The sequence below is a fragment of the Deinococcus sp. JMULE3 genome, from assembly GCF_013337115.1.
Classification (GTDB): domain Bacteria; phylum Deinococcota; class Deinococci; order Deinococcales; family Deinococcaceae; genus Deinococcus.
Genome location: NZ_SGWE01000001.1, coordinates 1 through 57,500 on the forward strand (window position 1 = coordinate 1; position 57,500 = coordinate 57,500).

At 72.6% G+C, this 57,500-nt stretch carries 47 protein-coding genes (1 of these 47 running past the window's edge); 23 read left to right on the forward strand and 24 right to left on the reverse strand.

Features of this window, described 5'->3' with window-relative positions; genetic code table 11:
* The 3 genes from EXW95_RS00005 to EXW95_RS00015 all read right to left on the reverse strand — a co-directional run.
* The coding region (locus tag EXW95_RS00005; protein ID WP_174365789.1) for a xanthine dehydrogenase family protein subunit M at positions 1-825 on the reverse strand (825 nt) is incomplete at its 3' end.
* Complete coding sequence (locus tag EXW95_RS00010) at positions 822-1,376, reverse strand: 2Fe-2S iron-sulfur cluster-binding protein (protein WP_174365790.1); 555 nt, start codon at positions 1,374-1,376, stop codon at positions 822-824. The genes EXW95_RS00010 and EXW95_RS00005, both read right to left, overlap by 4 nt.
* A gap of 157 nt (positions 1,377-1,533) precedes the next feature.
* Positions 1,534-2,901, reverse strand: a complete 1,368-nt coding sequence (locus EXW95_RS00015) for an MATE family efflux transporter (RefSeq protein ID WP_371809838.1) — start codon at positions 2,899-2,901, stop codon at positions 1,534-1,536.
* Between the two features lie 109 nt (positions 2,902-3,010).
* On the opposite strand from EXW95_RS00015, the gene EXW95_RS00020 reads away from it, so the two are divergent.
* Entirely contained in the window at positions 3,011-4,213 is a 1,203-nt protein-coding gene (locus EXW95_RS00020) for a PLP-dependent aspartate aminotransferase family protein (RefSeq protein ID WP_174365791.1), read from the forward strand.
* A gap of 54 nt (positions 4,214-4,267) precedes the next feature.
* Here EXW95_RS00020 and EXW95_RS00025 read toward each other — a convergent pair whose 3' ends face one another.
* Positions 4,268-5,674, reverse strand: a complete 1,407-nt coding sequence (locus EXW95_RS00025) for a phosphoglucomutase/phosphomannomutase family protein (RefSeq protein WP_174365792.1) — start codon at positions 5,672-5,674, stop codon at positions 4,268-4,270.
* 92 nt (positions 5,675-5,766) lie between these two features.
* On the opposite strand from EXW95_RS00025, the gene EXW95_RS00030 reads away from it, so the two are divergent.
* Positions 5,767-6,828, forward strand: coding sequence for a mannose-1-phosphate guanylyltransferase (locus EXW95_RS00030; protein WP_174365793.1), 1,062 nt, complete (start codon positions 5,767-5,769; stop codon positions 6,826-6,828).
* 97 nt (positions 6,829-6,925) lie between these two features.
* On the opposite strand, the gene EXW95_RS00035 is transcribed toward EXW95_RS00030, so the two are convergent.
* Both EXW95_RS00035 and EXW95_RS00040 read right to left on the reverse strand, forming a co-directional pair.
* Positions 6,926-8,047 (reverse strand): GGDEF domain-containing protein, encoded by a 1,122-nt coding sequence (locus EXW95_RS00035; RefSeq protein ID WP_174365794.1) that lies wholly within the window; start codon positions 8,045-8,047, stop codon positions 6,926-6,928.
* A 249-nt stretch (positions 8,048-8,296) separates the two neighbouring features.
* On the reverse strand, positions 8,297-9,241 hold the full coding sequence (locus EXW95_RS00040; RefSeq protein WP_174365795.1) for a DUF808 domain-containing protein: 945 nt from the start codon (positions 9,239-9,241) through the stop codon (positions 8,297-8,299).
* Positions 9,242-9,616: 375 nt separating this feature from the next.
* Here EXW95_RS00040 and EXW95_RS00045 point away from each other — a divergent pair, with 375 nt between their 5' ends.
* The 5 genes from EXW95_RS00045 to guaD are packed head-to-tail and all read left to right on the forward strand — an operon-like array spanning position 9,617 to position 15,759.
* Complete coding sequence (locus tag EXW95_RS00045; RefSeq protein ID WP_174366013.1) at positions 9,617-11,026, forward strand: xanthine dehydrogenase small subunit; 1,410 nt, start codon at positions 9,617-9,619, stop codon at positions 11,024-11,026.
* Entirely contained in the window at positions 11,023-13,392 is a 2,370-nt protein-coding gene (gene xdhB / locus EXW95_RS00050) for a xanthine dehydrogenase molybdopterin binding subunit (protein WP_174365796.1), read from the forward strand. Before EXW95_RS00045 ends, xdhB begins: the two co-directional genes overlap by 4 nt.
* The gene (locus tag EXW95_RS00055) at positions 13,389-13,607 is read left to right on the forward strand and encodes a hypothetical protein (RefSeq protein WP_058979112.1); all 219 of its coding nucleotides are present in this window, start codon (positions 13,389-13,391) and stop codon (positions 13,605-13,607) included. Before xdhB ends, EXW95_RS00055 begins: the two co-directional genes overlap by 4 nt.
* Positions 13,589-14,470, forward strand: coding sequence for a xanthine dehydrogenase accessory protein XdhC (gene xdhC / locus EXW95_RS00060; protein ID WP_174365797.1), 882 nt, complete (start codon positions 13,589-13,591; stop codon positions 14,468-14,470). Before EXW95_RS00055 ends, xdhC begins: the two co-directional genes overlap by 19 nt.
* Positions 14,467-15,759: a guanine deaminase gene (gene guaD, locus EXW95_RS00065; RefSeq protein WP_174365798.1), complete on the forward strand. Its 1,293-nt coding sequence runs from the start codon at positions 14,467-14,469 to the stop codon at positions 15,757-15,759. Before xdhC ends, guaD begins: the two co-directional genes overlap by 4 nt.
* A 217-nt stretch (positions 15,760-15,976) precedes the next feature.
* Here the strand turns inward: guaD and EXW95_RS00070 are convergent, their stop codons facing one another.
* From EXW95_RS00070 to EXW95_RS00085, 4 genes are all read right to left on the reverse strand, one after another.
* Complete coding sequence (locus tag EXW95_RS00070) at positions 15,977-18,022, reverse strand: beta-galactosidase (RefSeq protein WP_174365799.1); 2,046 nt, start codon at positions 18,020-18,022, stop codon at positions 15,977-15,979.
* 1 nt (position 18,023) lies between these two features.
* Complete coding sequence (locus tag EXW95_RS00075; RefSeq protein ID WP_254605360.1) at positions 18,024-18,896, reverse strand: carbohydrate ABC transporter permease; 873 nt, start codon at positions 18,894-18,896, stop codon at positions 18,024-18,026.
* Entirely contained in the window at positions 18,893-19,786 is an 894-nt protein-coding gene (locus EXW95_RS00080) for a carbohydrate ABC transporter permease (protein WP_174365800.1), read from the reverse strand. The genes EXW95_RS00075 and EXW95_RS00080 overlap by 4 nt, the downstream gene beginning before the upstream one ends.
* 260 nt (positions 19,787-20,046) lie before the next feature.
* Positions 20,047-21,315 (reverse strand): sugar ABC transporter substrate-binding protein, encoded by a 1,269-nt coding sequence (locus EXW95_RS00085; protein ID WP_174365801.1) that lies wholly within the window; start codon positions 21,313-21,315, stop codon positions 20,047-20,049.
* A 248-nt stretch (positions 21,316-21,563) separates the two neighbouring features.
* Here EXW95_RS00085 and EXW95_RS00090 point away from each other — a divergent pair, with 248 nt between their 5' ends.
* Complete coding sequence (locus tag EXW95_RS00090) at positions 21,564-22,565, forward strand: LacI family DNA-binding transcriptional regulator (protein ID WP_371809870.1); 1,002 nt, start codon at positions 21,564-21,566, stop codon at positions 22,563-22,565.
* Between the two features lie 85 nt (positions 22,566-22,650).
* Here EXW95_RS00090 and EXW95_RS00095 read toward each other — a convergent pair whose 3' ends face one another.
* On the reverse strand, positions 22,651-23,259 hold the full coding sequence (locus EXW95_RS00095) for a winged helix-turn-helix domain-containing protein (RefSeq protein WP_174365803.1): 609 nt from the start codon (positions 23,257-23,259) through the stop codon (positions 22,651-22,653).
* Between the two features lie 54 nt (positions 23,260-23,313).
* Between EXW95_RS00095 and EXW95_RS00100 the strand changes: the two genes are divergently transcribed.
* Positions 23,314-24,387, forward strand: coding sequence for a serine hydrolase domain-containing protein (locus tag EXW95_RS00100; protein ID WP_174365804.1), 1,074 nt, complete (start codon positions 23,314-23,316; stop codon positions 24,385-24,387).
* A 91-nt stretch (positions 24,388-24,478) separates the two neighbouring features.
* Here the strand turns inward: EXW95_RS00100 and EXW95_RS00105 are convergent, their stop codons facing one another.
* A complete protein-coding gene (locus tag EXW95_RS00105; protein WP_174365805.1) occupies positions 24,479-26,272 on the reverse strand; it encodes an acyl-CoA dehydrogenase in 1,794 nt (597 codons plus the stop codon).
* A gap of 133 nt (positions 26,273-26,405) precedes the next feature.
* On the opposite strand from EXW95_RS00105, the gene EXW95_RS00110 reads away from it, so the two are divergent.
* Together EXW95_RS00110 and EXW95_RS00115 are read left to right on the forward strand one after the other, a co-directional pair.
* Entirely contained in the window at positions 26,406-27,380 is a 975-nt protein-coding gene (locus EXW95_RS00110) for an NADPH:quinone oxidoreductase family protein (RefSeq protein ID WP_174365806.1), read from the forward strand.
* Complete coding sequence (locus EXW95_RS00115; RefSeq protein WP_174365807.1) at positions 27,377-27,904, forward strand: MerR family transcriptional regulator; 528 nt, start codon at positions 27,377-27,379, stop codon at positions 27,902-27,904. Before EXW95_RS00110 ends, EXW95_RS00115 begins: the two co-directional genes overlap by 4 nt.
* Here EXW95_RS00115 and EXW95_RS00120 read toward each other — a convergent pair.
* Positions 27,838-30,096, reverse strand: coding sequence for a bifunctional diguanylate cyclase/phosphodiesterase (locus EXW95_RS00120; protein WP_174365808.1), 2,259 nt, complete (start codon positions 30,094-30,096; stop codon positions 27,838-27,840). The two genes, EXW95_RS00115 and EXW95_RS00120, sit on opposite strands and share 67 nt — an antisense overlap.
* Positions 30,097-30,303: 207 nt before the next feature.
* Between EXW95_RS00120 and EXW95_RS00125 the strand changes: the two genes are divergently transcribed.
* The 12 genes from EXW95_RS00125 to cydB all read left to right on the forward strand — a co-directional run bounded on the left by EXW95_RS00125 (position 30,304) and on the right by cydB (position 46,711).
* Positions 30,304-30,891 carry a TetR/AcrR family transcriptional regulator gene (locus tag EXW95_RS00125; protein WP_174365809.1) on the forward strand — a complete coding sequence of 196 codons (588 nt, stop codon included), beginning with the start codon at positions 30,304-30,306 and terminating at the stop codon, positions 30,889-30,891.
* 179 nt (positions 30,892-31,070) lie between these two features.
* Positions 31,071-32,564, forward strand: coding sequence for a TolC family protein (locus EXW95_RS00130; protein ID WP_174365810.1), 1,494 nt, complete (start codon positions 31,071-31,073; stop codon positions 32,562-32,564).
* Positions 32,561-33,643 (forward strand): TolC family protein, encoded by a 1,083-nt coding sequence (locus EXW95_RS00135; RefSeq protein ID WP_174365811.1) that lies wholly within the window; start codon positions 32,561-32,563, stop codon positions 33,641-33,643. Before EXW95_RS00130 ends, EXW95_RS00135 begins: the two co-directional genes overlap by 4 nt.
* Positions 33,643-34,893 (forward strand): efflux RND transporter periplasmic adaptor subunit, encoded by a 1,251-nt coding sequence (locus EXW95_RS00140; protein WP_174365812.1) that lies wholly within the window; start codon positions 33,643-33,645, stop codon positions 34,891-34,893. The genes EXW95_RS00135 and EXW95_RS00140 overlap by 1 nt, the downstream gene beginning before the upstream one ends.
* Complete coding sequence (locus EXW95_RS00145; protein ID WP_174365813.1) at positions 34,890-38,318, forward strand: efflux RND transporter permease subunit; 3,429 nt, start codon at positions 34,890-34,892, stop codon at positions 38,316-38,318. The genes EXW95_RS00140 and EXW95_RS00145 overlap by 4 nt, the downstream gene beginning before the upstream one ends.
* Positions 38,319-38,490: 172 nt before the next feature.
* Positions 38,491-39,693, forward strand: coding sequence for a hypothetical protein (locus EXW95_RS00150; RefSeq protein WP_174365814.1), 1,203 nt, complete (start codon positions 38,491-38,493; stop codon positions 39,691-39,693).
* Positions 39,690-40,493: an MFS transporter gene (locus EXW95_RS00155; protein WP_174365815.1), complete on the forward strand. Its 804-nt coding sequence runs from the start codon at positions 39,690-39,692 to the stop codon at positions 40,491-40,493. The genes EXW95_RS00150 and EXW95_RS00155 overlap by 4 nt, the downstream gene beginning before the upstream one ends.
* A 17-nt stretch (positions 40,494-40,510) precedes the next feature.
* The gene (locus EXW95_RS00160; RefSeq protein WP_174365816.1) at positions 40,511-40,894 is read left to right on the forward strand and encodes a hypothetical protein; all 384 of its coding nucleotides are present in this window, start codon (positions 40,511-40,513) and stop codon (positions 40,892-40,894) included.
* 45 nt (positions 40,895-40,939) lie between these two features.
* A complete protein-coding gene (locus tag EXW95_RS00165; RefSeq protein WP_371809839.1) occupies positions 40,940-42,634 on the forward strand; it encodes an ABC transporter ATP-binding protein/permease in 1,695 nt (564 codons plus the stop codon).
* Positions 42,631-44,268, forward strand: a complete 1,638-nt coding sequence (cydC, locus tag EXW95_RS00170; protein ID WP_174365817.1) for a thiol reductant ABC exporter subunit CydC — start codon at positions 42,631-42,633, stop codon at positions 44,266-44,268. Before EXW95_RS00165 ends, cydC begins: the two co-directional genes overlap by 4 nt.
* Positions 44,265-45,680 (forward strand): cytochrome ubiquinol oxidase subunit I, encoded by a 1,416-nt coding sequence (locus tag EXW95_RS00175; RefSeq protein ID WP_174365818.1) that lies wholly within the window; start codon positions 44,265-44,267, stop codon positions 45,678-45,680. Before cydC ends, EXW95_RS00175 begins: the two co-directional genes overlap by 4 nt.
* The gene (cydB, locus tag EXW95_RS00180; protein WP_119672885.1) at positions 45,677-46,711 is read left to right on the forward strand and encodes a cytochrome d ubiquinol oxidase subunit II; all 1,035 of its coding nucleotides are present in this window, start codon (positions 45,677-45,679) and stop codon (positions 46,709-46,711) included. Before EXW95_RS00175 ends, cydB begins: the two co-directional genes overlap by 4 nt.
* 27 nt (positions 46,712-46,738) lie before the next feature.
* Here cydB and EXW95_RS00185 read toward each other — a convergent pair whose 3' ends face one another.
* The 11 genes from EXW95_RS00185 to ilvD form a co-directional block, all read right to left on the reverse strand.
* On the reverse strand, positions 46,739-47,302 hold the full coding sequence (locus EXW95_RS00185) for a methyltransferase domain-containing protein (RefSeq protein WP_174365819.1): 564 nt from the start codon (positions 47,300-47,302) through the stop codon (positions 46,739-46,741).
* A 46-nt stretch (positions 47,303-47,348) separates the two neighbouring features.
* The gene (locus EXW95_RS00190) at positions 47,349-47,717 is read right to left on the reverse strand and encodes a rhodanese-like domain-containing protein (protein WP_174365820.1); all 369 of its coding nucleotides are present in this window, start codon (positions 47,715-47,717) and stop codon (positions 47,349-47,351) included.
* A gap of 78 nt (positions 47,718-47,795) precedes the next feature.
* Positions 47,796-48,302: a bifunctional adenosylcobinamide kinase/adenosylcobinamide-phosphate guanylyltransferase gene (gene cobU / locus EXW95_RS00195; protein WP_174365821.1), complete on the reverse strand. Its 507-nt coding sequence runs from the start codon at positions 48,300-48,302 to the stop codon at positions 47,796-47,798.
* Positions 48,299-49,708: a cobyric acid synthase gene (locus EXW95_RS00200; RefSeq protein WP_254605363.1), complete on the reverse strand. Its 1,410-nt coding sequence runs from the start codon at positions 49,706-49,708 to the stop codon at positions 48,299-48,301. The genes cobU and EXW95_RS00200 overlap by 4 nt, the downstream gene beginning before the upstream one ends.
* Positions 49,701-50,711, reverse strand: a complete 1,011-nt coding sequence (locus EXW95_RS00205; RefSeq protein WP_174365822.1) for an aminotransferase class I/II-fold pyridoxal phosphate-dependent enzyme — start codon at positions 50,709-50,711, stop codon at positions 49,701-49,703. The genes EXW95_RS00200 and EXW95_RS00205 overlap by 8 nt, the downstream gene beginning before the upstream one ends.
* Positions 50,708-51,610, reverse strand: coding sequence for a CobD/CbiB family cobalamin biosynthesis protein (locus EXW95_RS00210; RefSeq protein ID WP_174365823.1), 903 nt, complete (start codon positions 51,608-51,610; stop codon positions 50,708-50,710). The genes EXW95_RS00205 and EXW95_RS00210 overlap by 4 nt, the downstream gene beginning before the upstream one ends.
* Positions 51,607-52,980 carry a cobyrinate a,c-diamide synthase gene (locus EXW95_RS00215; RefSeq protein ID WP_174365824.1) on the reverse strand — a complete coding sequence of 458 codons (1,374 nt, stop codon included), beginning with the start codon at positions 52,978-52,980 and terminating at the stop codon, positions 51,607-51,609. The genes EXW95_RS00210 and EXW95_RS00215 overlap by 4 nt, the downstream gene beginning before the upstream one ends.
* Positions 52,981-53,056: 76 nt before the next feature.
* Positions 53,057-54,217 (reverse strand): acyl-CoA dehydrogenase family protein, encoded by a 1,161-nt coding sequence (locus EXW95_RS00220; protein WP_174365825.1) that lies wholly within the window; start codon positions 54,215-54,217, stop codon positions 53,057-53,059.
* A gap of 81 nt (positions 54,218-54,298) precedes the next feature.
* Positions 54,299-55,921 (reverse strand): diguanylate cyclase, encoded by a 1,623-nt coding sequence (locus tag EXW95_RS00225; protein ID WP_174365826.1) that lies wholly within the window; start codon positions 55,919-55,921, stop codon positions 54,299-54,301.
* 67 nt (positions 55,922-55,988) lie between these two features.
* Positions 55,989-56,333: a rhodanese-like domain-containing protein gene (locus EXW95_RS00230; RefSeq protein WP_174365827.1), complete on the reverse strand. Its 345-nt coding sequence runs from the start codon at positions 56,331-56,333 to the stop codon at positions 55,989-55,991.
* 256 nt (positions 56,334-56,589) lie between these two features.
* Positions 56,590-57,500, reverse strand: partial view of a dihydroxy-acid dehydratase gene (gene ilvD, locus EXW95_RS00235; RefSeq protein ID WP_174365828.1) — the end only. The gene runs 919 nt beyond the window's last position; only the last 911 of its 1,830 coding nucleotides appear in the window; its start codon lies beyond the right edge, outside the window; its stop codon occupies positions 56,590-56,592.

Genomic DNA, 57,500 nt, shown 5'->3' on the forward strand with positions numbered 1-57,500 from the left:
CCGGGCGTAGGCGTCCTCGGCGTCCGGGACGCGCCAGGGGCGCGGGGCGACCCCGCCGAAGGCCACGCGGACCCGGTCGCCGTCCACGATGGCCGCCACCGACACCAGCGCGAACGCGTACGACGCGCGGTCCCGGACCTTGCGGTACAGGTGCGTGCCGCCCACCGGAGGGGGCAGGGTCACGCCGGTGATCAGCTCGCCGGGTTCCAGGGTGGTTTCGAGGTGCGGGGTGTCCTCCGGCAGGCGGTAGAACTCGTCCAGCGTCAGGGTGCGCGCCGCGCCGTCGGGTTTCAGGGTGGTCACCGTGGCGTCCAGCACGCGCAGCGCGACGGCCATGTCGGACGGATGCTGCGCGATGCAGGCGTCGCTCGTGCCGATCACGGCCAGCGTGCGGCTCAGGCCGCGCAGCGCCGCGCAGCCCGAGCCGGGATCGCGTTTGTTGCACGGCAGGTTCGTGTCGTAGAAGTACGGGCAGCGGGCGCGCTGCAGCAGGTTCCCGCCGGTCGAGGCCTTGTTGCGGATCTGCCCGGTCGCGCCCGCCATGATCGCGCGGGTCAGGACGCCGTAGTCGCTCCGCACGCGCGGGTGCGCGGCGAGATCGGTGTTCGTCACCAGAGCGCCCACGTGCAGGCCACCGTCCGGGGTGTCCGTCACGCCGCGCAGGTTCAGGCGGCTGACGTCCACCAGGCGGCTGGGCTGCTCGATGTCCAGTTTCATCAGGTCCAGCAGGTTCGTGCCGCCCGCGATGAACTTCGCGCCGATGGCCTCGGCGGCCTGCGCCGCGCCCTGCGGCGAGTCCGCGCGGGTGTACGAGAAGGCCCTCACGCGCCGTCACCGGCGGCGTGCACTTCGGTCACGGCCGCGATGATGTTCGGGTACGCGGCGCAGCGGCAGATGTTGCCACTCAGACGCTCGCGCAGTTCCTCGGCGCTGAACGTCACCGCGTTCAGGTCGGCGGTGACGTGGCTGGGCACGCCCCGCGCGATCTCGTCCAGCGTGCCCACCGAGGAGCACAGCTGCCCCGGCGTGCAGTACCCGCACTGGTAGCCGTCGTGCCGGATGAAGGCGTCCTGCAGCGGGTGCAGGTTATCGGGGGTGCCCAGGCCCTCGACGGTCGTCACGTCCTGACCGTCGTGCATGACCGCCAGGGACAGGCAGCTCAGGACCCGCTGGCCGTCCAGCAGGACCGTGCAGGCCCCGCACTGGCCGTGGTCGCAGCCCTTCTTCGTGCCGGTCAGGTGCAGGTGTTCACGCAGCGCGTCGAGCAGCGTCACGCGCGGGTCGAGGTTCAGGTCGTGCGCCTCCCCGTTCACGGTCAGCGTGACGGGCAGGCGCGGCAGATCGGCCCCGCCGGGGGCCTCGGGAGTGTGGGTCATGCGGATGAAACCTCCGGGAGAGGGGCGTCGGCCACCGCCACCGGCTGAAGGCCGGTCAGTCCACCGGACGTGGGCGGGCATGGGGCAGCGGAAGGCCTGTCCCCCTACCTTCCCTGATTTCCGCTGCGGCTGCCGCAGGACGGCGTTTACCTGGGCTTTATGCTCCGCCGGGCGCGGCCCGCCCCGCTCCCGTGCGCCGCAGGAAACGGGCCAGCAGCGTCACGCCCGCGAAGCACAGCCCGGCGGTCAGCCCGAACCACAGGCCGCGCGGTCCCAGCCCCAGCCCGAAGGCCAGCGCGGCGCCGCTGCCCAGACCCAGCGCCCAGTAGGCGATCAGCGAGATCAGCAGCGGCCAGCGGGTGTCCTGCAGGCCGCGCAGCGCGGCGTTCGCGGTGACCTGCAGGCCGTCGAAGGCCTGGAACAGCGTGGCGATCAGCAGCAGCGCCGAGGCGCCCGCCACGACCGCCGCGTTCGCCGGGTCGCGGACGTTCACGAACACGCCGATGACCCGTTCGGGCGTCAGGACGTACGTCACGCTCACGAGCAGCATCACCGCGATCGCCAGTCCCATGCCGAGCAGGCCCGCGCGGCGCGACAGCCGCAGTTGCCCCGCCCCGGCGTGCTGCGCCACCCGGATGCCCGTGGCGGTCGCCAGTCCCAGCGGCACCATGAACACCGCCGTGATGACCTGCAGGGCCACGTTGTGCGCCGCGAGCGCCTGCGGGCCGAAGCGGGCCATCAGCAGGCTGGTCACCGTGAACAGGCCCCCCTCGGCGCCCAGGGTCAGGCCGATCGGCCAGCCCAGGCGCAGCAGGGCGCGCAGTTCGCCCATCACCTCGGCGCGCGGCAGGGCCGGGCGGGGCAGGCGGCGCCGCGCCACCCACGCCAGCGTCAGCGCGCTGCCCCACGACGCCGCGACCGTCGCCAGCGCCGCGCCGCTCAGCCCCAGCGCAGGCAGCGCGCCCCACCCGTAGCTGAGGGCCGGGCTGAGCAGCCCCGCCACGCCCACGGCGCCCAGCGCGACCGCCGTGACCACGCGCGGCTGCCCGGTGCCCTCCAGCGCGCCGCGCAGCGCACTGAACGCCAGCGTGGCGGGCATGCCCAGCGCGTACAGGCGCAGGTACGTGCCCGCCAGTTCCCCGTCGATCCCGGCCGGGGCGCCGCGCGTGATCAGGTGCGCGGCGAGGAACGCGAGCGGCAGGAACAGCGCCGCGAGCAGCCCCGCGAGCCACAGGCCCCCCTGCGCCGCCCGCGCCACGCCGCGCGTGTCCCCGGCGCCGTGCGCGGCCGCCACGCGCGGCGCGACCGCGAGCATCACGCCGATCAGCACGATGAAGCCCAGGTAGTACGTGGCGCTGCCGTACGCGACGGCGGCCAGCGGCCCGGCGCCCAGGCGGCCGATCACGGCGGTGCTGATCAGCGCCAGGGCGTTCAGGCTGAACTGCGACACGATCACCGGCGCGGCGAGGCGCAGCAGCTGAGCGGTCTCGGCCCGCAGGCCCGGTGGGAAAGAGGTGGCGCTCACCGCGACACCATAGCCGCCGGGCCTGCGGGCGTGATCGGCTGCGCGGGACAGCGCCGCCCGCCAGACGGAATGAACAAACGTCCGTTAGGGAAGCGCGGTACAGTGGGCCATGACCCACAATCCAGACCGCGCGTTCCGCACGCGCGCCGTGCACGCCGGGCACGGCCTCGACCCCGCCACCGGGGCGCACGCCACGCCCATCTACGCGACCTCCACCTTCGGGTACGGCAGCGCCGAACGCGGCGCGCGTCTCTTCGCGGGCGAGGAACAGGGCTACTTCTACTCGCGCCTGACCAACCCCACCGTCCGCGCCTTCGAGCAGAAGGTCGCCAGCTTAGAAAACCTGCCCGACGCGGTCGCCTTCGCCAGCGGCATGGGCGCCGTGTCCGCCCTGTGCCTGACCCTGCTCAAGCCCGGTGACGAGGTGATCTTCGTCGCGCCGCTGTACGGCGGCACCACCGGCTTCCTGCACGAGGTCGCCGCGAAGTTCGGCGTGACCGTCCACGAGGCCCCCGACGAGGCCGGGGTGGAGACCCTGACCGGCCCCCGAACGCGCCTGATCTGGGTCGAGACGCCCACCAACCCCGCGCTCGGCATCGTGGACCTCGCGCGGATCGCCCGCGCCGCCCAGGCCTGCGGCGCCCTGAGCGTCGCGGACAACACCTTCAGCACGCCCGCCCTGACCCGCCCCGCCGAACACGGCATCGACCTCGTCATGCACAGCGCCACCAAGTACCTCGGCGGTCACGGGGACGCCATCGGCGGCGTCGTCGCAGGCCCGGCGGACCTGCTGGCCGAGCTGCGCGGCGTCGGCCTGCGGCACGTCGGCGCGTCGCTGGGCCCCTTCGAGGCGTACCTGTTCCTGCGCGGCATGAAGACCCTCCCGCTGCGCATGCACGCCCACTGCGAGGGCGCCGCTGCCCTGGCGCAGGCGCTGGACGGCCACCCCGCCCTGAAGGCCCTGCACTACCCCGGCCTGCGCAGCCACCCCGGCCACGCGGTCGCCGCGCGGCAGATGAGCGGCTTCGGCGGGCTGCTCAGCATCGACCTGGGCACCCAGGCCGCCGCCTACGCGTTCCTGAACCACCTGACGCTGTTCACGCAGGCCGTCAGCCTCGGCGACGTGGAAAGCCTCTCGTGCCACCCGGGCAGCACCACCCACCACCTCCTGGGCGAGGAAGCCCTGCGCCGCCAGGGCGTCACGCCCGGCCTCGTGCGCCTCAGCGTCGGGATCGAGGACCCCCGCGACCTCGTGGACGACGTCCTGGGCGCGCTGGAGCACGTCCGGGCCGGGCACCTCCAGCCCGGCTGAACCCAGCGAAGGAGGCGGCCCGGACGATCGCACCGGGCCGCCTCTGTGCTGGATTCAGCTCAGGTGCCGCATCGTCAGCGTCCGCAACTGCCCCAGGATGCCCTGCACCTCACCCGGACTCGGGGCTTCCACGTACAGCCGCACCACGGGTTCCGTCCCGGACGCGCGCACCATCCCGTACCCCCCGTCGAACGCCAGCTTCACGCCGTCGAGCGTGATCACGTCCTGCACCGCGTGCGCGCCCAGCCGCGCGGTGTTCGCCACGTCGTCCATCAGCGCCGCGCGGTTCACCGGGCCCGGCAGGTGCAGGTCCACGCGGTCGTAGTGATGCCGGAAGTCCAGCAGCGCCTCGATCTGCCGGAACTGCTCGTCCAGCCCCAGCCCCGTCGCCGCGACCGTCTCCTGCAGCAGCAGGCCGTTCAGCAGCCCGTCCCGCTCGGGCACGTGCCCCTGCACGCCGATCCCGCCGGACTCCTCCCCGCCGATCAGCACCTGCCGCGCCGGGTCCGCCTCGCCCTCCAGGAAATGATCGGTGATGTACTTGAAGCCCACCGGGGTCTGCACGACCTCCAGCCCGTGATGCCGCGCCAGCCGCTCGATGATGCCGCTCGTGGAGACCGTCCGCACCACCCGCCCCCGCAGGCCCCGCCGCGCGAGGTGATGGAGCAGCACCGCGAAGATCTGATGACTGTTGAAGAACGCCCCGCCCGCCAGCACCGCCCCGATACGGTCCGCGTCGCCGTCCGTGACCATCGTGAACGCCGGACCCGACACGCCCCGCATAGCCTGCGCGGTCGCCTCCAGATTCGACGGGATCGGCTCGGGGTTCACGCCGCCGAACAGCGGGTCCGGCGCCTGCCGCAGCCCGTGGAACGGCACGCCCAGGTGCTCCCGCGTGAACTGCTCGATCCAGCCGCCGGCCGCGCCGTGCATCGCGTCGTGGTACACCGGCAGGCCCGACGCGCGGATCGCGCCCGTGTCCACCAGCCCCGCCAGGGCCGACAGGTACGCCTCCCGCGCACTCCCGTCCGACAGCGCGCCCCCGGCACCCACGGTCAGCGGCGCGTCGATGCGCGACTCCACCTCCTGCACCAGCGCCGGCGTGGCGCTCCCCCCGTACGGCCCCTTGAGCTTGTACCCCTGGTACTGCCCCGGGTTGTGACTCGCGGTGATCATCACGCCCCCGGCGTGCCCACCCGCCCGCGTCGCGTGCGACAGCGCCGGGGTGGGCGTCGGCCCGCCCAGCAGCGTCACGTCCAGGCCTGCGTCCGCCAGGGTCCGCGCCGCCGCGCCCGCGAACGCCCCGCCCAGGAAGCGCGTGTCGTGCGCCACCACCGCGCTGCGCCCACCACCCGCCAGAAGTGCCGCCGCGTGCGCCTGCGCCACCCGCCGCACGTTCGCGAAGGTGAACTCGTCCGCGATCACGCCGCGCCAGCCGTCCGTGCCGAAAGAGAGCTTCATGCCGCCCAGCGTACCCTCCCGGACTGCCCATCAAGAATTCATGTGCCCTCAGGTGACTTCCCTGTCAGGTATCCGGGCGCATAAGGTAGACCATGAGCTTCTACCCTGTGATCCTGGCCGGCGGCAGCGGTGAACGGTTCTGGCCCCTGTCCCGCAAGAGCAAACCCAAACAGTTCCTGACGTTGGAAAGCAGCGGCCGCAGCCTGCTGCAGACCACCGCCGAACGCCTGACCGCCGGGCAGGGTGGCCTGGAACGCCTGATGATCGTCACCGCCAACGAGCACCGCGGGCACGTCCTGGAACACCTCCCGGACCTGCCGCTGGAGAACCTGCTCGTGGAACCCATTCCGCGCGACACCGCCGCTGCGATCCTGTACGGCGCGCTCACCGTGCACCGCGACGATCCGGACGCCGTCATGGGCGTGTTCCCCGCCGACCACCGCGTGGACGACCCGGACGCCTTCAATGCCGTCCTGAACCGCGCCGTCGAGTACGCCCGCACCCACGACGCCCTGGTCACGCTGGGCATGACCCCCTCGTACCCCGCCACCGGCTACGGCTACATCGAACAGGGCGACGAGGACGCGGGCAGCGGCGTGTACCGCGTGCAGCGCTTCACCGAGAAACCCGACGCGGACCTCGCGCGGGACTTCCTGAGCACCGGACGGTACCTGTGGAACTCCGGGATGTTCATCTGGCGGGTCGAGGTGATCCTCAGGGCCTTCGAGACCCTGGTGCCCGAACTGTACGGCCCGATGCTCGACGCGTCCAGGCAGCGCGGCGGCCTGCGGCAGGTCTACCCGACCCTCCCGAAGATCAGCGTGGACTACGCCATCCTGGAACGCGCCCGGAACGTCGCCGTGATCCCCGCCAGTTTCGGCTGGGACGACCTGGGGGACTGGAACGCCCTGGAACGCCTGCTGAAGGGCGACGGCGGGAACGTCGCCGTGGGCCGCCACGTCAGCCTGGACACCGGCGGCGCGATCATGTACACCACGGGCGGCGAGGACCTGATCGCCACCATCGGCCTGGAAGACGTGGTCGTGGTGCGCGCCGGGGACGTCACGCTGGTCGTCCGCAAGGACCGCACGCAGGACATCAAGAAGGTCGTCGCGCAGCTCAAGGACAACCCGGAACTCGCCCGCTTCGCCTGAACCGGACTCCGCAGAACCCGTACAAGAACTCGACGCTGCACCCTGCGGGCGCTACTGGACCTCCGGTGGCGCCCACACGACTGTACCGACAGTGAGGTCAGGCGCTGCCAGGAGGGGATGCCTTCAGCGGCCCAACGCCGGCCGACAGGCTGCCGGGCGTGCCCGCCGGCGTCCCGGTCCACGACGGGGACACGTCCACGCGGTTCTTGCCGCTGCGCTTGGCGCGGTACAGCGCCTGATCGGCGCGGGCGAAGGCGTCCCGGAACGGTTCCCCGGCGGCCCAGTGCGTGCCGCCCAGGCTCAGCGTGACGCGCTGCCCCGCGAGCTCCGTGGCGGCCACGGCGGCGCGCAGCGTCTCGCCCAGCGCGGCGGCGTCCTCCAGGCCGCCGGGGCTCAGGAGGACGAATTCCTCGCCGCCCCAGCGGGCCAGGACGCTGCCGGGCGGCAGGTGTTCCTGCACGGTGCGGGCCAGCTGGCGCAGCACGTCGTCGCCCACCGCGTGCCCGTGCGTGTCGTTCACGAGCTTGAAGTCGTCCGCGTCGAGCACCAGGAGGTTCTGCCCCGCGCGGGTCTGATCCTCGAACCCGCGGCGGTTGAGCAGTCCGGTCAGCGGGTCGTGCGTGGCGAGGTACTCGAGCAGGTGCGCGCGTTCCACCACCTGACCGAGCGTCTGGCGCATGACCACGCCCACCGCCAGCAGCGCGAACATGCCGAGGTTCACCCACTGCGTCAGGGCCCGCGTGCCCGGCGGGGCGCCGCTGAGCAGGTTCACCTCCAGCCGGTACGCGCCGAGCAGGACGACCGCCAGGGGCAGCGACCACGCGGGCGGCAGGACCAGCAGCAGGCCCGTCACGATGAACAGCAGCACGCTGCCGAGCAGGTCCGCGTCCAGCGGCGAGCCGGGGTTCAGGGCGTACCCGGTCAGGAAGTGCACGCCGCTGAGCAGCAGCAGCCCCGCGAAGATCCGCTCGGCGTGCGGGAGCCGCCGCGTGTCCCGCCACACCAGCACCGTCAGCGCGCCGCCGCTGAGCATCACCGCGCCGTGCGTGAGGGCCAGTCCGGTCGCGCCGGACCGGATCAGGTGCAGCAGCAGCAGCGTCAGGCCCGGCGCGGCCAGCAGCAGCGCCAGCAGGTACCCGCGCAGCTTAACCCGCGTCACCTCGGCCGGGGGGCCAGCGGTGCGGGGCGGCGGGGGCAGTGCGGGCAGCGGTCTGGTCATGAGGCGGGGCTCGTGCCCCCATGCTGGCCCGTCGCCTCTGACGGGAACCTTTCCTTCACGGTGCACCCGGGGCAGGTGATACGGATTCCGTTTGTTTCGCCAACAATCCGGAACTTCACCGGATCGCCGGCTCCACGTCCGGAACCCGTTTCTTTCCTACTCGCATCCGCTCGGATTGAATGGGCTGTAAAGCCCGTTCAATCGGAGTCCGTATGAGAGGCCTTGCCCCCACCAGGGCACCCGGTGGGGTCAGTGGGCGGCGGCGCCCCGGCGCGGGATCAGGTGCACGATCCCCGCGACGATCAGGCCCACGATCAGACCCACGACGGCGCTGACGAGCGTATCGACCAACCACGTGACCAGACCGCCCAGGGCCGGGATGGCCTCGGCCGCGCCGTGGGACAGGTCGTGCAGCAGATCCTCCGGCGCGTGCCAGCCGAAGTCCGCGAGGCCCGCGATGATGATGTGTCCGCCCACCCACAGCATGGCGGCGGTGCCGATGACGCCCAGGGCGCCCAGGATGATGGGCATGCCCTTGACGAGCCCGCGGCCGATGGCGCGGCCCGTTCCGGTGCGGGCCTGGGCGAGGCGCAGGCCGATGTCGTCCATCTTCACGATCAGGGCGACCACGCCGTACACGAGCGCGGTGATGAGCAGCGCCACGACGATCAGGATGAGCGCCCGCTCGAAGAGCGGTTCGCTGGCGACCTCGCCCAGCGAGATGGCCATGATCTCGGCCGAGAGGATGAAGTCGGTGCGGATCGCGCCGCTGATCATCTGTTTCTCGTGCTCGGCGCTGCTCAGCCGGGCCTCGGTGGCGGCCGCCTCTTCGTGTCCGCCGCGGACGGCCTCGATGAGTTTCTCGGCGCCCTCGAAGCACAGGTACGCGCCGCCGAGCATCAGGATGGGCGGCATCGCCTGCGGCAGGAACTCGCTCAGCAGCAGCGCGACCGGGAGGATGAACACGACCTTGTTGCGCAGCGAACCGCGCGCGATACGCCAGATGATCGGCAGTTCGCGGTCCGGGGTGAAGCCGGTCACGTAGCGGGGCGTGACGGCGGTGTCGTCCACGACCACCCCGACGGCCTTCACGCTGGCCTTCGCGGCGGCGGCGCCGATGTCGTCGATGGACGCGGCGGCGAGGCGGGCGATCGCGGCCACATCGTCGAGCAGCGCGACAAGGCCGCCGCTCATGGGCGGGCTCCGGCATTGGGGGTGAGGTGCAGCATTCCCGCCCAGCGTAGCAGGGGCGCGCCCCCGGACACCGCAGGATCAAGACTTCGTAGGGACGCCGCCCAGACAGGTGTGGGCTCATCCTCCCGGCGGCCCGGACGATTCTGCCCGCACGTGCCGACCTGCATGCCCGGCTGTGGCCTGCCCAGACACGTCCGCTGACAGGGGCGCGGGGCGGGGTGTATCCTGCAGGCATCGGACAATCAGGCTGTCGTTCTGCATGGATAACCGTCAGCCCGCCCCCCAGTTCGCACGTCAGGCGTCAACCATGCGCGGTGTCCTCCATCCGGAGGTGCGGCGCAATGTCTGGTGGGTTCAACGGGAGGGAAAGCGGTGATGGTGGAACTGAAGATCAACGGAACGGTGCGGCAGTTGACCAGCGCGGCGCACACGACGCTGCTGGGCGCGCTGCGCGCCGAGGGGCTGACGGGCTGCAAGGAAGGCTGCGCCGAGGGTGAGTGCGGGGCGTGCGCGGTGCTCGTGGCCCGCGCGGACGGTGCGGGCGTGCGCTGGGAGAGCGTGAACGCCTGTCTGGCGCTGCTGCCTGCGCTGGACGGCGCGGAGGTCGTGACGAGCGAGGGGCTGGGCACGCCCGGCGCGCTGCATCCCGCGCAGGAGGAACTGGCGGTGCGGGGCGGGTCACAGTGCGGGTACTGCACGCCGGGCTTCGTGGTGAGCCTCGCGGCGGAGTACCTGCGGCCCGAGCGCACGCCGGGTGAGCACGGCGAGGCGAACGGCTTCGACGTGCACTCGCTGAGCGGGAACCTGTGCCGCTGCACCGGGTACCGCCCGATCGTGGACGCGGCCCGCGCCCTGGGCACGCCGGGAGAGGGTGACCCGCTGGCGGCGCGGCGGTCACAGCCCGCTCCCCGTCCGCGGGCCACGCGGCTGGACGCCCCGGACGGGACCTTCCACCGCCCGGCCACGCTGGCCGAGGCGCTGGACCTGCTCGCGGCGCACCCGGACGCGCGCGTGCTGGCGGGCGGGACGGACTGGGGCGTGGACGTGAACCTGCGCCGCGCCCGCGCGGCCGTCACCGTCGCCGTGGACGCCCTGCCGGACCTCCGCGCCTTCGAGACCGCTGGGGACGTGATCCGCCTGGGTGCGGCCCTGACCCTCAGTGACCTGGAACGCCGCCTGGGGAACCGCGTGCCGCTGTTGCAGGCGTGGTTTCCGCAGTTCGCGTCGCGCCTGATCCGCAACTCCGCCACGCTGGGCGGGAACCTGGGGACCGCCTCGCCCATCGGGGACAGCCCGCCGGTGCTGCTGGCGCTGGACGCGGACCTGGAACTCGTCGGGCCGGGCGGCGTGCGCGTCGTGCCGCTGCGCGACTACTTCACCGGGTACCGCCAGACGGTACGCACGCCGGGCGAACTGATCCAGGCGGTGCGGATTCCCACGCCGCTGGCGCCCGTGACGGCGTTCCACAAGATCGCCAAGCGCCGCTTCGACGACATCTCCAGCGTGGCGGTCGGCTACGCGCTGCGCGTGGAGGGTGGCGTGGTCACGCAGGCCCGTATCGGGCTGGGCGGGGTGGCCGCCACGCCCCTGCGGGCGTACGAGGCCGAGGCCGCGCTGGAGGGACAGCCCTGGACGGCGGACACCGCCCGCCGCGCCGCCCGCATCCTGGGCGGCACCGGCACACCGCTGAGTGACCACCGCGCCAGCGCCGGGTACCGCGCGGCGATGCTGGAGCAGAGCCTGCTGAAAGTTCACTGGGAGACCCGGGCGGAGGTGACGGCGTGAGCGGCCACGAGGTTCCCCCTGGCGCCGCCGTGGGGCGGGCGCTGGCGCACGAGAGCGCGGCCCTGCACGTGACCGGGCAGGCGCTGTACACCGACGACCTGGGCGTGCGGCTCTCAGGGTTGCTGCACGCCTGGCCGGTCGGGTCGCCGCACGCGCACGCGCGGGTGCTGAGCGTGGACGTCTCGCCTGCGTTGAGCGTGCCGGGCGTCGCGCGGGTCCTGACGCGCGCGGACGTGCCCGGCGTGAACGACGCGGGCGTCAAGGGCGACGAGCCCCTCTTCCCGGAGGAGGTGATGTTCGTCGGGCACGCCGTGTGCTGGGTCCTGGCCGACAGCGAGGACGCCGCCCGGCAGGGCGCCGCCGCCGTGCAGGTCACGTACGAGCCGCTGCCGTCGCTGATCTCGCTGCGGGAGGCGATGGACGCGTCCTCCTTCCAGGGGGCGCAGTCCACCCTGCGGCGCGGGGACGTGACCGTGGGCTTCGCGCAGGCCGCGCACGTCTTCGAGGGCGAGTTCGAACTGGGCGGGCAGGAGCACTTCTACCTGGAGACGCACGCTTCGCTGGCGCACGTGGACGAATCGGGGCAGGTGTTCATCCAGTGCAGCACCCAGCATCCCAGCGAGACGCAGGACATCACGGCGCACGTGCTGGGCCTGGACGCGAACGAGGTGACGGTGCAGTGCCTGCGCATGGGCGGCGGCTTCGGCGGGAAGGAGATGCAGCCGCACGGCTTCGCGGCGATCGCGGCGCTGGGCGCGGTCCTCACCGGGCGGCCCGTGCGTCTGCGGCTGAACCGCACCCTAGACCTGACCATGACCGGCAAACGGCACCCCTTCCACGCCACCTGGAAGGCAGGCTTCGACGCGGACGGGCGCTTCACGGCGCTGCAGGTCCAGCTGACCAGTGACGGCGGCTGGAGCCTGGACCTGTCCGAGCCGGTCATGGCGCGGGCGCTGTGCCACGTGGACAACGCGTACTTCATCCCGCACGTCGAGGCGCGCGGGCGGATCGCGCGGACGAACAAGACCTCCCAGACGGCCTTCCGGGGATTCGGCGGACCGCAGGGCATGCTGGTCGTCGAGGACCTGCTGGGCCGCGTCGCGCCGCTGCTGGGCCTGGACCCGCACGAACTGCGGCAGCGGAACTTCTACCGCCCGGGCGAGTGCACGCCGTACGGGCAGCCCGTCCGGCACGCCGAGCGCCTGGAGACGATCTGGACCGAACTGCTCGCCAGCAGCGACTTCCACGCCCGCAGCGATCAGGTGGCGGCCTTCAACGCCGCGAATGAACACGTCAAGCGCGGCCTGGCGGTCACGCCGGTGAAGTTCGGGATTTCGTTCAACTTCACGGCGTACAACCAGGCGGGCGCCCTGGTGCACGTGTACAAGGACGGCTCGGTGCTCGTGAACCACGGCGGGACCGAGATGGGCCAGGGCCTGCACACGAAGATGCTGCAGGTGGCCGCGACCGCGCTGGGCGTGCCGCTCGCCTCGGTGCGGCTCGCGCCGACGCGGACCGACAAGGTCCCGAACACCAGCGCCACGGCGGCCAGCAGCGGCGCGGACCTGAACGGCGGCGCGGTGAAGGACGCCTGCGACCAGATCCGCGCGCGTCTCGCCGAGGTCGCCGCCGGGCGACTGTCCGTGCACCCGGACGACGTGCGCTTCGAGGACGGCCGGGTCTTCCCGCTCGGTCACCCGGAGCGCGGCTTTCCCTTCCGGGAACTCGTGCACGACGCGTACCACCGCCGCACGCAGCTGTGGGCGGCGGGCTTCTACCGCACGCCGGGCCTGCACTGGGACCGCGAGGCGATGCAGGGCGAACCCTTCAAGTACTTCAGTTACGGCGCGAGCGTCACCGAGGTGGAACTCGACGGCTTCACCGGCGCGTACCGCGTCCTGCGGGCCGACCTGCTGCACGACGTGGGGGACAGCCTCTCCCCGCTGATCGACCTGGGGCAGGTCGAGGGCGGGTACCTGCAGGGCCTGGGCTGGCTGACCCTGGAGGAACTCCGGTGGGACGAGTCCACCGGAGCGGGACGGGGACGCTTGCTCACGCAGGCGGCCAGCACGTATAAATTGCCTTCGCTCTCGGAGCTGCCCGCGGACTTCCGCGCTTCTCTCCTGCGGCAGGCCACCGAGACCGGCGTGGTGTACGGCAGCAAGGCAGTCGGGGAACCCCCGCTGATGCTGGCGATCTCCGCACGTGAGGCCATCCGCGCCGCGTGCGCCGCCTTCGGCCCGCCCGGCACCCCCACCCCCCTCGCGTCCCCGGCCACGCCGGAGGCCGCGTTCTGGGCGCTGCACGCCGCCCGCACCCCCTCAACACCCGACGCGCCCCGCGCGACCGAAGGAGACCCGACATGACCGAAGCTGCCCTGCTCATCACGGCCCCCCTGCCCGCCAGCGCCCTGAGCGCCGCCGACCTCCAGTTCCTGCACGCCGACCTGCCCGTGGACGGCCCGCGCTTCCTGGAAGACGAGCAGTGGGACGCGGACGCGCTGGCGCTGCTGGAATGGGACGCCGAACTGCCCCTGAGCCCGCAGGACCTGCTGCCGCTGGAATGGACCCGCACGCCCTGAGTCCGGGTGCGGGCGGCCCGGCGTGGCTGACGGCCCTCACGCGGCTCTCCGCGCGCGGGGAGGCGGCCGTGCTCGTGACCGTCAGCGCCGCGCGCGGGCATACGCCCCGCGAGGCGGGCGCGCGGATGGTCGTCAGCCTCGGCGGCACCTGGGGCAGTGTGGGCGGCGGGAACCTGGAGGCGACCGCCACGGAACGCGCCCGCGCCCTGATCCGCGCGCAGGCCCAGGCGCCCGAGACCCTGACGCTGCGCCTGACTGACCGCGCCGCGAACGAGCACGGGCGGCAGTGCTGCGGCGGCGAGGTCACGCTGCACCTCGATCCCGTCCTGCACGCGCGGGCGCAGGTGGCGGTGTTCGGCGCCGGGCACGTGGGCCTGGAACTCGCGCGGCTGCTCGCGCGGCACCCGGTGGGGCTGCACCTGATCGACTCGCGCGCCGCGCAGCTCACCCCCGAGCGCCTGCTGCCCCTGCAGGACGCCGAGGCGCACGTCACCGCGCACCATGCGCCCATCCCGGAACTCGTGCTGGAGGACCTCCCGCCCGGCACGCACGTCCTGATCCTCACGCACGACCACGCCGAGGACGCCGCGATCCTCGACGCCGCGCTGCGCCGCCCCGGCCCCGGCTTCCTGGGCCTGATCGGGTCGAGCGCCAAGTGGACCCGCTTCCAGGCGCAACTGCGCGACCTGGGCCACACCCCCGAGGCCCTGGCGCGCGTGACCTCCCCGATCGGCCTGCCCGAACTGAACGCCGGCCCCCACCGCAAGCACCCGGCGGTGATCGCCCTGAGCGTCGCTGCACAGCTCCTCCCTTATCTCATCCAGACGCCGGACCTGACCCCGGCCCCCGAAAGGACCCCATGACCACGCTGTACCGCGCCACCTTCCTGCACACCCCCGAAAACCCCTTCACGCACGCGGACGCGCTGCGCGCCGAATCCGACGGCGGCCTGCTCGTCGAAGGCGGCGTGCTCCGCGCCCGCGGCGCCTTCGCGGACCTGCGCGCCGCGCACCCGGACGCGCCCGTCACTGACCTGCGCGGCGGGCTGCTGCTGCCGGGTTTCATCGACACGCACGTGCACCTGCCGCAGGTGCGCGTCATCGGCGGGCTGGGTCTGCCGCTGCTGGACTGGCTGGACCAGTGCGCGCTGCCCGAGGAGGCCCGCATGGCCGACGTCGCCTACGCGCGCGGCGTCGCGCGGGACTTCACGCGCGGCCTGCTCGGCGCGGGCACGACCACCGCGCTCGTGTTCGGGTCGCACTTCGCCGGGGCGGTGGACGCCTTCTTCGAGGAGGCCGCCCAGACCGGGCTGCGCGCCGTGGCGGGCCTGGTCGTCAGCGACCGCCTGCTGCGGGACGAACTGCACACCACCCCGGAGCGCGCCTACGCCGAGGGGAAGGCCCTGATCGAACGCTGGCACGGCGTGGGCCGCGCGCACTACGCGGTGACGCCCCGCTTCAGCCTCTCGGCGTCCGAGGGCATCCTCGACGCCTGCGCCGCCCTGATGCGCGAGCACCCCGGCGTGCGCTTCACCAGCCACATCAACGAGAACACCCGCGAGATCGAGGTCGTCCGTGAGCTGTTCCCCGGCGCGCGCGACTACCTGGACACCTACGAACGCGCCGGGCTGATCGGCCGCCACAGCGTCCTGGCGCACAACGTGCACCCCAGCGACCGCGAACTGGGCGTCATGGCCGCCGCGCGCTGCACGGCCGCGCACTGCCCGTGCAGCAACTCCGCGCTCGGCAGCGGCTTCTTCCCGCTGCGCCGCCACCTCGACGCGGGCGTCCACGTGGCCCTGGGCAGTGACGTGGGCGGCGGCACCGGCTTCAGCCTCCTCAAGGAGGGCCTGCAGGCGCACTTCATGCAGAACCTCATGCCGGGCGGCGTGCCCCTGAGCCCCGCGCACCTGCTGTACCTCGCCACGAAGGCGGGCGCCGAGGCGCTGGACCTGCCCGAGGTCGGCGCGTTCGAGCCGGGCCAGCAGTTCGACGCCGTGCACCTCGCGCCGGCGCCCGGCACGCCGCTGGACGCCGTGTTCCGCCACGCCGCCAGCCCCGAGCGGGCCCTGGCCGCCGCGTTCGCCACCGGCACGCCCGGCGACGTCGCGCAGGTCTGGATCGGCGGGGACGTGGCGCACACCCGCGCCTGATACGGGATTCAAGTGATTCCAGATCATTCGGAGTCGCCCGGTGGCCCCCTCACCCTTCCGTCGCTTCGCTCCTCCCTCCCTCTCCCACAGGGGGAGAGGGGACAACGGAAGGCAATCACGTTGGAAGCAAGTCAATTTCATCCCGTATGACCCGCAGCGACCGGCGGCCCGGAGGGAACGCCCCCGGGCCGCCGTGACGTGAGCCTTGCCCTGCGGTTCAGGCAGGCGTGCCCGCTGCGGGAAGGACCGTGAGGTCACGCAGCTCGAACCCGGCCGTGACGCGCAGCAGCGCGGCGTCCAGGGGCCGCAGCGTGAGGGTGCCGCGCGCCTCTGCGCTCACGGCGTCGGTCGCGTGCGCGACCTGCACGGTCACGTCCTGCGCCCCGAAGTGGATCAGGTGCAGCAGACGCCCGTCCGCGGTGTCGCTGAGGGTCACGTCCAGCCCGTCCGGCAGGTCGGCGGTCGCCACACCAGCGCCGTACAGGGCGCCGCGCAGCAGGTCCGTCAGGGCCGCCGCGTCGGGCCGGGTGGAGAGGTAGTACGCGTGGCCCTGCCCGAAGGCGTGGCGGGTCACGGCGGGCTGCCCGGCGATGAAGTCCGCCTCGTAGGTGGCGAGGACCTCGGCGCCGTCGGCGTGCAGCACCTCGGTCCACTCGGTGACCGGGGTGACGCGGCCGTCGGCCCAGCGGACCTCACGCGTTTCAGCGGTCTGGAGGGGTGCCCATTCCTCCACCCAGGCGCCCAGCACGTCCTGCAGCAGCCCAGGGTACCCGCCGGGCACGACGTGATCGTCGCCGTCCACGACGCCGCTGTACGGCCCCATGACCAGCGTCCCGCCGCCCTGCACGAACGCGCGGATGCCCTGCGCCGCGACCGGCGTCAGGAGGTACTGCTGCGGGAGGGTCACGGCGCGGTAGCCGCTCAGGTCGGCTTCCGGGTGCACGAAGTCCACGTTCACGCCCAGGGACCGCAGCGCCGCGTACCACGCGCCCACCACGGGCAGCAGCGGCGTCACGGCGGGCTGGCTGGCCTGCGACAGCGCCCACCAGGAGTGCCAGTCGAACATCACCGCCACGTCGGCCTTCACGCGCGCGCCGCGCAGGACGTCCAGTCCTTTCAGCTCCTGCCCGAGGTCACGCGCCTCGCGCCACACCCGCGAGCGTTCGGGCGGGACGTGGCCGACCAGGGCGCTGTGGTACTTCTCGGCGCCTGCCACGGACTGCCGCCACTGGAAGAACTGGATGCCGTCCGCGCCGCGCGCCAGGGCCTGCAGGCTCAGGGCGCGCATCAGGCCCGGTCGTTTGGGCGCGTTGCGGTCGCGCCAGTTCACGGCGCTCGTCGCCTGCTCCATCAGCAGCCAGCGCTGCCCGCCGCGCAGCGAGCGCGTCAGGTCGAACACCATGCCCGCCTCCAGGTGCGGGGCGGCGCCCGCCGGGTCGGGGTAGACGTCCACGGCGGCGACGTCCTCCTCCTGCGCCCAGCGGAAGTAGTCCAGGCCCGGCAGGAAGCCCAGGAAGTTCGTGGTCACGGGAATGTCCGGGGTCAGGGCGCGCAGCACCTCGACCTCCGCGCGGTGCAACTCCAGGATGTTGTCGCTGGAGAAGCGCCGCCAGTCGAGGCCCTGGCTGGGGTTCGGGAAGCTGGGCGCGCGGCGGGGCGGCTGCACCTCGGCCCAGTCGCCGTAGCGCTGCGACCAGAAGGCGGTGCCCCAGGCGCGGTTGAGCTCATCCAGCGAGCCGTAGCGGGCGCGGAGCCAGAACCGGAATCGCTCGGCACACTGAGCGCAGTAGCACTGGTCGATGTGGCAGCCGTACTCGTTGTTCACGTGCCACAGCCGCAGCGCCGGGTGCGTGCCGTAGCGCTCGGCGACCGCGCGGGCCAGCCGGACGCTCAGCGCGCGGTAGTGCGGGTCGCTCGGGCAGTACAGCTGCCGCGCGCCGACCTCCAGCCGCACGCCGTCCACGGTGACCGGGCGCGAGTCCGGGTACGCCAGGGACAGCCACGGTGGGGGAGAGGCGGTCGCCGTGGCGAGGTTCACCCGCACGCCCCCCTCGTGCAGCAGGTCCATGATCTCGTCCAGCCAGCCGAACTCGAACTCCCCCTCGCGCGGTTCGAGCTGCGCCCAGGAGAAGATGCCCAGCGACACGAGGTTCACCCCGGCCTCCCCCATCAGGCGGACGTCGTCACGCCAGACCTCGCGCGGCCACTGCTCGGGGTTGTAATCGGCGCCGTACGCGAGCGCGCCCAGATCGAAGTGGGGCATCTCAGTCCTTGACCGCGCCGCCCGCGATGCCCGCCACGAAGTGCCGCTGCAACGCGAGGAAGACCATCAGGAACGGCACGGTGGCGATCGCGGTCCCGACCATGATCCCGCCCCACGACACGCGCGTCAGGCCCACCAGAGTGCCCAGCGCGACCGGCATGGTGTAACTGTCCTTCTGCGTCAGCACGATCAGCGGCCACAGGTAGTCGTTCCAGCTCGCCAGGAACAGCAGGATCGCCAGCGCGGCCAGTGCGGGCCGCACGACCGGCAGGGCGATCTGCCAGAAGATGCGCGGTTCGCTCGCGCCGTCGATGCGCGCAGCGGCCAGCAGGTCGTCCGGGACCGTCTGGAACGCCTGACGCATGTAGAAGATCCCGATGGTGTTCGCCAGGGTCGGCAGGATCACCGCCCAGTAGGTGTTGCTCATCTTCAGGTCACGGGCGACCAGGATGAACTGCGGGATGATCGTCACGAACGTCGGGATGGTCAGCGTCGCCAGGATCAACCCGAACAGGAGGTTGCGGCCCGGGAAGGTGTACTTCGCGAACGCGAAGCCCGCCAGACTGGTCAGCAGCATGCTCAGCAGCGTGTACGCCACCGAGATCACGGTGCTGTTCCCCAGCGCCCGCAGGAAGTTCGTGTCGGCCTGCAGCCCGTCGAAGTTCTCCTTGAACGCCCCGCCGAACCACAGGGGCGGGTTGGGGCTGAAGATCGCGGTTTCCGGGTGGGTGGAGAACACCAGCATGATCCACAGCGGCGCGAGGAACAGCAGCGCCAGCGGAATCAGCGCGAGGTGCAGCCACGCGGCGCTCACGCGGTCACGGGCGGCCTTGCCGCGCATGGGACGCGCGGCGGCGGGTTTGACGGCGGTCATGAGTCCCTCCCGAACAGGCGCAGCTGCGCGAAGCTGAACACGGCGGCCAGCGCGGCCACGGCGTACGCGATGGCGCTGGCGTACCCGAAGTTGAACGACCGGAAGCCCTGCTGGTACAGGTACGTGCCCAGCGTCATGGTGGCGTTGCCGGGGCCGCTGTTGGTGATCAGCGCGGGTTCGGTGAACAGTTGCAGCGTGCCGATCACGCTGAGCACCACGCAGAACAGCAGCGTGGGCCGCAGCAGCGGCAGGGTCATCTTCCAGAACTGCTGCCAGGGGGTCGCGCCGTCGATGGCGGCCGCCTCGTACACGTCCTCGGGAATGCCCTGCAGGCCCGCGAGCAGGATGATCGCGTTGTACCCGGTCCAGCGCCACGTCATCGCCAGGATGATCACGGCCATGGCCGGTCCCGGCTGGTTCAGCCAGTCCACCTCGGGCAGCCCGACGCCGGCCAGGGCGCGGTTCACGATGCCGAACTCGCCGTTGAACAGCAGGCGGAACACCGCCGAGTACGCCACGGTCCCCACGACCAGCGGCGCGAAGAACGCGAAGCGGAACAGCCCACGCGCGCGCAGCAGGCGACTGTTCAGCGCGACGGCCAGCATGGTCGCCAGGGACAGCATCAGCGGCACCTGGATCACCAGGATGATCACGGTGTTCTTCAGGGCGGTGCGGAAGAACTCGTCGGTCAGCAGGCGCTGCCAGTTGCTCAGGCCGTACCCGGCCGCCGCGCCCAGGCGGGAATCCTTGAAGCTCATCAGGAAGGAACTCACGATCGGCCACGCCCAGAACGTCGCGAAGATCAGCAGGTACGGCAGGATGAACAGGTACGGGGCCAGCGGTACGCGGGCTCGGCGTCTGGGTGGTGCAGGGGGGGGCACGGTCGTCATGTGGTCCTCATATGGACTCCGATCGATTGGCTGACATAGCCGTTCAATCCGAGCAGAGCGAGAAGGAGAGAAACGGGTTCCGGACGTGGAGTGGACGGATCGGTGGTGTTCCGATCTGTCAACGAAACAAACGGAATCCGGATCACTGAACAGGTGATGGGCCGGAACCCGCGCCATGAATGGCTGCGCGCGTCCGGCCCTGGAAGCTGCAAGTTGAGTGGTGCGGGCGGCGCGTTACCGGGCCGCCGCCCGCACGGGGCTTACTTCGCGACCGGCAGGCCGGTGGCGGCGCTGATCTTCTTCGCGGCGTCGTTCAGGGCTTCCTGGGCGGTCTTGTACTTGCCCTTGATGTAGTCGGCCTGCACGACGATCATGACCTGACGGGCGTCCTGGAAGTACTGGGTGCCGCGCGCGGCGGGCACGTCGCCCAGCGTGTCGAGGATGGTCTTCCAGACGGCCTGGTTGCCCCAGTACGGCTGCTTCTGGCTGACGTAGGCGTCCTTGCTGGCGGTCAGGAGGCTGGGGACCAGACCCTGGCTCTTGAGCATGGTGACCTGACCGTTGGTGGTGGCCAGGGCGTTTTCCATGAAGGCGTACGCGGCGGCCTGGTTCTTGCTGCTGCTGGGGATGGCCAGGGCCGAGCCGCCCAGGTTGCTGGCGCGCACGCCGCCGGGCTTGCTGGCGGGCATGGGGTACACGCCCCACTTGCCCTTCTGGTCCGCGGCGTTCGTGCGGATGGTGCCCTCGTACCACGCGCCGAACATGGCGCTCGCGAGGCGGTTGGCCTTGAAGGCCGTGATCTGGCCGCCCCAGTCGCTGGTCATGACGACGTCGTTGGCGAACAGCTTCTTGACGGTGTCCAGCGCCTGCACGCAGCCGCTCTTGGCGATGGTGATCTGCGTGGCGTTGTTGTCGAAGTAGAAGCAGCCGTTCTGGTTGGCGAGCATGCGGAACCACTCGTCGTCCTGGCCGTTGCCGATGGCGCCCATCTTGACCTTGCCGCCGAACTTGGCGTTGACCTTCTTGCCCGCGGCGATGAAGTCATCCCAGGTCTTGATGCTGTTGGCGTTCACGCCCGCCTGCTGGTACAGGTCGCGGCGGTAGAAGATCACGACGGGGCCGGAATCCCAGGGCATCGCGTAGCGTTTGTTGCCGACCATCAGTTCGGTCCACTTGAAGGCGGGGAAGCTCTTGGCGTACTTGTTCGCGCCCAGGGTGTTCAGGTCGGTGAAGCAGTCGGGGAAGCGCGCCCAGAACACTTCGGCCTCGTTGTTCTCGATGGAGTACACGTCGGGCATGTCGGCGCCGCCCGCCGCGCAGCCGGCCAGACCGCGGTCGTAGACGTTCTGGTTGCCCAGGTCCACGACGTTGACCTTCACGTTGGGGTACTTCTTGTTGAAGCTGGGGATGGTGCTTTCCAGCGCCTTGGCGGCGGCGTCCCAGGACCAGACGGTCACGGTGCCCGAGAGGCTCTGGGCGGAGGTGGTGCCCGCGAGGGCGAGGGCGGTCAGCAGTGCGAGTTTCTTCATGGCGTCTCCTGTGTGGGACGGGGAGTGAGGAACCGTGGGGTTCACGCGAAGGCCGAAAGGGCAGTAACCGGTTTCTGAATGATGGTGGTGGACAGCGTGCAGGTCGTGAAGAAATTGATCAGGTGCGTCGGTCTGCACCGGTGTCCGTCAGGACGGGTTTACTTGAGGTACATCCGGAGCATACATTTGGGTAACCGGTTTCGCAAGGGGGGAACACCATCCGCAAGAAAGCCCCGACCATCTACGACATCGCCCAGCGGGCCCAGGTGTCCGTCGCCACCGTCTCCCGCGTTCTCAACGGCCACAACACCGTCAACGAGACCCTGCGCGAACGCGTCGAACAGGCCATGCGCGAACTGCGCTTCCGCCCCAACCGCATCGCCCAGACCCTCTACCACCACCGCTCCCGCACCATCGGGTGCATCCTCCCCGACATCGGCAACCCCTTCTTCAGCCAGCTCTTCCTGCAGCTCGAGATCGGCGCCTTCGAACGCGGCTACACCATGATCCTCGGCAACACCGTCAGCACCCGCGACATGGAACGCACCTACCTGCACGCCCTCACCGAACGGCAGGTCGACGGGCTGCTGTACCTCGGCGGACTCGCCAACGACCCCGACCCCGACCCCGACGACCTGCGCACCCTGCACGACATCGCCGAACGCCTCCCCATCGTCGCGGTCAACGGCGACGTGCCCGGCGCCCCCCTGGCCTCCAGCGTCCGCTCCGACGAGATCGGCGGCACCCGCACCCTCCTGGAACTGCTTCACCGCCACGGGCACACCCGCGTCGCGTTCCTCGGCGGCCAGATGGACGTCACCACCAGCGTCGAGAAACTCGACCTGTACCGCCAGCACCACCCGGACGCACCCAACCACTGGATCCAGCTGACCGGACTGACCATCGACGCCGGACGCACCGCCATGAACGCCCTGCTCGCCGCCGGACCCCCACCTACCGCCTGCCTGTGCGTGAACGACCTCGTCGCCGCCGGCGCCCTGGCCGCCGCGCACGAACGCGGCCTGACCGTCCCCGGCGACCTCTCCATCGTCGGCTTCGACGACATCTTCGTCGCGCAGGTCGTCACCCCACCCCTGACCAGCGTCAACCACAACTACCCCGAAGTCGCCCGCCAGGCCCTCGACGCCCTGCTCGACGCCATCGAAGGGCAGAAACCCGAACGGCACATCAGCGTCGCCACCCAGCTCATCGAACGCGACTCCGTGGGCGACCTGCTCGTCAGCCTCTGACCCTGGTGTCCGGGGAGGCGGCGCAAACCCTCCGTCTCCCTGGACTGCGTGCGGAGCGTCGGTCCTCCGCGCTCTGGAAGGGGGCTCAGCCGGGCAGCAGGAACAGGCCCAGCGCGCCGGTCTGCGTGTCGCCGTCGTGGAAGGGGCGAAAGTACCGGCGCGTCAGGGTGTCCAGTTCGGCTCGCAACTGCGTGGTTTCGTCCGGCGTGAGTTTCAGCGGCACCCAGCGCGTCACGGTCTGTGCGGCGGCGAACACCTCCGCGTAGGTGTCCGCCACGCTCAGGCCCGGCAGGACCGGATCGACCTGCAACACCCCGTGATCGAAGAAGAAGCGCAGGTGCAGGTCGTGTTCCGGCAGGTCCAGCCGCGTGAAGCTGTGGTTCAGGTTCGCGCGCATCGTCCGGTCCAGCCGCTCGTGCAGGTACGCCGCGAAGGACGGGTACGGCGAGTCCCGGAACGGCACGTCGACCGTCGTGTGGGCCGGGGCGTAGCGGCGGACGCTGCGGCCCGCGCGGCGCTGGGCACCCGCGACGATCAGCAGGTCCGCCGCCAGCAGGCGCTGCACGCGGCGGTACGTGGTGTTGGGTTTCGTTCCGGTCAGGTCCGCCAGTTCGGTCACGCTGCGCGGGCGCTCGTGACAGCGGGCCAGCAGAGCGCAGTGCTGGGGATCGAACAGCAGTTCGGCGCGGTTCACGCCAGCATGATCTCAGGTCTTGCCGATCACGTTGGAACGCGGGAGCGTCGAGGCGTGACCCACTCCCTGAACCTGGACCCGCTGATCGATCAGGCCCGCCGCACCCACTCCAGCGCCCTGTGCGTCCTGCAGGGTGGGCACACGCTCGTGGACGACACCTGCGGGTCGCGCGACCCGGTCGAGACCATGAGCGTCACGAAGGCCGTCCTCAGTCTCCTCGTGGGCCGCGCCGTGACGCTCGGGCACCTGCCGGGCCCGGACGTATCTGTCGCGGAGTTCTACCCCGAGTGGCGGCAGGGCCGCCGGGCGCAGGTCACGCTGCGTCACTTCATGACCCACACCAGCGGCCTGCAGAACGTGCCCGCCGCGCCCGAGGAGATCTACCCCAGCCCGGACTTCGTGCAGCTGGCCCTCTGCGCGGAATTCCAGCACGCGCCGGGAACGGCGTTCAGCTACAACAACAAGGCGGTGAACCTGATCTGCGGCGTGCTGCGCCGCGCGACCGGACAGCACGCCGACGACTTCGCTCGCGCGGAACTGTTCGGCCCGCTGGGCATCCACGACGTCACCTGGGCGCGTGACGCGGCGGGTACGCCGCACGGCATGAGCGGCCTGAGCCTGCACGCGCGGGACCTCGCCCGGCTGGGGCACCTGACGCTGCGCGGCGGTGAGGACCTGATCACCCCGGACTGGATTCACGCCAGTACCCGCCCCGCCACGCCGCTGACCGCACGCATGGGCCTGCTGTGGTGGACGTGGCACCCGCAGGCGACGTACACCGTCACGGACGCGCACGTGCACAACATGCGGGACGCGCAGGCCAGCCCGGCACAGATCGCCGCCCTGACCGCCCTGCGCGGCACGTACCCGCGCCACGCCTTCCACGCACTGCTGGCCGAGGTGGGCTTCGATCCCACCCAGGTCCCCGCCGGGACCCGCTGGCTGCACGAGAACCCTGGCCCGCGCCGGGGCTGGTGTCACGACGGCTGGCTGGGCCAGTCTCTCGTGGTGGACGCGGAGGCCGATCTGGTCGCCGTGCGGCTGATCGCCGCCGACCAGCCCGGCGCGGGCAGCGCCGGGAGTGACTGGCCGGACTTCATGGAAGACGTGTTCGCACTGACCCGCTGAGCGCTCACAGCGGTTTCCAGTTCCAGTCAAGAGCCAACAGCACGCCCCTCAACTCTGCTTCCACATCCCTCAGTCTCCCTGAACACCGCTGTCAGAACCAGTTGGCCTGCATGTCGGTGGTGGTGCGGTCGGCGCTGGCGAGGAGGTCGGCGTGCGCGCGGACTTTCGGGAGTTCGTGCGTGGCGTAGAAGCGCGCGGCGTGGAGTTTCCCGTGGTAGAAGTCCGCGTCGGCGCGGGCGGTGGGCAGGGCGCGGGCGGCGGCGGTCGCCTGACGCAGCCACATCCAGCCGACGACCGTGTGCCCGAGCATCTCCAGGGCGCTGTTGGCGCCAGCGAGGAACAGGTCCGGGCCGAGTTCGGCGGCGCGCGGCAGCAGCGCCCCGAGGGCCTGGGTGTTCCACGTGATGGCCTGCCGCAGGGCGGCGCGGATCTCGTCCAGGCCGTCCAGGCCCTCGCTGGCGTTCAGGTCAGCCTGCATGCGCCCCAGCAGCACGCTCAGCCCGCGCCCACCCGCCTGGGTCAGCTTGCGGCCCAGCAGGTCGTTGCCCTGGATGCCCTCGGTGCCCTCGTGGATGGGGTTCAGGCGGTTGTCGCGGTAGTACATCTCGACGTTGAAGTCCCGCGTGTACCCGGCGCCGCCCATGACCTGAATGGCGTCGCTCAGGGCCTCCTGGCTGTACTTGCTGGGCCAGCTCTTCACGATGGGCGTCAGCAGGTCCAGCAGCAGTCCGGCGTCGGCGCGCCCTTCCTCGGGGCCGGTCTGGGTGTCGTCCACGAGCAGGCTGGCGTACAGGCCCAGCGCGAGGCCCCCTTCCACGAACACCTTCTGCCGCAGCAGCAGGCGCCTCACGTCGGCGTGTTCGATGATCGGCACGGGGGGCGCGGCGGGGTCCTTCTGGCTGGCGTGGCGGCCCTGGCGGCGCTCGCGGGCGTACGCGAGGCTCTCCAGGTACCCGGCGGTGCCGAGCATCACGGCGCCCATGCCGACGCCGATGCGGGCCTCGTTCATCATGTGGAACATCTGCGCCAGGCCGCGCCCCGGTTCGCCGACCAGTTCCCCGATCGTCTCGCCGCCCTCGCCGAAGTTCAGGAGGGTGTTCGTGGTGCCCCGGTAGCCCATCTTGTGGTTCAGGCCCGCCAGGACGACGTGATTGTCCTCTCCGGGGGTGCCGTCCCCCTGTACGCGGTAGCGCGGCACCAGGAAGAGGCTGATGCCCCTGACGCCCGCCGGGCCGCCCGCGATGCGCGCCAGCACGAGATGCACGATGTTCTCGCTCAGTTCGTGCTCGCCGCCGCTGATCCACATCTTCGTGCCGGTGAGGGCGTACGTGCCGTCTCCGCGCGGCGTGGCGGTCGTGGTGATGTCCGCCAGACCCGAGCCCGCGTGCGGTTCACTGAGGGCCATCGTGCCGAACCAGCGGCCCTCCAGCAGCGGGAGCATGTAGCGCCGCTGCTGCTCGGGGGACGCGAACACCCGCTGCAGGTTGGCGTTCCCGATGGTCAGGAACGGGTAGCCGCTCGTGGCGACGTTCGCGGCCTGGAAGTGCGCCTGCACGGCCTGCATGACCACCCACGGCAGTTGCAGCCCGCCCAGGTCCTCGTCGTGGTGGGCGCTGAAGAACCCCGCGTCCCGGAAGGCGCGCATGGCGTCACGCATGGCGGCGGGCAGCACCACCTTGCCGCCTTCGACATGCGGCTCATGCAGGTCGGCCTCGCGGGCGTGGTTCGCGAAGTAGCGTTCGGCCACGCTGTAGGCGAGGTTCAGGACGTCCTCGTACACCTCGCGGCTGTGCTCGGCGAAGCGGGGGCGATTCGGCAGGTCGGCGGTGGGGAGCACCTCGAACAGCTGGAAACTCAGGTCGCGGCGGTTCAGGACTGGGGCCATGCGCGGGCCTCCTTCTGGGAATGGGGGAGAGGTGGGGGGCGGGAACCTCCCGAGCGTACGGGGAGTGAACGTGAACGTCAACTTTGAACGCCCGCGTATAAGATGGGGGCATTCCACCACAGGAGGACCCACCATGCGCGCCCTGACCTGCACCGCCTTCGACGAACCCGAAACCCTGACCGTCACCGAGCAGCCCACCCCGACCCCCGGCCCCGGCGAGGTCCTGATCCGCGTGCAGGCTGCCAGCGTGAACTACCCCGACGCCCTGATGGTGCAGGGCAAGTACCAGGTGCGCCCACCCCTTCCCTTCACGCCCGGCGCGGAGGCCGCCGGGACCGTCGAGGCCGTCGGCGAGGGCGTCACGCACCTGACGGTGGGCCAGCGCGTCGCCGCGTTCACCGGCACCGGTGCGTTCGCCACGCACCTGATCGCGCCCGCCGCCGCCACGCTGCCCCTCCCGGACGACCTCGACCTGAACGTCGCCGCGACCCTGCCGCTCGCCTACGGGACCGCCATGCACGCCCTGATCGACCGCGGACAGCTGAAAGCCGGGGAGACCCTGCTGGTCCTGGGCGCCGCCGGGGGCGTGGGCCTCGCCGCCGTCATGATCGGCAAGGCCCTCGGCGCGCGCGTGATCGCCGCCGCCAGCACCGGGGAGAAACTCGACCTCGCGCGGGCGCACGGCGCGGACGAGGTCATCAACTACGCCGACACCGACCTGAAGGCGGCCCTGAACGACCTGACCGGGAAGAAGGGCGTGGACGTCATCCTCGACCCCGTCGGGGACCGCTGGGCCGAGAGTGCCTTCCGCGCCGTCGCCTGGGGCGGACGGTACCTCGTGATCGGCTTCGCGGGCGGCGAGATCCCCAGGCTGCCCCTGAACCTCCCGCTGCTCAAGGGTGCGTCCATCGTGGGCGTCTTCTGGGGCGAGTACGCCCGCCGCGATCCGCGCGGCAACGCCCGCCACCTCACCCAGCTGGCCGGGTGGGTCCAGAGCGGCACCCTGAAGCCCGAGATCAGCCGCGCCTACACCCTGCAGGAGGCGCCGCAGGCCATGCGCGACCTGCTGGAGCGGCGCGTGACCGGTAAAGTGATCGTCACGCCGTGACGCCCACCTACTACACCACCGCCGAACTCGCCCGCGCCGCGCAGGTCACCCGCCGCACCGTCATGCACTACGCCGAACTGGGCCTGCTGACCCCCGATCAGGTCACCGCGTCGGGCCGCGCGCTGTACGGCCCCTACGCCCTGCGGCTGCTGCGCGACCTGATCGACCTGCGCGCCCTGGGCTTCACGCTGGAGGAAGCCCGCGACGCCGTCACGCTGCGCCGCGCCACACACGACGTGAGCGGGGTGTACCGCCGCGACTGGACCCGCGCGGACATCCCCCTGGGCGACGAGCGCCTCCAGGCCCTGCAGGTCAAACTCCGCACCGTGCACGACGCCTACGAGCGGCAGGCGGACAACCTCGCCCGCTTCGACCGCTGGCTCACCAAGCGCTTCACCGGCGGGCAACTGCCCCCCCACCCCAGGACGACGGCGACCCCTGAAGCGGGCTGCGGGGATCAGCGGCCCATCACCTGCAGGCGCCCGAGCAGTTCCTCCAGGGGTTCGGGCCGCGCGATGTGGTAGCCCTGCGCGGCGCCGCAGCCGAAGTCCTGCAGCAGGCGCAGCATCGATTCGTCCTCGACGCCCTCGGCGACGGTGTGCAGGCCCAGGTCGCCCGCCAGCCGGATGGCGCTGCCGAGCAGGGCGCCGCGCGTGCCGCCCAGCGCGTTGTCGCGCAGGAACGATCGGTCGAGTTTCACGGTGTCGAGCGGCAGGTCGGCCAGCAGCGCCAGACTGGAGTGCCCGCTGCCGAAATCGTCGAGCGCCACGTGAATCCCGGCGTCGCGCAGCGCCTGCAGGTGACGGCAGGCGAGGTCCACGTTCTGCATGACGCTCGATTCGGTGACCTCCACGGTCAGCAGGTCCGCCGGGGCGTTCAGGTCGCGCAGCAGCTTCAGGACCCGCGCGGCGAAGTCCGGGCTGAGCAGCTGGATGGGGCTGACGTTCACGTTCACGCGGATCGGCGCGATCCGCTGGGCGCTCAGGGCGTCGGTCAGGGCGCGCTGCATCGCCCATTCGCCCAGCGGGGCGATCAGCCCGGCGCGCTCGGCGATGGGAATGAACGTGCCGGGCGGGACGCTGCCCAGCGTGGGGTGCTTCCAGCGCATGAGCGCCTCGACCGACTCCCAGCGTCCGGTGCTGAGGTTCCGGATCGGCTGGTACAGCAGCGTCAGTTCGTCGCGTGTCTCGGCGCCCTGCAGGGCCGCTTCCAGCAGGTGCCCGTACTGGCTGCGGCTGAGCATCTCCTCGTTGAACAGCGCGATCTGTTCGCGTTCGTCGATGGCGTGCTGCAGCGCGATGTTCGCGTGCCGCAGCAGGGTGGGGACCGGCACCGCGTAGGGGGATTCCACGTACCCGGCGGTGAATTTCAGCGGGACGTCGTTGTCGTTCAGGGTGAAGGGCCGTTCCAGGTCATGCAGGACCGCGCGCGGGTCGGGCGTGTCGGGGCCGGTGGTGATCAGCGCCAGTCCGCTGGACGACAGCCGCGCCACGACGAACTGCGGCCCGAGTTCGTTCAGGCGGCCCGTGACCTCGCGCAGCAGCGTGTCGACCATGGCGTTGCCGTACAGGCCGCTGAGTTCCTGCAGGCGCGGCACCTCCAGCAGCAGCGCGCTGCGGACCGGGGTGTGGTCGAGGCGTTCGATCAGGCCGCTGCGGGTGAACGCGCCGGTCAGTTCGTCGCGCTGCGAGCGGTCGCGCAGCTGCTCCTCGCGTTCCCTGAGGTGGTCGAGCAGGTCGTTGATGGTGCGGGCCAGCAGGCCCAGTTCGGTGGGGTCGCGCCCGTCGAGGCGGTGGGTGGGGTCGCGGGCGATGCGCTGCGTGTCGCGTTTGTAGCCGTCCAGGACACTCAGGACCCGGCGGTTCAGGAACAGCATGAAGGCGGACACGCCGATCAATGTGGTGATCAGCATGGTCAGGCGCAGTTGCTGCGCGCCGATCAGTCCGGCGGCGTGCACGGCGCGCGGGATGCTGAGTTCCAGCGACAGTTGCGGCGGGCCGCTGGGGGCGCTCAGGGGTGAGGTGGCCCGCACGCGGTCACTCAGGAACTGCACCTGGGTGTCCGGGACGGGGTCCAGGCGCAGCGCGGCGCTGAAGATCTGCCCCTGGTAGGTGATCTCCTGCAGGACCTGCGGGGTGAGGGTGCGGGCGAGCAGCATGGTCCCGCCGCGTCCCTGGCCGTCGTCGCGCGTGATGGGGCGCGCCGCGACGATGTAGGCGCGCCCGCCGCGCTGGATCACCCCGGCCGCGCCGTCCTGCGGGAGCGGGTCGGGCAGGGCGCGCAGGAAGTCCTGCACGGTATCGGTGGCGTCGACGACGCGGTTCTGGTCCAGGGTCGCGGCGGACAGCAGGCGCCCGCCGGGCGCGGTGATGCCCCAGTAGTCGACCTTGCCGCCGATGAACGTGCCGGGCACGAGGTTCGCCTCGAGGTAGCGGGCGTTGCGTCCGGCGGCGTACTCGAAGGTCTCGGTCCACAGGCTGAAGTTCAGGACGAACAGCCCGACGCGGTCCTCCTCGGTGTTCAGGTTCGCGCGGGCGATATCGCTGAACTGCTGCACCTGGGTCCGCTCGATGGCGTTGAACTTCTCGTTCATGAAGGCGGGCAGCAGCAGGAGCAGGATCACCCCGAGCGGTACGAGCAGCGCCGTCAGCAGGGCCAGCAGTTGCAGGCGCAGCGACACGCTCAGGCCGTTCCAGCGGGCCAGGGCGCGCGTCATATGAGAGGCCGGGCTGGGCAGGTCATGGCGGACAGCGGAGCTCCTTGGGTGCGCGTGGGATCGGGGAGGGATGGAACTATTCTCAGGATAGAGCTGCAACGTTACATGTGAATGCGGTTATCCCGACCTCAAGGTCCGCCTGTCGGGGGGGGGAGGGGGGGGTGGGGACGCAAGTCCCCGCCCCCGTTCCTGAGTATGAACTCAGTTATGGCCAGACCCCGTCAGATCAGTGACGAAGCGATCGTCGCCGCCGCGCAGGAGGTGTTTCTCGAGCAGGGCTTCAGCGCCACCACCGCCGCCATCGCCCGCCGCGCCGGGGTGTCCGAGGGCACCCTGTTCAACCGCTTCGCCAGCAAGGAGGACCTCTTCGTGGCGGCCATCGGCCTGCACGTCCAGGCCCGCTGGCAGGCCGAACTGCTCGGCGCCGCCGGGCAGGGCGACGTGCGCCGCAACCTCGAACGCGCCCTGCTGAGCATGCTGCGCGAGGCCGAGCAGCTCGTGCCGAAACTCATGGTGATGTTCTCCCGCGGGCACGATCCCTCACACAACCCGATCCTGATGCGCCTCGGGGACCCCATGCAGCTCGCCGCCCGTAACATCGCCGCGTACCTCGAAGCCGAGGTCCGCCTGGGCCGCCTGCGCCCCCTCGACGCCGAGGTCACGGCCCTGACGGTCGTAGGCAGCCTGTCGCATTACGTCCACCGCGAAATGGTGCCCGGCCAGGGCAGCGGCCTGGAGTCCGGGCGCTTCGTGCGCGGCCTGATGGACCTGCTGTGGCCCGGCATGGCCCCCTGAGCCCGCCTTCCTGAGACCGGAGTGAACGAGGCATGACAGTCATATCTAAGTATTCACTCGTTAATGAGGGAAGTCGGGCGCCCCCCTCCGCCTTCCGGCGGACGACCAGAGGCCCTGCGCCCCACATGCTGGCCGGACGCCCCCCCGCTGCCCCGCACCCCCCCACCCCGAGGACCGACATGACCCACCCATCACCCCGCCTGCTGCGCGCCGCGCTGAGCATCGCCCTGCTGCTCGGCCCGGCCGCCGCCCAGAACGCGGCCCCGGCGACCGCTACACCCGTGACAGGTACACCGACCGGCACGCCCGCCACCGCAGCTTCCGCCGTCACGGCCCCCGCCGCGGCTGGCCCCGCGACCCCCCTGGACACGTTGCTGCTCGCGCTGCGCGCCGCCCCCGGCTGGCGCTCGGCCGACCTGAGCTACCGCGCGGCGCAGCTGCAACTCGACAGCGCCCGCCTGCGCGCCGGACTGACCCTGACTGCCGGCGGCAGCGGCAGCCTCTCGAAGGTCCCCTGGGACACGGGTGACTGGACCGGCAACGGGACCCTGACTGTGACTGCCAGCCTGCCCGTGCTGCCCTGGTCCCCGCTGCTGGAGGGCGTGCGCAGCGCCGAACGCGGCCTGCAGACGGCCGCGCTGGACCTGCGCGCCGCGCGCGGCAGCCTGACCACGCAGCTGTGGCAGGCCTACGCCGGACTGCGCGCCGCCAGCGACGCCCTGACCCTGGCCGACGCGCAGCTCACCCTGAGTACCCAGGTGCTGGACATCGCCCGCGCCCAGCGCGCCCAGGGTCTGCTCACGGAGAGCGCCCTGCTCGACCGTCAGGCGAACCTGGAGGCCGCCCAGGCGGGCCGCGACCGCGCCGCCGGGGCACTCCGGCAGGCCCGGCTGGGCCTCACGCGCCTGCTGGGCAGTGACCCGCTGCCCGCCGCGCCGGACCTGAGCCGCCCGCTGCCCGACCTGACCCCCGCCGGGGACGAGGCGGCGCTGATCGCACACGCCCTGGCGCAGCGGCCCGAGGTGCGCCGCGCGCAGGCCACCCTGGCCGACGCGCAGGCCGCCCGCGACGCCGCCGCCCTGGCGGCCCGCCTGCCGGACCTGACCGCCAGCGTCAGTGCCGGACAGCTCGCCAGCGCCACCGGCGCGGCCGGACGCACCGTCAGCGGCAGCCTGAACCTCACGACCGGCGTGCTCGGCGCGCAGCTCAGCGTGCCGCTGCGCGAGGCGAAAAGCCCCGTCAGCGGCGTGAGTCTCGCCCTGAGCGCCTCCATTCCGATTCTGGGCAGCACCGAGAGCGCCGCGCTGCGGCAGGCGGAACTCGGCGTGCAGCAGGCCACCCTGGCCCTCGACGCCGCCCGCCAGAGCGCCGAACTCGACGTCCGCACCCGAGTGCAGGCCGCGCAGGACGAACGCGGCGCGCTGGACGCCGCCCGCACCCGCGTCCAGGCCGCCGAACTGGCCGCGCAGGCCGCGCAGGCCCGCCTGGACGCCGGGCTCGCCACGCGCCTGGACGTCGCGCAGGCCAACCTGAACCTCACGCAGGCCGAGCAGGCCCTGCGCGCCCAGCTCGACCGCGTCGCGGTGGCGGGCGCCGCGCTCGCGCAGGCCACGACCGACCTCGACCCGCTGCTCCTGACCCTTCCCACCCTGCCCACCGGAGGCCGCCCATGACGCGCACCCTGACCCTGATCCTCGCCCTGAGCGCCGCCAGCCCCCTGGCCCACGCCCAGAGCACCACTGCCCAGAGCACCACTGCCCAGTCCACCACTGCCCCCACCGCCCTGACCCTCGGCAGCGCCGTCACCCGCGCCGTCACGCAGGGCGTGGACGTCACCACCGCCCGCGCGAACCTGCAGAAGGCCCAGGCGAACCTGCGCGCCGTGCGCGCCGATCCGACCAGCCTCATCACCACGCTGACGCAGGCCGAGCAGGACGTCGCCGCGCAGACGGCGTCGCTGAACGCCGCGAAGCTCGGCGCGGCGCAGGCCGCCGTGAGCGGCTACGTGCAGGCCTTCGAGGCCGCGCAGCGGACCGCGCTGGCCCAGGCGCAGGTCAGCCTGTCCGAGCGGCAGCTGAAGATCGCGCAGGCGCGCCTCGCGGCGCGCGTCGCCACGACCCTCGACGTCAGCCGCGCGCAGAACGCCCTGAGCAGCGACCGCCAGGACCTCGCCAGCGCCCAGGCCAGCCTGCCCGTGCTGGAGGCCAGCCTGACCCGCACCCTGAACCTGCCCGCCGGGACCGACCTGAAACTGGCCGCGCCCGGCGACGCCCCGAAACTCAGCGTGACGCTCGCCGCGCTGCAGGCCGGACTGGAGAAACGCCTGCCGTCCCTGGTGCAGGCCGCTGGCGGCGTGAACTTCGCCGCGCTGCAGGTGAAGCTCGCGGACAACGACTACACCCCGGCCCGCACCCTGGAAGACGCCCGCACCGCGCTGGACAACGCCTCGCGCGCCCTGGAGGACGGCGCCCGCGCCGCGCAGACCGGCGTGCGCGACGCCTGGCGCAGCGCGCAGGACGCCCAGGCCCGCGTCGCCGTCGCGCAGGACGCCGCCGCGAACGCCCAGACCGCGCTGCGTAACGCCCAGGCCCGCCTGAAGGCCGGAACGGCCGCCGCCATCGAGGTTCAGCAGGCCCAGGTGCAGGCCCAGCAGGCCGAGCTGAGCGTGCAGCAGGCCAGAGGCGGCGTGTGGCGCGCCCTGGCCGCCCTGGGCTCGGCCGCCGGACAGGACGTGACGGGACTGGTGAACTGATGCGCGCCGCCCCCCTCCTCCTGCTGACCCTGACGCTGACCCTGAGCGCCTGCGCCGGCACCCAGAAGGCGGCCGTGAACAACGACCTGGACGCCGCGCCCGCCAAGACCACCACCCTGCAGGTCGCCACCACCCCCGCCCGCAGCGGCACCCTGGACGCCCAGCGCAGCGTCAGCGGCACCATCGAGGCGCAGCGCGACAGTCAGGTCGCCGCGCAGACCGGCGGGACCGTGCAGCGCCTCCTGGTGCAGGAAGGCGATCAGGTCAGCCAGGGCCAGGTCCTGGCGCAGCTGGACGACACCGCCCAGCTGCAGGCCCTGCAGAACGCCCGCCTGCAGGTGCAGCAGGCCGAGATCAGCCTCGCGCAGACGCGGCGCAGCACCCAGAACAACACAGGCACCCTGAACGCCGCTGTCACGGCCGCGCAGGCCAGCCTCGCGCAGGCGCAGGCCGGCGCGCAGAGCGCCGAGAACCTCTACCGCCTGGGCGGCATCAGCCTGTCCGACGTGCAGGCGGCCCGCGCGCAGCTGGCCCAGGCGCAGAGCGCCCTGGCGCAGGCCCGCGCGAACCTCGCGCAGAACGGCCAGAGCGCCCAGGGCAGCGTGCCGCTGCAGGAAGCGCAGCTCGCGCAGGCGCGCGCCAGCGTGCAGCAGGCCGAACAGAACCTCGCCCGCACCGCGGTGCGCGCCCCCTTCGCGGGCACCGTCGCCACGCTGAACGTCGAGGTCGGCGAGTTCGCCGGGCAGGGCAGCGCCGTCGCCCGCCTCGTGGACCCCGGCAGCCTGCGCGTGACGTTCAACGTGCCCGCCGCCGACGCCGCCACCCTGGTAGGCGGGGCGCGCCTGAACGTCGGGTACGGCGGCGTGAACTACGTCGGCGTGGTGACCGGCGCGCCCGGCGTCGCCGGAACGAACCGCCTGGTGCCCGTCACGGCCCGCGTGCAGGGCGGCGCGGACCTCCCGGTGGGCGGGGCGGCGCAGGTCCGCTACCGCGTGCAGCTGGGCCAGGGCCTGCTCGTCCCCAGCGGCGCCGTGCAGGCCGACGCGGGCGAGAACGTCGTGTACACCGTCAGCGGCGGCGTCGCCCGCCGCACCCCGGTCAGCGTGGTCGCCGAGAGCGGCGCGCTCGTCGCCGTGCGCGGCCTCGACGCGGGCGCCGCAGTCGTCAGTCCCGTGCCCGCCAGCCTGCAGGACGGCTCGCGCGTGCAGACCGGCGCCCAGACCGCCCCGCAGACCGGAGCGACCCCGTGAGCACCCACGAACCCCCGGACTTCAACCTCCCGCAGGGCACGCTGCCCGACGGCACGCCCGAACCGAAGGTTCACCCGCTGGTGCGCTTCAGCGTCAAGAATTACGTGTTCTCGGTGGGCATCTTCGTGCTGCTGGTCCTGGCGGGCCTCGCCGCGACCTTCCGGCTGGGCGTGGAACTCCTGCCGAACTTCGAGGTGCCGGTCCTCGCGGTCAGTACCGCGTACCCCGGCGCGAACCCCGACCAGGTGGACCGCGAGGTCAGCCGCCGCGTCGAGGACGCCGTCAGCACCCTGGCCGGCGTGCAGGACATCAACACCACCTCGGTCAGCAACCAGTCGGCGGTCGTGATCACCTTCAGTGACGACACCGACGTGGACAGTGCGGCCAACAGCGTGTCGCAGGCCGTCGCCGCGATCCGCGGCACGCTGCCCGACGGCGCCCGCGCCCCGGTCGTGCAGAAGTTCGACCCGAACGCCACCCCGATTCTGACCCTGGCGCTGCTGGGCGGCAGCAACCCCCCCGCGCAGGTCACCACCTACGCCGAGGACGTCCTCGTGCCGCGCCTGGAACGCGTGGAGGGCGTCGCCGACGTGAACGTCACCGGCGGTCCCGCCCGGCAGGTGCAGGTGCTGCTCGACCCGGCCCGGCTGCAGTCCTACAACCTGAGTCCCGCGCGGGTCACGCAGGCGATCGGCGCCAGCGCCCTGGACCTCCCGGCCGGGACCGTCTCGCAGGGCGGCACGCAGACGCAGTACGCCACCCGCAACACCCCCCGCAGCGCTGCCGACGTCGCCGCCATCACCCTGGACAGCGCCAGCGGCGTGCAGGTCGGGGACGTCGCCCGCGTGCGCGACGCCGCCGAGGACGCCAGCAGCCTCGCGCGCTTCAACGGGCAGCCCGCCGTGCTGCTGAGTGTCCGCAAGGGCAGCGGCACGAACTCGGTCGCGGTGGCCGACGCCGTCCGCGCCGCCATGCAGGCCCAGCCACTCCCCAGGGGCTACGAGCTGAAGATCGCCAGCGACACCACCCGCGCCACGCTGGGCAGCGTCAAGGACACCTTCAAGGAATTCCTGCTCGCCATCGGCGCGGTCGGCATCATCTGCCTGCTGTTCCTGGGCCGCCTGAACACCGTGCTGTCGGTCGTGCTGGCCATTCCCATCTCGATCAGCGCCGCGCCGCTGCTGTACGCCACGCTGGGCTTCACGTTCAACATCATCTCGCTGCTGGCGATCATCGTCGCGATCGGCATCGTCGTGGACGACTCGATCGTCGTCGCGGAGAACGTGCAGCGCTACCGCGACCTGGGCTACAGCCGCCTGCGCAGCGTCCTGCTGGGCGGCAGCGAGGTCTTCAGCGCCGTGACCGCCGCGAGTTTCGCGCTGCTCGCCGTGCTGATTCCCCTGAGCCTGATGCCCGGCATCCTGGGGCAGTTCTTCAGCCAGTTCGGGCTGGGCATCGCCGCGGCCATCGTGCTGTCGTGGCTGGAGAGCCTGCTGTTCCTCACGGTGCGCATGGCGTACACCAACGACCCGCAGCCCATCGGCTGGGCGCAGCTGCCCGGCGTGCTGGCCCGCTTCCCGGCGCTGCTGCAGTCCAGCCTGCGGGCCGTGCGGTCCTTCGGCGGCTGGCTGGGGCTGCTGCTGGCGGGCGCCGCCGGGTCGGTCCTGCTCAGGGCGGCCGGACTGCCCCTCCCGGTCGCGATCGGCGTGGCGTCCCTGCTGGCCCCGCTGACGCTGGCCGTGACGCGCTACGTGCTGGGTCTGCTCTTCGCCCTGCTGGAAGCCGTCACCGGCACCCTGCACGGCCTGACGAACGGCGGCGTGCAGCGCACCGCCCGCGCCTACGCCCGCAGCCTCGACAGCGCGCTGCGCCGCCCCTGGCTGGTCATGCTGATCGCCGGACTGTTCCTGCTCAGCGCGCCCCTGGCCATGCGAGGCGTCGGCTTCGCGTTCACACCCAAATCCGACAGCGGCATCGTCGCGGTCGACCTCAGCCTCCCGGTCGGCACCGACCTGAACACCACCAACCGCGTCACCGGGCAGCTCGAGGACGCCCTGCTGAAACGGCCCGAGGTGAAACTCGTCGAGACCAGCGTCGGCGCCGGAAACGGCGTCAGCGGCGCCAGCGCCAACGAGGCCACCCTGACCGTCACCCTGATCGACAAGGCCGAACGGCCCGGCATCGACACGCTCGTCGAGCAGTACACCCGAGTGCTGACCCCCATCGGCACCCGCACGCCCGGCAGTGAACTGCGCGTCGGCACGCAGCAGACCGGCCCCGGCGGCAGCGCCGACATCTCCCTGGCCCTCACCGCGCCCAACCAGGCGCTCCTCGAACAGCGCAACCGCGAGGTCGTGCGGCTCCTCGCGCAGGACCCCAACCTCCGCAGCGTCGAGAGCAGCCTCAGCGCCACCCGCCAGGAACGCACCTTCACGCCCGACGCCACCCGCCTGACCGGCACCGGCCTGAGCGCCACCGACGTCGCGCAGGCCCTGCGCACCTACAACGACGGCACGACCGCCGGCACGGTGCGCGACGGGGACCGCAGCGTCGACATCGTCGTGCGGCTCGACCCCGCGCTGATCAGCAGCGAACAGAGCCTGCTGACGCAGACCGTGTACGCCCCCGCCCTGAGCGCCAACGTGCCCCTCTCGCAGCTGGGCGCGTTCCAGCTGGCGCAGGCCCCCGCCACGCTGCTGCGCCTGAACAAGGCCTACACCGCCACCCTGAACATCAACGTCGTCAAGGGCGGCCCGAACCCCTTCGCGTACCAGCGTGAACTCGTCACCCGCGTCGAGAAGGCCGGACTGCTCGCGGGCGGCGTGACGCTCGGGAACGCCAGCGCCTTCGGCAGCGCGGGCCTCACCGGGGACCTCGTGTTCTACGGCCCGATCCTGATGCTCCTGGCGATCATCCTCACGTACCTCGTGCTGGGCAGCCAGTTCAACTCCTTCCGCTACCCCATCTACCTGCAACTGCCCATTCCCATCGCGGTCGTCGGCGCGATCTGGACACTGAACTTCTTCGGCGTGAACCTCGACGTGATCACGGTCCTCGGCATGGTCATCCTGCTGGGCCTGAGCACCAAGAACTCCATCCTGTACCTCGAATTCGTCACGGAACGCGCCCGGTCCCTCCCACTGCGCGAGGCGCTGCTGGAAGCCGCCGAACTGCGCTTCCGCCCGATCATCATGACCACCCTGACCGTCCTCGTGATCAGCATCCCCCTGGTCCTCGGCCAGGGCGAAGGCGCCGAGTTCCGCCGCGGCCTGGGCATCGTGATCCTCGGCGGGGTCATCACCTCCACGCTGCTGACCTTTTACGTCGTGCCCAGCGTGTTCTGGGTGTTCGAACGCCGCCGCCTCCAGCCGGACGTCCAGTCTGCGCCCAGCGGCCCACAGACCCCACTGGGCGCCGGAGACTGACCCGCGACGGACCAGCAGAGGGGGGGGAGGACGCCTCCCCCCCTCTGTCTGCCCCTCCACGGCCTGACGTGTGCGGACGGGTGGTCAATCTGGCGTGCAGGGCTGGCGTGGGCGGCGCATGCTGACGGCTGACGCCCCCGGCCCCCGTTCTCGCCTGTTGCCCTGGAGTGCCATGACCCTCACCGTGCCCGTGCCGGAGTCCCGACCCCGCCTGAGTCCGTCCTTTCCGTTCACGCCCGCGCAGTTGCTGCCCGGCCGGGCCGCCACGTACCGCCTGCCGTACGGCAATCCACTGTTCGGCCGCAGCGACCTGGACACCGACGTGGGCCTGGGCGGCACCAACGGCCTGTTCGGTGGACTGGAGCTGGCCGCGCACCCGGCCAGCTGGACGCCGCAGGTCGCGGCGCTGCTCGCCCGCGCGGGCTTCGAACTGCCGCGCGTGACGCTGTACACCTCGCGAGGTGAGTACCGCGCCGTGCTGGCGGACCTCGCGCGGCGCTGCGGCCCACTGGTGACGATGTTCCCGCAGCATCCGGACGACCTGCCGCCCGAGGGGGCGGCCCTGGACCCGGCGCTGCTGACCCGGCTGGCGGACAAGGGGCAGCTGGACGCCCTGACCGGTCGCCTCGCGCCGCGCCGCACGCTGCGCAACGAGCCGTCGGCGCTGCAGGCCGCGACCCGCGCGCTGCGGAATGCCCCGCACGGCTGGGTGCTCAAGGCCAGTCACGCGCCCACCGGGGGCGGCGCGGACGTGCACTTCTGCCCGGACCGCGCGGCGCTGGCGGACGCGGCGGCGCGCTACCCGGCGGGCACGCCGCTGCTGCTCGAACCGCGCCTGAGCGTCGACCTGAGCCCCAGCGCGCAGCTGGCGGTCCTGCCGTCGGGCGAGGTGTGCCTGCTGGGCCTGACCACGCAGCGCCTCGCGGGGCCGCGCTTCGCGGGCGTCGACCTGCGGCCCCTGGCCCGCGCGGAGCGGTACGCGCCGGTCGCGCTGGAGGTCGCGCAGGCGTGCGCGGCGCGCGGCTACCGGGGCGTGCTCGGCGTGGACCTGATGGACACCGGCGTGGAGGTGCTCGTCGCCGAGGTCAATCCGCGCCTGACCGGCGGCAGCCTCGCGGGGCTGCTCGCCCCGCAGCTGGGCCTGCTGGGCCTGCAGGCGCGGCTGGTGCTGCACCCGTCCGACCGCACCCTGGACGACCTGTGCGCCCGCGTGGGCGAGGGCTGGGAGGAGGGCCGCCTGCTGCCGGTGATGGTCTGGGACGGCGCGCGGTGGGGCGGCGCGAACCGGGTGGCGGCGCTGCTGCTGGGCCGCACGGACGCCGAACTGGACGGTCAGGACGCCTGGCTGTGCGCCCGGCTGGACGGCAGGTCGTGACCGCCCGCGCGCCCGCACGGGTGGCGGCGCAACTGGGGCAGGCGGGCGCGCTGGGCGCGGCGGGGCAGCAGCTGGGCGCGCTGAGCCTGCCGGTGATCGCCTCGGGCCTGCCGGGCAGCACGCCGCTGACGCTGGGGCTGATCACGGCGGCGGCTTTCCTGCCGCACCTGCTGCTGGGCCTGTTCCTGGGGGCGCTGGCGGACCGGCTCGCGCCGCGCGGCGTGATGCTGTTCATGCACGCCGCGCGGGCGGGGACGCTGCTGCTCGCGGCGGGCCTGGCGCACGCCGGGCTGCTGGGCGCCGGCGTGCTCGCGGCGGTCGCGCTGACGCTGGGAGCACTCGGGGCGCTGCACGACGCGGCGCTGCAGCGCTGGCTGGCCGGGCTGGAAGACCGCGCGGACGCGAACCGCGCGGTGCAGACCGGGGAGCAGGTGGCGCTGACGGTCGCACCCGGCCTGAGCGGCCTGCTGATCGGGTCGCTGGGGGTGGGGGTCGCGCTGCTGGCCGAGTCGCTGAGTTTCCTGGCGGCGGGGGCGCGCCTGGCGCGGGTGCCTGCCCCGGCGGTGCAGGCGCGGTCAACGGGGACGCTGCTGCGGGCTGCGGCGGACGGGCTGCGGTTCGTGTGGGGGCACGGGACGCTGCGGCGGCTGGCGCTGACGGCGGCGTTCGTGAACCTGTCGCGCGCCATGACGTTCACGCTGCTGTCGTACTACCTGCTGCGGGTGGTGGGGGTGTCGCCGGTCGTGATGGGGATCGTCCTGACCGTCAGCGGGCTGGGGGGCTGGCTGGCGCGTGGCTGAGTCGCCGCACGGCGCAGGTGCCCGACGAGACGTTGCTGCGCCGCGCGCTGCTGGCACTGGCCGCGTCGGGCCTGCTGGTGCCGCTGGGCGGCGCGGGCTGGGGGCTGAGCCTGATCCTGCTGGGGCGGGCGCTGGGCACGGCCTGCACGGTCACGTACAACATCCGGCAGGACACGCTGCGGCAGGCGCTGTCCCCGGTGGGGATGGAGGCGCGGGTGGCGACCGCGTCGCGCACGCTGCTGTGGGGCAGCCTGCCGCTGGGTGCGGCGCTGGGCGGCGCGCTGGGTGCGGCGGTCGGGGCGCGCGGGGGGTTGCTGGCGGCGGCGCTGCTGGTGTTCGCCGCGCCGCTGCTGCTGGGACGGATCCGGGATTCCGGCGGGCGCGCCGTGCCGGTCGTGTGAAGGTCCGCTTCAGGTGCGGTGAGGACAGCATGTGAAGTTCAGGACGTGCGCCCCTCGCTTCTGCGCGGACCGGAGGCGCAGGCTGGACGCATGGTGTCCATCACGCCCCGGATGACCCGCCCGCGCCCCCCGGACCCGGTCCGGCGCGCCCTGAACGCCCCGCCCGGACTGAAGCCTCCCCTCGCGCTGGGCGCCGCGCTGAGCCTGCTGGGCGCGCTGGGCACCGCGCTGGCCTTCGTGCTCGCCGCGCGGAGCATCGCCGGGGTGCTGACCCCACCCGCCCGGCTGCCGGTCATCGGCGAACTGTTGGGGGCTGCGCTGGGTCTGGGCGTGCGGGCCCTGACCGGCGCGGCGCGCGAGGCGCTGTCGGCGCAGCTGGCCGCGCACGCGACCGCGTGGCAGCGCGGGCAGCTCACGGCGCGGCTGCTGGCGCTGGGCCCGGTGGCGCTTTCCGGGCGGCGCGCGGCGGACCTCGTGACGCTGAGCAGCGACCTGGGGCCGCGCCTCGCGCCGTATTACGCGCGCTTCCTGCCGGGCCGGGCGCACGCGGCGATCTGCGCGATCGTCGCGCTGGGCGTGACCGCGTGGCTGGACCCGGCGACCGCCGCGCTGCTGCTCGTGACCGGACCGCTGACCGTGGTGTTCCTGTACCTCGTGGGGCTCGCCACGCACGCCGCCACGCAGGCGCAGTGGGCGCGGCACACCCGGCTCGCGGTGCGGCTGCTGACCCTGACGCGGCACCTGCCGACCCTGCACGCCTTCGGGGCGGTGCCCACCTACCGGGACGTGCTCGTCCGCTCGGCCGGCGCGCACCGCGAGGCGACCCTGCGGGTGCTGCGCGTGGCGTTCCTGTCGGGCTTCGTGATGGAGTTCGCCGCGACCCTCGCCACCGCGCTGGTGGCCGTGTGGATCGGCGTGAGGCTCTTCGGGGGTGAGGCGACCCTGGCGCCCACGCTGGCCGCGCTGATGCTCGTCCCGGAGTTCTTCGGGCCGCTGCGGCAGCTCGGCGCGGACCGCCACGCGGCGCTGGACGCCGAACCTCTGGCGCGCGATCTGGCGGCGCTGGACGCCGTGCCCGGCGCGCCCGAGGGAACGCGGGACGCGCCGCCCGGCGCCCCTGAACTGACCTTCCACGGCGCGCGGGCCGACCTGCCGGGCGTGACCGCCACCCTGACCGGCACGGTCGCCAGTGGCGAGCACGTCGCCCTGCGCGGTCCGAGCGGCGTCGGCAAGAGCGCGCTGCTGCACGCGCTGGGGAAGTACGTGGCGCACACCGGGCAGGTGACCGTGGGCGGCGTCCCGCTGGATGACCTGAACGCGGACCGCTGGGCGCGCCGGGTGGCCCTCGTCCCCCAGGCCCCACGCCTGCTGGCGGCCAGCGTGCGCGACAACCTGCGCCTCGCCGCGCCCGACGCGGACGACGGGGCGCTGTGGACCGCGCTGCGCGAGGTGGGACTGGACGGCGTGATCGCCGCGCTGCCCGGCACGCTGGACGCCCCACTGGGCGAGGGCGGCACGCGCCTGTCCGGCGGGGAGACGGCCCGGCTGGCCCTGGCCCGCGCGCTGCTCTCCGGCGCGGACCTGCTCCTCCTCGACGAGGTCACCGCCCACCTGGACGGGGACACCGCGCGGGACCTGCACGCGCTGATCGGCCGGGCCGCGCGGGGGCGGACCGCGCTGCTCGTCACGCACCGCGACCCACCGCCCGGCTGGCGCACCCTGACCCTGGAGGCCCCATGACCGGCCCCGTCAGGCGCGCCGGAGGCTGGCGGCCCTTCGTCCTCCCGGCGCTGCTGGGCGTCGCGGCCACCCTGGCGGGTGTGGCGCTGGCGGGCGCGTCGGGTCGCCTGATCGCCCGCGCGGCGCTGCGGCCCGAGGTGTTCCTGAGCCTGACGCTGCTCGTGACCCTGGTGCGCGGGCTGGGCGTGGGCCGCGCGGGCCTACGCTACGCCGAACGCCTGACCGGGCACGCCGCCGCCCTGCGGGCCGGGGAGGCGGGGCGGGCGGCGCTGTTCGACCGCGTCTCACGGTTCGGGCGGGACCTGCTGGCCCGCGAACGCAGCGGTGACCTGCTCGCGCGCAGCGGCGCGGACCTCGACGCGCGGCAGTTCGCGGCGCTGCGCGTGACCCTGCCGCTGCTGGGTTTCGCGGGCGCCGCGCTGCTGGCGGGTGGCTGGCTGCTGAGCCTGGACGCCCGCCTGGGCCTGAGCGTGCTGGGACCGCTGCTGCTGGCGGCGGCGCTGCCCTGGCTGGCCCGCACGAGGGCGGCGGAACTGGCCCGTGAGGAGGCGAGGGTGGCCCGCGAGCACGGCGCGGCGCTGCTCGACGCGCTGAGTGCCAGCGCGGACGGCGCGGCGCGGCTGTGGGCGCCCCGCCTGGACGCCCTGAACGGGCAGCTGCGCCGCGTGACCGGGGCGCAGGGTCGCCTCCAGACCCGCCTGACGCTGGGCCGCGAGACGCTGTTCACCCTGAGTTTCACGCTGGTCCTCACGCGCGGCCTGACGCTGGTCGAGACGGGCGCGCTGGGCGGCGCGTGGCTGGCGGCGGTCGTGCTGCTGGCCGCTGCGAGTTTCGACGCGCTGAGCCCGCTCGCGCTGGTGCCCGGCGCGCACGCGGCGGCCCGGGCAGCGCAGGAACGGGACGAGGAACTCTCGGCGGTGCAGCCCGCCGTGACCAATCCTGACCATCCGTCAGCCCTGCCGCCCGGGCCACTGCCCCTGACCCTGGACGGCGTGGGACTCACGCGCGGCAGGCGCGACCTGTTGCGCGGCGTGACCCTGCACCTCCCGCCCGGCGCGCGGGTGGCCGTCACCGGCCCCAGCGGCGCGGGCAAGAGCACCCTGCTGGGCCTGATCAGCCGCGACCTCGACCCCACCGCCGGTCGGGTGACGCTGGGCGGGACGGACCTGCGCACCCTGGCCCTGGCGGACCTGCGCGCCCGCCTGAGCCTGCACGAGCAGGACGCGCCGCTGCTGGATGGCACGATCGAGGAGAACCTGCGCCTCGGCGACCCGCACGCGCCCCCCGAGCGGCTGCGGGCCCTGCTGGACGACCTGGGCCTGGAGGACCTGCCGCTGGACACCTGGGTCGGCGAGGGCGGTACCCGCCTGTCCGGCGGGCAGCGCGCCCGCGTGAGTCTGGCCCGCGCGCTGCTGAAACGCTCGGACGTGCTGCTGCTGGACGAACCCACCGCGCACCTCGACCCGGACACCGAGGCCCGCGTCCTGAGCGTCCTGGGCCGCGAGTGCGCCGGTCGGACCCTGCTGCTCGTCACGCACCGGCCCGCGCCACTGACCCTCGCCGATCGGGTCTACCGGCTCGCAGACGGCGGGTGGCATCCCCTCTCCACCTCCATCCAGAAGAAGGTCATATGAACGAGATCCTGGGCTTCTCCACGCTGGACCTGTCGCGCTTCCAGTTCGCCACGACCAGCATCTTCCACTACTTCTTCGTGCCGTTCACCGTCGGCTTCGCCCTGATCATCGCCATCCTGCAGACGCTGGCGTACCGCAGCGGCGACCCGAAACTGGAGAACCTCACGCGCTTCTTCGGGCACCTCTTCTTCATCAACTTCGCGGTGGGCGTCGTGACCGGCATCGTGCAGGAATTCCAGTTCGGCATGAACTGGCAGGGCTTCTCGAACTTCGTCGGGAACATCTTCGGCATCCCGCTGGCGCTGGAGGTCCTGATGGCCTTCTTCCTGGAAAGCACCTTCCTGGGCCTGTGGTGGTTCGGCAAGGACCGCCTCCCCGCCTGGGCGAGCCTCGCGAGCATCTGGATCGTCGCCGCCGGGACGACCATCAGCGCCTTCTGGATCATCATCGCCAACGCCTGGATGCAGCACCCCGTCGGCTTCGAGATCAAGGACGGCCGGGCCGTGATGACCGACGCGTGGGCGATCGTCACGAACCCCAAGGGCCTGGAGTGGTTCGCGCACATCTGGGCGGGTAGCCTGACCGTCGCGGCGTTCTTCGTGCTGGCCGTCAGCGCGTACCACCTGCGCCGCCGCGCGAACGTCGAGGCGTTCCGCGTCAGCTTCCGCGTGGCGCTGATCACCGCGCTGATCGGGTCGGGCGGCGTGATCCTCGCCGGGCACGAGCAGGGCCAGAGCGCCGTGCGCGACCAGCCCATGAAGTACGCGGCGTTCAGCGCCCTGTGGGACACGCCGGAAGGCAACCAGATGCCCGAGAGCCTCATCGCGCTGCCCAGCAACGCCGCGCGGGAGAACCGCTTCGAACTCAGCGTGCCGTACGTCGGATCGTTCCTGGCGTTCAACAACTTCACCGAGAAAGCCAAGGGGATCAACGATCTCCAGCGGGAGTATGAAGCCAAGTACGGCCCGGGCAACTACACGCCGTGGGTGTGGCCGGTGTACTGGTCGTTCCGCGTGATGGTCGGCCTGGGCTTCCTGATGCTGCTCGTGACCCTGGTGTACGTGTGGCGCTGGCGGCAGGGCAAGCTCGACGATCCGGGGCGGCTGTACCCGCTGCTGCTGGCCATGCCCCTGGCCCCGCATCTGGCGAACTTCAGCGGATGGATCGCCACCGAGATGGGCCGCCAGCCGTGGATCGTGCAGGGCCTGCTGCGCACCGGGGACGCCGTCAGTCAGCTCAACCCGCTGTGGGTGCTGCTGTCGCTCGCGGCGTTCTGGGTGGTGTACCTCACGCTGATCGGCCTCGACGTGTTCCTGCTGACCCGCACCGCCCGCGCCGGGATGCATGAACCGGACGTCGAGACGCCCTCGGTCCCCGCCCCGGACTACGTCCCCGAAGGAGCGCGCGCATGACCGACCTCCCCACCCTCTGGTTCATCCTGACCGCCGCCATCTTCGCGATCTACTTCTTCCTGGACGGCTTCGACTTCGGCGTCGGCGCCCTGCAGCCCTTCCTGGCCCGCACCGAGGCCGAGCGGCGCGCCATGATCCGCACCGTCGGCCCGTTCTGGGCCGCGAACGAGGTCTGGGTGATCCTGGCCGCCGGGGTGATCTTCGCCGCGTTCCCCCACTGGTACGGCACGCTGATGACCGCCCTGTACCCCGAATTCACGCTGATCCTGCTCGCCCTGATCGGGCGCGGCGTGGCCTTCGAGTACCGCGCGGAGATCAACCACCGCCGCTGGCGCACCTTCTGGGACGTGACCAGCTTCGTCACGAACCTCCTGCCCGCCTTCCTGTGGGGCGCGATCATGGCGAACATGGTGCGCGGCCTGCCCATCGACGCCAGCGGCCGCTTCGACGGGAGCCTGCTGTACTCCGTGAACACCTTCAGCGTCCTGGGGGGCCTCGCCACCCTGAGCCTGTTCGTCCTGCACGGCGCGACGTATCTGCTGCTGCGCCTCGACGACAACGACGTGCTGCACGGCCGCGCCCGCCGCGCCGCGCTGATCTGGGGCGCCGTCGCCTCCGCGCTGGTCCTGGCCTTCGTGTACCAGGGCTTCATCCGCACCGGGCTGTTCGGCACCTACGGCCTCCAGGAATGGCTGTTCCCCCTGGCGGCCGCCGTGAACCTCGGCCTGATCTGGCTGGCCCTCACCCTAGGGCGCGACGCACTGGCGTTCGCCGCCACCGGCCTCACCATCGTCTTCTCCACCGCCACCATCTTCGGCAGCCTCTACCCGAACGTGCTGCCCAGCACCCTGGGCGACGCGTACAACCTCACCGTGCAGAACACCGCGTCCGAACCGTACACCCTGCGGCTCCTGACCTGGGTGGGCGCCGCCTTCCTGCCGCTGATCATCGGGTACCAGGCCTGGAACTTCTACGTGTTCCGCCAGCGCATCCGCGCGCACGACGAGAAGATCCCCGGCGGCCACGACTGATAGCCTCAGCCCCGGCAGGACGCGGCTTCAGTCCGGGGTCCCGCCGGGTTTCCGGGCGTCCAGAATCAGGGAGACGAAGCCCAGGTGTCCGCCGCGGTTGCGGTGGTCGAGCAGCAGCGAGCGGTACACCGGGCCGGTCGAGACGTCCCAGCCGTGGTAGTGGAAGCGGCCCGTGTCGTCGCAGTATTCGAGCAGGTCCACCTCGAAGCCCGCAGCCTCGAACACCGCGCGGAAGGTGGGGGCGTCGTACACGACGTGATGGTCGGCGGCCGGGTGGTCGGCCGGGCCGGGCCCCCCGACCTGCACGGTGCGCTGGTACGCCTCATCGGGGAAGTTGGCGTCAGGGACGGCGCAGCGCAGCCAGCCGCCGGGCTTCAGGTAGTCCAGGCACAGGCGCGCGGCCTCGCGTCCCTGCTCGGGGGTGAGGTGCTCCCAGACGTGCTCGCATAGCAGCGCGTCGGCGCGGCGATCCCCGAAGTACCGCTCGAAGCTGGCGCGGTCGGTCAGGTCGAGCTGGTCACGCTGGGTGGGAATCCAGCCGGGCCACGCCTGGGCGCCGGCGCCGATGATGACCCTGAGGGGTTCGGACATGCACGCAGTCTGGCATGGGACGCGGCGGGTTCCGTGCCTGGCGGGCTCAGCGCTGAACGGGGTACCCGGCTGACGTCCAGGCGTTCATGCCGCCGTCCACGTTGAACACGCGGGTGTACCCGGCCTTCACGAGTTGCGCGCTGGCCTGGGCGCTGCGGTTGCCGCTGCGGCAGATGACGTACACCGGGCGGTCCTTCGGGACCTCGTTCATGCGGGCGCCCAGATCCGCCAGCGGCAGCAGCGCCGCGCCGGGGACGTGCCCTTCCTTGTATTCGGCGTCGGTGCGGACGTCCAGGACGTACTCGCCCTTCGCCTGAGCGGCGCGCAGGTCCTGGACGGGGATGGTGGTGTACGTGGCGGCGCGGGGCGCGCAGGCGCTCAGGGTGAGCAGGCCGATCAGCAGGGTGGGTCGCATGGGGGGGCACTCCTGGGGGCGAGGGGCGGGGAAACCGGTCACCGCGAGTATACCAGCCCAGGGTATGCCCTCACCGGGTCAGGGGAGGCGCAGGGGCCGCCCGCTGACGATCAGCCAAGCCTCGTCCGACGCGGCGGCGGCGCGCTGATTCACCCAGCCCAGCAGATCCCGGAAGCGGCGCGCCAGCGCGTTGTCCGGCACGATGCCGAAGCCCACCTCGTTCGTGACCATGACGGTCACGCCGCCCCGGTCCCGCGCGGCGCGCAGCAGGTCGTCCGCGGCGGCCAGCACGGCAGCGTCCGTCCAGTCCGCCAGCATCAGGTTGCTGACCCACAGGCTCAGGCAGTCGAGCAGCACCGTCCCCTGCACCTCGCCCACGACCGCCGGGACGTGCAGGGGTTCCTCGCGCGTCACCCACCCGGCTGGCCGGTCGGCGCGGTGCCGTCCGATGCGGCCCCGCATCTCGTCGTCGAAGGCCTGCGCGGTCGCGACGTACGTGACGGGGGCGCCCACCTGCGCCGCGCGGGCCTCCGCAAAACTACTCTTGCCGCTACGCGCCCCGCCGGTCACAAACACCAGGGTCACAGGAGTTCCTCCAGCACGCGCGGGTCGAGGGCCGCGCCGACCCGCGCGGCGATGGCGTCCAGGCGGGCGTCCAGCGAGTCCAGGCCCGCCGGGGGGCGCAGGCCCGACCAGCCCAGGAAGCGCTCGAGGTACGCGGGGTTCTCCAGCAGGCCGTGCAGGTACGTGCCGCGCACGTTGCCCTGCCGCCACAGCCGCCCCGGCGCGAGGGTCTGCACGCCCGGCCCCGCTCCGGTCTGCCCGTGGTGGATCTCGTAACCCTGCACGGTCAGGCCCGTCTCGGCGTCCGTGAAGGATGTGAGGGTGGTGGTCTTGTCCGGCGCGAAGGTCGTGTCCAGATCCAGCAGACCCAGGCCCGGCACCTCCGGCGCACCCTCCACGCCGTGCGGGTCGCGGATCACCCGGCCGAGCATCTGCAGGCCCCCGCACACGCCGAGCATGGGAACGCCCGCGTGGGCGGCGCGGGTCACGGCGCCCGCCAGTCCGGTGGCGCGCAGCCACGCGAGGTCGGCGGCGGTGCTCTTGCTGCCGGGGAGGATCACCGCCCGCGCGCCTGCGAGGTCCGCCGGGGTCGCCACCCAGCGGGCCAGCGGCCCGAGGGGCGCAAACTCGTCGAGGTTCGACACGCGCGGCAGGCGCGCGATCGCCACGAAGCCGTCGTCCTGATCCCCGCCGCGCGCCGCTCCCGTTTCGGCCCACACGCCGTCCTCCTCGGGCAGCGGGATGTCCAGCATCGGCACGACGCCCACGGTGGGCACGCCGGTCTGCTCCTGCAGCCACTCGGGCGCGGGCGACAGCAGCCGCGCGTCGCCCCGGAAGCGGTTCAGGATGAAGCCGCGCAGCAGCGCGCGTTCCTCCGGGGTCAGGCAGTGCCAGGTGCCGAGCAGGTGCGCGAACGACCCGCCCCGGTCGATGTCGCTGGCGAGCAGCACCGCGGCCCGGGCCTCCAGCGCCACGCGCATGTTCACGATGTCCGACGCGCGCAGGTTCACCTCGGCGGGACTGCCCGCGCCCTCGATGACGACCACGTCGAACTCGTCCATCAGGCTGTGCAGCGCGCCCTGCACGTGCGGCCACAGGTGCGCCTTGCGCTCCCGCCAGGGCAGCTCGGTGATTTCACGGTTGACCTGCCCCAGCAGCACGACCTGAGAGCGGGTGTCGGCTTCCGGTTTCAGCAGCACCGGGTTCATGCGGACGTCCGGCGTGACGCGTGCGGCGGCGGCCTGCACGAGCTGCGCGCGGCCCATCTCCAGGCCCGCCGGGGTGACGCCCGCGTTGTTGCTCATGTTCTGCGCCTTGAACGGCGCGACCCGCGCGCCCGCGTTCGACAGCGCGCGACACAGCGCCGCCGTGAGGTAACTCTTGCCCGCGCTGCTCGTGCAGCCCTGCACCATGATCGCCTTACCCATGTCGTCCTCCCACTGCCAGCCGTGAGTGCAGCTCGCGCACGAGCACGCGGTTCTCGCCCGGCAGGCGCGTGCTCACGCGGATGAGGTGCGGCAGTCCGTAACTCGCGCAGTCCCGCACCCGTACGCCTGCCGCGAGCAGGTCCGCACTCAGGGCGCGGGCGTCCCCGACCCGCAGCGTCAGGAACGGCGTGCCGTGGTGCTCCACGCGGCCCAGCGGGCGCAGGTCGTCCGCCAGCGCGGCGGCGTGCGCGGCGACCCTGGGCAGCGTCTCGGCCAGGAAGCGCGCGGCGTGCGGCAGGGCCGCGAGCACCCCGGCGGTCCCGGCGGGCACGTGCCACGCCGGGGCGAGGTTGTCGAGCGCGGCGATCACGTCCGGCGCGGCCAGCGCGTACGCGGGTCGCGCGCCGACCAGCCCGTGCGCCTTGCCCGGCGAGAGCAGGCGCAGCAGCGCGGGGTGGCGCGGCGGGGCGGGCAGCGCCACGAAGGGCGCGTACGCCTCGTCCACGATCAGCAGCGCGCCGACCTCGTGGCAGCGTCCCGCCAGGGTCAGCAGGTTCTCGGGGCTGGGGGCGAGGCCGGTCGGGTTGTGCGGGTACCCCACGTACACGAGGCGCGTCCCGGCCGGGAGGGCGTCCGGCACCCCCTGCACGGTCGTGACGGGCGCGCCGAGCAGCGCGGCGGCGCGGGCGAGTTCCCCGAAGGGCGCGTGCAGGCTCAGCAGCGAGCCGCCGCCGCTCAGGCACAGCCGGGCGAGGCGGTGCAGGAGTTCGGACGCACCCACTGCCGGGGTGACCTCGGCGGGGCTCAGGCCGTGCCACGCGGCCAGCTGCTCCCGCACCCAGCCGTAGCTCGGGTCGGGGTAGTGGGCGTGGTCGGCGTCCCGCACCGCCTGGATCAGGCGCGGGCTGGGACCGTACGGGTTGGCGTTCACGCTGAAATCCAGTCCAGTGAACGGCTGCGCGCCGGGTCCACCGTGCGGCACGCGGGGAATCAGGGGAATCACGCCCGCGCCCCCGTCAGCCGCCGGGGCAGGGGGAGCAGGCAGACCAGCGCTGCCAGCAGGGCCGCGCGGTTCACCAGAGTCAGGGCGGCGCGCAGGTCCCCCGCGTTGGGGTCGCGCCCGGCGGCGTTCAGGGTGTACACGCCGCGCTTGTGCAGCCGCACGCCGAGGGCCCCGGCGGCGGCGCTCATGGGGTGCCCGCCGTTCGGGCTGGGCGTGCGCCGGGCGTCCGCGCGCCACACCCGCCAGCCTCGCCCCCCGGCGGTGAGCAGCAGGCACGCGGCGCTCAGGCGGGCCGGGGCGAGGTTCAGCAGGTCGTCCGCGCGGGCCGCGACCTTGCCCGGCCATTCCAGCTGCGGGGTGCGGTAGCCCCAGCTGGCGTCGGCGGTGTTCGTGAAGCGGTACGCGGCGGCCCAGCCCAGGCCGCCCAGCCGCGCGTGCAGCAGCGGCGCGACGACACTGTCACTCAGGTTCTCCGCGAGGCTGGCGATGGCCGCGCCCGCCACCTCGGACGCGTTCAGGTGGGCGGTGTCGCGGCTCACGAGGTGCCAGGACAGCAGTCGCCGCGCCTCGGGCAGGTTCCCGGCCTCCAGCGCCGAGGCGACCTCCGCGCCCGCGCGCAGCAGCGCCGTGCGGGCCAGCAGCGGTTTGAGGGCCACGCCCTGCGCCCACCACGGCAGCCGCCCGGCCGCCCCGCCCAGGGCCGCACTGAGGGTGACCCCGGCGGCCCAGCCCAGGCCCCCCTCGATCAGCTGCGCGGGCGGCGTCTGTCCCCGCCACGCGGCGCGCGCGCGGCGCAGCAGATGCCCCATCCACACGACCGGGTGCGCGGGGGCCGGCGGTTCGCCCAGCGTGTCCAGCGCGAGGGCCAGCAGCAGCGCCCGGCGCGGGGTGCCCCTCAAGCGGTCACCGCGCGGCAGGCGTCCAGGAAGCGGGCGGCGAGGGCCGGGTCGGCGCCCAGGTGCAGGTGCAGGTAGCTGGCCAGGACGTTCCCGTGCGCGTAGCCTTCCTCGGTGACGGTGCCGTCGTGCGCGGTCCAGGTCCAGGCGGGCCGGGTGGGGGCGTGCGTGAGGACCGAGTGGTGGAACTCGTGCCCGCGTACGACTGTGCCTGCCGGGGCGACCAGGGTGTCCTGCAATGCGGTCGCGTCGCGGTACCCGAGGGTCAGGCGGGGTGTCATGCGGGTGCGGTAGGGGATCACGCCGCACATCGGCACCTCCTGTCCGTCCACGTCCAGTGATTCCCCGAGGTACATCAGGCCGCCGCACTCGGCCAGGACCGCGCCGCCCGACGCGGCAAACGCGCGGATGGACTCGCGCATGGACACGTTGCGGCTCAGCTCGTGCGCGTGCGCCTCCGGGTACCCGCCGGGCAGCAGCACGCCCCCCACCCCCGCCGGGAGGGCCGCGTCCCGCAGCGGACTGAAGCGGATCAGTTCGGCGCCCTGCGCGCGCAGTTCGTCCAGCGCGTCCGGGTACGAGAAGTGGAACGCCTCGTCGTGCGCGAGCGCCACCCGCACCGGCGCGCCCGTCGGCGCGGGGGCGGGCGCGTCCGGCAGGGCCGGGGCGTGGATGGCGTCCAGCAGCGCGTCCAGCCGCAGGCCCTCAGCGGCGCGGTCGGCGGCGGCCTCGTCCCAGGCGGCCTGCTCGGCGCTCAGGAGGCCCAGGTGCCGTTCGGGCAGGTGCAGCCCCGCGTCGCGCGCCACCCAGCCCAGCACCGGCAGGCCGACCTGATCCAGGGCCGCCTCGCACAGCGCCGCGTGCCCCGCGCCTGCCACGCGGTTCAGGATCACGCCTGCCACCCGCACCTCCCGCCGGAAGTCCCGCAGGCCGCACGCGACCGCCGCGACCGTCCGCGCAGACCCCCCGGCGTCCAGCACGAGTACCACCGGGGCGTCCAGCAGCAGCGCCAGGTCCGCCGTGGAATGCTCGTCGGTGGTCGGGTCGCGCCCGTCGAACAGGCCCATCACGCCCTCCAGGACGCTCACGTCCGCCTGCGCCGCGGCCCGCGCGAACAGCTCACGCAGCCTTTGGCGCCCCAGCAGGAACGAGTCGAGGTTCCGCGCCTCACGGCCCGCCGCGCGGGTCAGGTGCGTCGGATCCAGGTAATCCGGGCCGAGCTTGAACGGCTGCACGCGCAGCCCCCGTGAGCGCAGCGCGCGGCACAGCAGGGCCGCCACGGTCGTCTTGCCGCTGCCGGAGGACGCCGCCGCCAGCACCACGCGGCGCGGCCCGGCAGGAACGGAAGGGGAGGTCTGGTCGAAGCTCGCCATGAACCGCCCCACCTTACCCGAAGGTCGCACCGGCGCGCGGCGCGGCCCCAGGGCGCTGTATCAACCCTGTCCCCGCTCAGCCCAGGGCGCTGTGACCGGTCAGGTGCCGCCCGATGATCAGCGTGTGAATGTCGTGCGTGCCCTCGTAGGTGTCCACGGTTTCCAGGTTCAGCATGTGGCGGATCACCGGGTACTCGGTCGTGATGCCGTTCCCGCCGTGCAGTTCCCGCGCCAGCCGGGCGCCCTGCAGCGCCGCGCGGACGTTGTGGCGTTTGGCGTAACTGACCTGCGCGTAGTTCATGCGCCCGGCGTCCTTGAGGTTCCCGAGTCGCCACGCGAGCAGCAGGCCCAGGCTGTGGTCGGTCGCCATGCGGGCCAGTTTGTCCTGCACGAGCTGCCGCGCCGCGATGGGCTGCCCGAAGGTCACGCGACTCCCCGCGTAGTCCAGCGTGGCCTGCAGCACGGCCTCCAGCGCGCCCATCGCGCCCCACGCGATGCCGAACCGCGCCGACGTCAGGCACGACAGCGGACTTTTCAGGCCCGCGCTGCCGGGCAGCAGGTTCGCGGCGGGGATGCGGCAGTCGTCCAGCACGATCTCCCCGGTGACGCTGGCGCGCAGGCTCTGCTTGCGGTGGATCTGCGGGGCGCTGAAGCCCGGCGTGTCGGTCGGCACGATGAAGCCCCGCACGACGCCGTCGTCGTCCTTGGCCCACACGACCGCCACGTCCGCCTCGGGGCTGTTCGTGATCCACATCTTGTTGCCACTCAGCACGAAGTCGCTCCCGTCGCGGCGGGCGCGGGTGCGCATCGCGCCGGGATCACTTCCGCCGTCGGGTTCGGTCAGGCCGAAGCAGCCGATCAGTTCACCGCTCGCCAGGCCCGGCAGCCAGCGCGTGCGTTGCTCCTCGTTGCCGAACGCGTGAATGGGATGCATCACGAGGCTGCCCTGCACGCTCGCGGCGCTGCGCAGCCCGCTGTCCACCCGTTCCAGTTCGTACATCATCGCGCCGTACGCACTGTAGGACGCGCCGGACCCGCCGTAGGCCTCGGGCGTGGTGGGACCGAGCAGGCCCATCCCCCCGAAGCGGCGCATGACGTCCCGCACCGGCAGGTCGCCCGCGTCCCACCATCCGGCCACCTGCGGCAGCAGTTCGGCGTCGCAGAACGCGCGGACACTCTCGCGGATCAGGCGTTCCTCGGGGGTCAGGAGGTCATGCACGGCGAATTCATCGAACATGGCTGGTGATACCACACCGGACCGCCCGGCCGCGCCTGGATCCTGCACCTGGACCGGGTGCCCGGAGAGGATGGTCGTGCGTCAGCCGGGCGTTTCGCCGGACGCGGCCACCGCCTCGCCGCGCGCCTTGGCGGCGTACATGGCGGCGTCGGCGTCCTGCAGCAGCGTCTCCCCGGTGCCGCCGGGCCGCAGGGACGCCACGCCGACGGTGGCGCGCAGCGGCAGCCCGCCGATGCTCAGGGTCTGCATGGCGCGTGTGATGCGCCGCGCCACGTTCAGGCCCTGCTCCAGTGTGCTGCCGGGCAGCAGCGCCGCGAACTCGTCGCCACCCCAGCGGAACAGCGCGTCGCTGCCGCGCACCTCCTCGCGCAGCAGCGACGCGACGCGCTGCAGGCCCTCGTCTCCGCGCGCGTGGCCCAGCTGGTCGTTGACGCCCTTGAAGCCCCGCAGGTCCAGGACGAGCAGGGTCAGGGCGGGACAGTCGCTGTGGGCGGCCGTCACGGCCTGTTCAAGCGCCTCGTTGAACGCCCGGCGGTTGCCCAGGCCGGTCAGGGCGTCGGTGCGGGCCGCCGCGCGGATCTGGTCGTGCCGCTGCGCCTCATGGATCAGCAGGGACGCCATGCTGCCGAACGCCTGCGTGACCCGCACGGCGTCGGCATCGAACGCATCGGGGTCACTGAACGAGTCCAGGTTGATCAGGGCGTACACCTCGTCGCCGAACAGCACCGGGACGGCCACCACGCTCTGCAGGTGCTGCACTTCGGGCAGCAGATCGTCGACCCGTTCACCGTCACGGTCGTAGCCGACGCCGTGCCGGGCGATGCTCTGCCGGGTCAGGACCCGCGGCTCGCCGCGTTGCCAGGCGTCCACGCCCAGCCCGTACCAGACGTCGCGGGTCCGCTGCCACGGGAAGGTCACGTCCTGAAGGGGTCCGGCGTCGTACCCGCAGACCGCGCCGAACTGGAAGACGTCCCCGCGCCGCACGAGCAGGCTGCCGCCCTGCGCGCCGGGTACCAGTTGCACGGCCGCGTCCAGCAGCGGCTGGTACAGCTGCTCGGCGGGCACGCTGTCCAGTTGCCGCTGCAACTGTAACAGGGTCTCCAGGCGCCGCTCGGCCGAGAGGCGTTCGGTGACCAGGGCCAGTTGCCGGGTGGCGGCGGTGGCGGCGCGCTGCTCCTCGACCGTCCAGGTGGGTGTGGGGGTGACCTGCAGCGCCTGCCGCGCCCGGTAACGTCCGGTCAGCGGCAGGGTCAGGCCCGGCAGCGGTGCGGGCGCCGGGTGCGGTACGAGGTCGACCTGCGTGGCGCCCAGGCTGCGCAGGAACTCGCGGACGCGGCCCAGCGCGGCGTCCGGGTCGTCCTGGCGGGCCACCCAGCCGTTCACGAGGCCCAGTTCGACCGCCAGGGCCCGGATGCCCAGCGCCTCGAGCAGCGCCGTGAGGGTCAGCGCGAGGTCCTCAAGCGCGTCCTGCGTGGCGGGATCGGGGTCGGGCAGGCACAGGCGCGCGACCGGCGCGCCGCGCACGAGCACCGGCGTTCCGCCCGGTCCGTCCGGGCGGCCCAGGTGACCGCCGAGGCGGTCCAGGCGGGCGCGGAGCTCGTCGAGCAGACCCTGCGGCCCGGCGTACTGTAGCGCCACCTGCGTCAGGTGCCGCCTCAGGTTCTGGACGGCCTGCGCGCCGGGTGCGGGGTGGGGTCCGCTCATGCCTTTCAGCGTATGCCGCGTCGGGGTCCGGTGTGGCGGCATGGTTCACATGGGCGGGCCCTGCTGTTCAGGGCCGCTCGACGGGCAGTCCGGCGGCCTGCCAGCGCCCGATGCCGCCGCGCAGGTTGCGGGCATCGAGTCCCTGGGCGCGCAGCAGGCGGGTGGCGGCGGCGCTGCGCTGCCCGCTGGCGCACTGGCAGATGATCACGCGACCGGGCGGAAGTGTGGCGGCGCGGCTGCCGAGGTCGCCGAGCGGGATGTGACGGGAGCCGGGAATCAGGGCGGCGCGGCGTTCGGCGGCGCTGCGGACATCGAGCAGCAGGGCGCCCTGGCCGATCAGGGCGCGTGCTTCCTCGGGGCTGAGGCTGGTGTCGGGTGTGGGGCGCAGCAGGCTGCGGAGCCAGTTCAGCATGGCAGGTCCTGTGGGATGGGCATGCCCAAGAGTAAACCCCCTGGGGGTATGTTGCATGAGGGGGAAGGCTGGCGTCCCCCTCATCCTGCCCCGCAGCTCATACGGACTCCGTTTGTTTCGTTCACAACCCGGGACAGCACTGGGTTGCCAACTCCACGTCTGGAGGGGCGTTTCTCTCCTTCTCTAGCTCCGCAGCTCTGCGAGTCGCATCCGCTCCGATTGAACGGCTTGATAAGCCATTCAATCGGAGTCCGTATCAGATGTTCCGGACGGCCCCGCGCGCGGCGCTGGTGGTCATGCTGGCGTAGGCGCGCAGCGCGCCCGTGATCTTGCGGGGGCGGGCCTCGGCCGGGTGCCAGCCGGCCTCCTGCTGGTGGGCGCGCCGGGCGGCGAGTTCGGCGTCGTCCACGGCGAGGTGAATGCGCCGCTCTGGGATGTCGATCTCGATGACGTCGCCGGTCTGCACCAGTCCGATGGTGCCGCCCTCGGCCGCCTCGGGGGACACGTGCCCGATGGACAGGCCTGAGGAGCCGCCCGAGAAGCGTCCGTCGGTGACGAGCGCGCAGTCCTTGCCCAGGCCCTTGGATTTCAGGTAGCTGGTGGGGTACAGCATCTCCTGCATGCCGGGGCCGCCCTTGGGGCCCTCGTAGCGGATCAGGACGACCTCGCCAGCCGTCACGGTGCCGTCGAGGATAGCGTCCACGGCGGCGTCCTGCGATTCGAACACGCGGGCGGTCCCGGTGAATTTCAGGATGCTCTCGTCCACCCCGGCGGTTTTGACGATGCAGCCGTCCTCGGCGAGGTTGCCGTACAGCACGGCCAGACCTCCGTCCTGAGAGAAGGCGTGCTCGGCGCTGCGGATGACGCCCTTCTCGCGGTCGAGGTCCAGCGCGGTGTACCGGCGCGCCTGCGAGAAGGCCAGCTGGGTGGGCACCCCGCCGGGCGCGGCGCGGTAGAAGGTGTGGGTCGCCTCGTCATCCGTGCGCTTGACGTCCCAGCGGTTCAGGGCGTCCGTCAGGCTGGGCGCGTGGACGCTGTGCACGTCGCGGTTCAGCAGGCCCGCGTCGTCCAGCTGGCCCAGGATGCCCATGATGCCCCCGGCGCGGTGCACGTCCTCCATGTGCACGTCGTTCTTGGCGGGCGCGACCTTGCACAGCACCGGCACGC

Excerpts from the sequence above, each read along its gene's own strand:
- EXW95_RS00085 (WP_174365801.1), bottom strand. The coding sequence starts at position 21,315 with ATGAAGAAACTCGCACTGCTGACCGCCCTCGCCCTCGCGGGCACCACC.
- EXW95_RS00030 (WP_174365793.1), top strand. The coding sequence starts at position 5,767 with ATGAGCTTCTACCCTGTGATCCTGGCCGGCGGCAGCGGTGAACGGTTC.
- EXW95_RS00215 (WP_174365824.1), bottom strand. The coding sequence starts at position 52,980 with ATGGCGAGCTTCGACCAGACCTCCCCTTCCGTTCCTGCCGGGCCGCGC.
- EXW95_RS00230 (WP_174365827.1), bottom strand. The coding sequence starts at position 56,333 with ATGCTGAACTGGCTCCGCAGCCTGCTGCGCCCCACACCCGACACCAGC.
- EXW95_RS00120 (WP_174365808.1), bottom strand. The coding sequence starts at position 30,096 with ATGACGCGCGCCCTGGCCCGCTGGAACGGCCTGAGCGTGTCGCTGCGC.
- EXW95_RS00110 (WP_174365806.1), top strand. The coding sequence starts at position 26,406 with ATGCGCGCCCTGACCTGCACCGCCTTCGACGAACCCGAAACCCTGACC.
- EXW95_RS00135 (WP_174365811.1), top strand. The coding sequence starts at position 32,561 with ATGACGCGCACCCTGACCCTGATCCTCGCCCTGAGCGCCGCCAGCCCC.
- guaD (WP_174365798.1), top strand. The coding sequence starts at position 14,467 with ATGACCACGCTGTACCGCGCCACCTTCCTGCACACCCCCGAAAACCCC.
- EXW95_RS00175 (WP_174365818.1), top strand. The coding sequence starts at position 44,265 with ATGAACGAGATCCTGGGCTTCTCCACGCTGGACCTGTCGCGCTTCCAG.
- EXW95_RS00140 (WP_174365812.1), top strand. The coding sequence starts at position 33,643 with ATGCGCGCCGCCCCCCTCCTCCTGCTGACCCTGACGCTGACCCTGAGC.
- EXW95_RS00070 (WP_174365799.1), bottom strand. The coding sequence starts at position 18,022 with ATGCCCCACTTCGATCTGGGCGCGCTCGCGTACGGCGCCGATTACAAC.
- EXW95_RS00220 (WP_174365825.1), bottom strand. The coding sequence starts at position 54,217 with ATGTTCGATGAATTCGCCGTGCATGACCTCCTGACCCCCGAGGAACGC.
- EXW95_RS00190 (WP_174365820.1), bottom strand. The coding sequence starts at position 47,717 with ATGCGACCCACCCTGCTGATCGGCCTGCTCACCCTGAGCGCCTGCGCG.
- xdhC (WP_174365797.1), top strand. The coding sequence starts at position 13,589 with ATGGACCCGCACGCCCTGAGTCCGGGTGCGGGCGGCCCGGCGTGGCTG.
- EXW95_RS00200 (WP_254605363.1), bottom strand. The coding sequence starts at position 49,708 with ATGGGTAAGGCGATCATGGTGCAGGGCTGCACGAGCAGCGCGGGCAAG.
- EXW95_RS00045 (WP_174366013.1), top strand. The coding sequence starts at position 9,617 with ATGGTGGAACTGAAGATCAACGGAACGGTGCGGCAGTTGACCAGCGCG.
- EXW95_RS00055 (WP_058979112.1), top strand. The coding sequence starts at position 13,389 with ATGACCGAAGCTGCCCTGCTCATCACGGCCCCCCTGCCCGCCAGCGCC.
- EXW95_RS00080 (WP_174365800.1), bottom strand. The coding sequence starts at position 19,786 with ATGACGACCGTGCCCCCCCCTGCACCACCCAGACGCCGAGCCCGCGTA.
- cydB (WP_119672885.1), top strand. The coding sequence starts at position 45,677 with ATGACCGACCTCCCCACCCTCTGGTTCATCCTGACCGCCGCCATCTTC.
- EXW95_RS00010 (WP_174365790.1), bottom strand. The coding sequence starts at position 1,376 with ATGACCCACACTCCCGAGGCCCCCGGCGGGGCCGATCTGCCGCGCCTG.
- EXW95_RS00040 (WP_174365795.1), bottom strand. The coding sequence starts at position 9,241 with ATGAGCGGCGGCCTTGTCGCGCTGCTCGACGATGTGGCCGCGATCGCC.
- EXW95_RS00075 (WP_254605360.1), bottom strand. The coding sequence starts at position 18,896 with ATGACCGCCGTCAAACCCGCCGCCGCGCGTCCCATGCGCGGCAAGGCC.
- EXW95_RS00125 (WP_174365809.1), top strand. The coding sequence starts at position 30,304 with ATGGCCAGACCCCGTCAGATCAGTGACGAAGCGATCGTCGCCGCCGCG.
- EXW95_RS00150 (WP_174365814.1), top strand. The coding sequence starts at position 38,491 with ATGACCCTCACCGTGCCCGTGCCGGAGTCCCGACCCCGCCTGAGTCCG.
- EXW95_RS00130 (WP_174365810.1), top strand. The coding sequence starts at position 31,071 with ATGACCCACCCATCACCCCGCCTGCTGCGCGCCGCGCTGAGCATCGCC.
- EXW95_RS00105 (WP_174365805.1), bottom strand. The coding sequence starts at position 26,272 with ATGGCCCCAGTCCTGAACCGCCGCGACCTGAGTTTCCAGCTGTTCGAG.
- EXW95_RS00025 (WP_174365792.1), bottom strand. The coding sequence starts at position 5,674 with ATGAAGCTCTCTTTCGGCACGGACGGCTGGCGCGGCGTGATCGCGGAC.
- EXW95_RS00035 (WP_174365794.1), bottom strand. The coding sequence starts at position 8,047 with ATGACCAGACCGCTGCCCGCACTGCCCCCGCCGCCCCGCACCGCTGGC.
- cydC (WP_174365817.1), top strand. The coding sequence starts at position 42,631 with ATGACCGGCCCCGTCAGGCGCGCCGGAGGCTGGCGGCCCTTCGTCCTC.
- EXW95_RS00020 (WP_174365791.1), top strand. The coding sequence starts at position 3,011 with ATGACCCACAATCCAGACCGCGCGTTCCGCACGCGCGCCGTGCACGCC.
- EXW95_RS00185 (WP_174365819.1), bottom strand. The coding sequence starts at position 47,302 with ATGTCCGAACCCCTCAGGGTCATCATCGGCGCCGGCGCCCAGGCGTGG.
- EXW95_RS00225 (WP_174365826.1), bottom strand. The coding sequence starts at position 55,921 with ATGAGCGGACCCCACCCCGCACCCGGCGCGCAGGCCGTCCAGAACCTG.